Source organism: Microbulbifer maximicatervae (SeqCode) (assembly GCF_052467695.1).
On record NZ_CP174320.1, the window covers coordinates 3,244,546 to 3,302,216 of the forward strand.

54 protein-coding genes (2 of these 54 only partly in view) are annotated in these 57,671 nt (G+C 47.6%); 24 read left to right on the forward strand and 30 right to left on the reverse strand.

From position 1 onward, the window contains the following. On the forward strand, window positions 1-2,705 hold the 3' portion of the coding sequence (locus ACJJI8_RS14370; RefSeq protein WP_444932770.1) for a DEAD/DEAH box helicase. It extends 22 nt beyond the left edge of the window; 2,705 of the gene's 2,727 nt are visible here — the last part of the coding sequence; the start codon falls outside the window, past its left edge; its stop codon occupies window positions 2,703-2,705. An 85-nt stretch (window positions 2,706-2,790) separates the two neighbouring features. Further along, complete coding sequence (locus ACJJI8_RS14375; RefSeq protein ID WP_282933402.1) at window positions 2,791-3,093, forward strand: hypothetical protein; 303 nt, start codon at window positions 2,791-2,793, stop codon at window positions 3,091-3,093. A gap of 123 nt (window positions 3,094-3,216) precedes the next feature. Here the strand turns inward: ACJJI8_RS14375 and ACJJI8_RS14380 are convergent, their stop codons facing one another. Beyond that, a complete protein-coding gene (locus ACJJI8_RS14380) occupies window positions 3,217-3,531 on the reverse strand; it encodes a DUF6471 domain-containing protein (RefSeq protein WP_108732688.1) in 315 nt (104 codons plus the stop codon). A 148-nt stretch (window positions 3,532-3,679) separates the two neighbouring features. Between ACJJI8_RS14380 and ACJJI8_RS14385 the strand changes: the two genes are divergently transcribed. From ACJJI8_RS14385 to ACJJI8_RS14415, 7 genes are read left to right on the forward strand one after another with little or no spacing between them, the layout of a single operon-like run. Beyond that, window positions 3,680-4,084, forward strand: a complete 405-nt coding sequence (locus tag ACJJI8_RS14385; RefSeq protein WP_108732689.1) for a DUF2170 family protein — start codon at window positions 3,680-3,682, stop codon at window positions 4,082-4,084. Continuing rightward, window positions 4,081-4,776 carry a PspA/IM30 family protein gene (locus ACJJI8_RS14390; RefSeq protein ID WP_282933401.1) on the forward strand — a complete coding sequence of 232 codons (696 nt, stop codon included), beginning with the start codon at window positions 4,081-4,083 and terminating at the stop codon, window positions 4,774-4,776. Before ACJJI8_RS14385 ends, ACJJI8_RS14390 begins: the two co-directional genes overlap by 4 nt. Before the next feature lie 4 nt (window positions 4,777-4,780). After that, window positions 4,781-5,851, forward strand: coding sequence for a potassium channel family protein (locus tag ACJJI8_RS14395; RefSeq protein WP_413665197.1), 1,071 nt, complete (start codon window positions 4,781-4,783; stop codon window positions 5,849-5,851). Then, complete coding sequence (locus ACJJI8_RS14400) at window positions 5,836-6,489, forward strand: YjfK family protein (protein WP_413665198.1); 654 nt, start codon at window positions 5,836-5,838, stop codon at window positions 6,487-6,489. The genes ACJJI8_RS14395 and ACJJI8_RS14400 overlap by 16 nt, the downstream gene beginning before the upstream one ends. 14 nt (window positions 6,490-6,503) lie before the next feature. Further along, window positions 6,504-6,920: a DUF350 domain-containing protein gene (locus ACJJI8_RS14405; RefSeq protein WP_282933398.1), complete on the forward strand. Its 417-nt coding sequence runs from the start codon at window positions 6,504-6,506 to the stop codon at window positions 6,918-6,920. Window positions 6,921-6,932: 12 nt separating this feature from the next. Then, on the forward strand, window positions 6,933-7,547 hold the full coding sequence (locus tag ACJJI8_RS14410; protein ID WP_282933397.1) for a DUF1190 domain-containing protein: 615 nt from the start codon (window positions 6,933-6,935) through the stop codon (window positions 7,545-7,547). A gap of 3 nt (window positions 7,548-7,550) precedes the next feature. Next, window positions 7,551-8,717, forward strand: a complete 1,167-nt coding sequence (locus ACJJI8_RS14415) for a glutathionylspermidine synthase family protein (protein ID WP_444932771.1) — start codon at window positions 7,551-7,553, stop codon at window positions 8,715-8,717. A gap of 56 nt (window positions 8,718-8,773) precedes the next feature. Here ACJJI8_RS14415 and ACJJI8_RS14420 read toward each other — a convergent pair whose 3' ends face one another. Continuing rightward, window positions 8,774-9,406 (reverse strand): acyloxyacyl hydrolase, encoded by a 633-nt coding sequence (locus tag ACJJI8_RS14420; RefSeq protein WP_282933394.1) that lies wholly within the window; start codon window positions 9,404-9,406, stop codon window positions 8,774-8,776. Between the two features lie 777 nt (window positions 9,407-10,183). Here ACJJI8_RS14420 and ACJJI8_RS14425 point away from each other — a divergent pair. From ACJJI8_RS14425 to ACJJI8_RS14440, 4 genes are all read left to right on the forward strand, one after another. Then, window positions 10,184-11,659: a lytic polysaccharide monooxygenase gene (locus ACJJI8_RS14425; protein WP_444916117.1), complete on the forward strand. Its 1,476-nt coding sequence runs from the start codon at window positions 10,184-10,186 to the stop codon at window positions 11,657-11,659. Between the two features lie 1,243 nt (window positions 11,660-12,902). After that, window positions 12,903-13,187: a hypothetical protein gene (locus tag ACJJI8_RS14430; RefSeq protein WP_444905739.1), complete on the forward strand. Its 285-nt coding sequence runs from the start codon at window positions 12,903-12,905 to the stop codon at window positions 13,185-13,187. A 298-nt stretch (window positions 13,188-13,485) separates the two neighbouring features. Beyond that, window positions 13,486-15,108, forward strand: coding sequence for a vanadium-dependent haloperoxidase (locus ACJJI8_RS14435; protein WP_444916118.1), 1,623 nt, complete (start codon window positions 13,486-13,488; stop codon window positions 15,106-15,108). An 85-nt stretch (window positions 15,109-15,193) separates the two neighbouring features. Beyond that, on the forward strand, window positions 15,194-15,772 hold the full coding sequence (locus ACJJI8_RS14440) for a hypothetical protein (RefSeq protein ID WP_444905737.1): 579 nt from the start codon (window positions 15,194-15,196) through the stop codon (window positions 15,770-15,772). Window positions 15,773-16,056: 284 nt separating this feature from the next. Here ACJJI8_RS14440 and ACJJI8_RS14445 read toward each other — a convergent pair whose 3' ends face one another. Then, window positions 16,057-17,688, reverse strand: coding sequence for a hybrid sensor histidine kinase/response regulator (locus ACJJI8_RS14445; protein ID WP_444916119.1), 1,632 nt, complete (start codon window positions 17,686-17,688; stop codon window positions 16,057-16,059). A 312-nt stretch (window positions 17,689-18,000) separates the two neighbouring features. Between ACJJI8_RS14445 and ACJJI8_RS14450 the strand changes: the two genes are divergently transcribed. The 3 genes from ACJJI8_RS14450 to ACJJI8_RS14460 all read left to right on the forward strand — a co-directional run bounded on the left by ACJJI8_RS14450 (window position 18,001) and on the right by ACJJI8_RS14460 (window position 21,252). Further along, window positions 18,001-19,413 (forward strand): amidohydrolase, encoded by a 1,413-nt coding sequence (locus tag ACJJI8_RS14450; RefSeq protein ID WP_444932772.1) that lies wholly within the window; start codon window positions 18,001-18,003, stop codon window positions 19,411-19,413. Next, a complete protein-coding gene (locus ACJJI8_RS14455) occupies window positions 19,410-20,711 on the forward strand; it encodes an amidohydrolase family protein (RefSeq protein WP_444932773.1) in 1,302 nt (433 codons plus the stop codon). Before ACJJI8_RS14450 ends, ACJJI8_RS14455 begins: the two co-directional genes overlap by 4 nt. Window positions 20,712-20,856: 145 nt before the next feature. Next, window positions 20,857-21,252, forward strand: a complete 396-nt coding sequence (locus tag ACJJI8_RS14460) for an MAPEG family protein (protein WP_444905734.1) — start codon at window positions 20,857-20,859, stop codon at window positions 21,250-21,252. Between the two features lie 84 nt (window positions 21,253-21,336). On the opposite strand, the gene ACJJI8_RS14465 is transcribed toward ACJJI8_RS14460, so the two are convergent. From ACJJI8_RS14465 to ACJJI8_RS14475, 3 genes are all read right to left on the reverse strand, one after another. After that, the gene (locus tag ACJJI8_RS14465) at window positions 21,337-21,636 is read right to left on the reverse strand and encodes a YebG family protein (protein WP_444905732.1); all 300 of its coding nucleotides are present in this window, start codon (window positions 21,634-21,636) and stop codon (window positions 21,337-21,339) included. 301 nt (window positions 21,637-21,937) lie between these two features. Further along, a complete protein-coding gene (locus ACJJI8_RS14470) occupies window positions 21,938-22,555 on the reverse strand; it encodes a LysE family translocator (RefSeq protein WP_444905731.1) in 618 nt (205 codons plus the stop codon). Further along, window positions 22,555-23,163 carry a DUF924 family protein gene (locus tag ACJJI8_RS14475; protein WP_444905730.1) on the reverse strand — a complete coding sequence of 203 codons (609 nt, stop codon included), beginning with the start codon at window positions 23,161-23,163 and terminating at the stop codon, window positions 22,555-22,557. The genes ACJJI8_RS14470 and ACJJI8_RS14475 overlap by 1 nt, the downstream gene beginning before the upstream one ends. A 170-nt stretch (window positions 23,164-23,333) precedes the next feature. On the opposite strand from ACJJI8_RS14475, the gene ACJJI8_RS14480 reads away from it, so the two are divergent. From ACJJI8_RS14480 to ACJJI8_RS14495, 4 genes are all read left to right on the forward strand, one after another. Then, entirely contained in the window at window positions 23,334-23,624 is a 291-nt protein-coding gene (locus tag ACJJI8_RS14480; protein ID WP_413665209.1) for a hypothetical protein, read from the forward strand. Window positions 23,625-23,686: 62 nt separating this feature from the next. Continuing rightward, window positions 23,687-24,481: a DUF6249 domain-containing protein gene (locus ACJJI8_RS14485; RefSeq protein ID WP_444905729.1), complete on the forward strand. Its 795-nt coding sequence runs from the start codon at window positions 23,687-23,689 to the stop codon at window positions 24,479-24,481. A gap of 11 nt (window positions 24,482-24,492) precedes the next feature. After that, the gene (locus tag ACJJI8_RS14490) at window positions 24,493-25,047 is read left to right on the forward strand and encodes an RNA polymerase sigma factor (RefSeq protein ID WP_282933383.1); all 555 of its coding nucleotides are present in this window, start codon (window positions 24,493-24,495) and stop codon (window positions 25,045-25,047) included. Beyond that, entirely contained in the window at window positions 25,040-25,414 is a 375-nt protein-coding gene (locus ACJJI8_RS14495; RefSeq protein ID WP_444932774.1) for a hypothetical protein, read from the forward strand. The genes ACJJI8_RS14490 and ACJJI8_RS14495 overlap by 8 nt, the downstream gene beginning before the upstream one ends. Window positions 25,415-25,553: 139 nt before the next feature. Here the strand turns inward: ACJJI8_RS14495 and ACJJI8_RS14500 are convergent, their stop codons facing one another. The 21 genes from ACJJI8_RS14500 to ACJJI8_RS14600 all read right to left on the reverse strand — a co-directional run bounded on the left by ACJJI8_RS14500 (window position 25,554) and on the right by ACJJI8_RS14600 (window position 47,595). Continuing rightward, complete coding sequence (locus ACJJI8_RS14500) at window positions 25,554-26,609, reverse strand: alpha/beta hydrolase (protein WP_444932775.1); 1,056 nt, start codon at window positions 26,607-26,609, stop codon at window positions 25,554-25,556. A 338-nt stretch (window positions 26,610-26,947) separates the two neighbouring features. Beyond that, entirely contained in the window at window positions 26,948-27,832 is an 885-nt protein-coding gene (locus ACJJI8_RS14505; RefSeq protein WP_444932776.1) for an alpha/beta fold hydrolase, read from the reverse strand. A 205-nt stretch (window positions 27,833-28,037) separates the two neighbouring features. Next, window positions 28,038-29,192, reverse strand: coding sequence for a hypothetical protein (locus ACJJI8_RS14510; protein ID WP_444932777.1), 1,155 nt, complete (start codon window positions 29,190-29,192; stop codon window positions 28,038-28,040). A gap of 449 nt (window positions 29,193-29,641) precedes the next feature. Next, window positions 29,642-30,244 (reverse strand): glutathione S-transferase N-terminal domain-containing protein, encoded by a 603-nt coding sequence (locus tag ACJJI8_RS14515; RefSeq protein ID WP_444932778.1) that lies wholly within the window; start codon window positions 30,242-30,244, stop codon window positions 29,642-29,644. A 359-nt stretch (window positions 30,245-30,603) separates the two neighbouring features. Further along, window positions 30,604-30,879, reverse strand: coding sequence for a hypothetical protein (locus ACJJI8_RS14520; RefSeq protein ID WP_444916129.1), 276 nt, complete (start codon window positions 30,877-30,879; stop codon window positions 30,604-30,606). Window positions 30,880-31,420: 541 nt separating this feature from the next. Beyond that, complete coding sequence (locus ACJJI8_RS14525) at window positions 31,421-32,572, reverse strand: serine hydrolase domain-containing protein (protein WP_444916130.1); 1,152 nt, start codon at window positions 32,570-32,572, stop codon at window positions 31,421-31,423. A 563-nt stretch (window positions 32,573-33,135) separates the two neighbouring features. After that, window positions 33,136-33,861: a hypothetical protein gene (locus ACJJI8_RS14530; RefSeq protein ID WP_413665218.1), complete on the reverse strand. Its 726-nt coding sequence runs from the start codon at window positions 33,859-33,861 to the stop codon at window positions 33,136-33,138. An 813-nt stretch (window positions 33,862-34,674) separates the two neighbouring features. Then, window positions 34,675-35,748 carry a hypothetical protein gene (locus ACJJI8_RS14535; RefSeq protein ID WP_444905722.1) on the reverse strand — a complete coding sequence of 358 codons (1,074 nt, stop codon included), beginning with the start codon at window positions 35,746-35,748 and terminating at the stop codon, window positions 34,675-34,677. Beyond that, window positions 35,745-36,446 carry an OmpA/MotB family protein gene (locus ACJJI8_RS14540; protein WP_413665220.1) on the reverse strand — a complete coding sequence of 234 codons (702 nt, stop codon included), beginning with the start codon at window positions 36,444-36,446 and terminating at the stop codon, window positions 35,745-35,747. The genes ACJJI8_RS14535 and ACJJI8_RS14540 overlap by 4 nt, the downstream gene beginning before the upstream one ends. Further along, window positions 36,439-37,749, reverse strand: a complete 1,311-nt coding sequence (locus tag ACJJI8_RS14545; protein WP_444932779.1) for a MotA/TolQ/ExbB proton channel family protein — start codon at window positions 37,747-37,749, stop codon at window positions 36,439-36,441. The genes ACJJI8_RS14540 and ACJJI8_RS14545 overlap by 8 nt, the downstream gene beginning before the upstream one ends. Continuing rightward, the gene (locus tag ACJJI8_RS14550; protein ID WP_444932780.1) at window positions 37,749-38,981 is read right to left on the reverse strand and encodes a class I SAM-dependent methyltransferase; all 1,233 of its coding nucleotides are present in this window, start codon (window positions 38,979-38,981) and stop codon (window positions 37,749-37,751) included. The genes ACJJI8_RS14545 and ACJJI8_RS14550 overlap by 1 nt, the downstream gene beginning before the upstream one ends. Before the next feature lie 70 nt (window positions 38,982-39,051). After that, entirely contained in the window at window positions 39,052-39,666 is a 615-nt protein-coding gene (locus ACJJI8_RS14555; RefSeq protein WP_444932781.1) for a bactofilin family protein, read from the reverse strand. Window positions 39,667-40,727: 1,061 nt separating this feature from the next. Then, window positions 40,728-41,027, reverse strand: a complete 300-nt coding sequence (locus ACJJI8_RS14560; RefSeq protein ID WP_444932782.1) for a hypothetical protein — start codon at window positions 41,025-41,027, stop codon at window positions 40,728-40,730. Window positions 41,028-41,096: 69 nt separating this feature from the next. Beyond that, window positions 41,097-41,336: a helix-turn-helix transcriptional regulator gene (locus ACJJI8_RS14565; protein WP_444932783.1), complete on the reverse strand. Its 240-nt coding sequence runs from the start codon at window positions 41,334-41,336 to the stop codon at window positions 41,097-41,099. A gap of 483 nt (window positions 41,337-41,819) precedes the next feature. Further along, window positions 41,820-42,605: a PhzF family protein gene (locus ACJJI8_RS14570; RefSeq protein ID WP_444905716.1), complete on the reverse strand. Its 786-nt coding sequence runs from the start codon at window positions 42,603-42,605 to the stop codon at window positions 41,820-41,822. Between the two features lie 186 nt (window positions 42,606-42,791). Next, window positions 42,792-43,409 (reverse strand): hypothetical protein, encoded by a 618-nt coding sequence (locus ACJJI8_RS14575; protein ID WP_444932784.1) that lies wholly within the window; start codon window positions 43,407-43,409, stop codon window positions 42,792-42,794. 645 nt (window positions 43,410-44,054) lie between these two features. Further along, entirely contained in the window at window positions 44,055-44,471 is a 417-nt protein-coding gene (locus tag ACJJI8_RS14580; protein ID WP_108732723.1) for a YbaN family protein, read from the reverse strand. A 239-nt stretch (window positions 44,472-44,710) separates the two neighbouring features. After that, entirely contained in the window at window positions 44,711-45,547 is an 837-nt protein-coding gene (locus tag ACJJI8_RS14585; protein ID WP_444932785.1) for an energy transducer TonB, read from the reverse strand. Beyond that, entirely contained in the window at window positions 45,544-45,978 is a 435-nt protein-coding gene (locus ACJJI8_RS14590; protein ID WP_444905714.1) for a biopolymer transporter ExbD, read from the reverse strand. The genes ACJJI8_RS14585 and ACJJI8_RS14590 overlap by 4 nt, the downstream gene beginning before the upstream one ends. Then, window positions 45,978-46,931 carry a tonB-system energizer ExbB gene (gene exbB / locus ACJJI8_RS14595; RefSeq protein WP_444905713.1) on the reverse strand — a complete coding sequence of 318 codons (954 nt, stop codon included), beginning with the start codon at window positions 46,929-46,931 and terminating at the stop codon, window positions 45,978-45,980. The genes ACJJI8_RS14590 and exbB overlap by 1 nt, the downstream gene beginning before the upstream one ends. Window positions 46,932-46,962: 31 nt before the next feature. Beyond that, window positions 46,963-47,595 (reverse strand): biliverdin-producing heme oxygenase, encoded by a 633-nt coding sequence (locus ACJJI8_RS14600; protein WP_444905712.1) that lies wholly within the window; start codon window positions 47,593-47,595, stop codon window positions 46,963-46,965. A 227-nt stretch (window positions 47,596-47,822) separates the two neighbouring features. Here ACJJI8_RS14600 and ACJJI8_RS14605 point away from each other — a divergent pair, with 227 nt between their 5' ends. The 4 genes from ACJJI8_RS14605 to ACJJI8_RS14620 all read left to right on the forward strand — a co-directional run bounded on the left by ACJJI8_RS14605 (window position 47,823) and on the right by ACJJI8_RS14620 (window position 54,780). Continuing rightward, window positions 47,823-48,338 carry a sigma-70 family RNA polymerase sigma factor gene (locus ACJJI8_RS14605; RefSeq protein ID WP_282933363.1) on the forward strand — a complete coding sequence of 172 codons (516 nt, stop codon included), beginning with the start codon at window positions 47,823-47,825 and terminating at the stop codon, window positions 48,336-48,338. A 29-nt stretch (window positions 48,339-48,367) separates the two neighbouring features. Beyond that, window positions 48,368-49,354 (forward strand): FecR domain-containing protein, encoded by a 987-nt coding sequence (locus tag ACJJI8_RS14610; RefSeq protein WP_444932786.1) that lies wholly within the window; start codon window positions 48,368-48,370, stop codon window positions 49,352-49,354. Between the two features lie 263 nt (window positions 49,355-49,617). Further along, entirely contained in the window at window positions 49,618-52,335 is a 2,718-nt protein-coding gene (locus ACJJI8_RS14615; protein WP_444932787.1) for a TonB-dependent receptor, read from the forward strand. An 18-nt stretch (window positions 52,336-52,353) separates the two neighbouring features. After that, window positions 52,354-54,780 (forward strand): PKD domain-containing protein, encoded by a 2,427-nt coding sequence (locus tag ACJJI8_RS14620; protein ID WP_413665234.1) that lies wholly within the window; start codon window positions 52,354-52,356, stop codon window positions 54,778-54,780. 114 nt (window positions 54,781-54,894) lie between these two features. Here ACJJI8_RS14620 and ACJJI8_RS14625 read toward each other — a convergent pair whose 3' ends face one another. The 3 genes from ACJJI8_RS14625 to maiA all read right to left on the reverse strand — a co-directional run. Next, a complete protein-coding gene (locus tag ACJJI8_RS14625; protein WP_444932788.1) occupies window positions 54,895-56,376 on the reverse strand; it encodes a ricin-type beta-trefoil lectin domain protein in 1,482 nt (493 codons plus the stop codon). A gap of 300 nt (window positions 56,377-56,676) precedes the next feature. Then, window positions 56,677-56,958 (reverse strand): 2TM domain-containing protein, encoded by a 282-nt coding sequence (locus tag ACJJI8_RS14630; RefSeq protein ID WP_282933358.1) that lies wholly within the window; start codon window positions 56,956-56,958, stop codon window positions 56,677-56,679. Window positions 56,959-57,123: 165 nt separating this feature from the next. After that, on the reverse strand, window positions 57,124-57,671 hold the 3' portion of the coding sequence (gene maiA, locus ACJJI8_RS14635) for a maleylacetoacetate isomerase (RefSeq protein WP_444927426.1). The gene runs 82 nt beyond the window's last position; only the last 548 of its 630 coding nucleotides appear in the window; its start codon lies beyond the right edge, outside the window; its stop codon occupies window positions 57,124-57,126.

The window sequence follows — 57,671 nt, forward strand, 5'->3', positions numbered from 1 at the left end:
TAATCGAATACTTTCGGCGCTGCTATCAAGCTGACAGTTACGACCTCTCCCTGAACAATATTCTAAATCTCAAATCGAATCGGCGTCTGTTCTTAGATGAGCGGGACTATTTGGGGGCTGATGAGTTACCACGTATACCTGTCTCCGCTACTTCGGGAGCAAAACTGCTGGAACAAGTGGATGCTTACCGAAAGGAGCGGCGGCTGATTTATGGTTGCCTGTTTATTTGTGGTAACTATGCTCTCCAATCTGGACTAAGTGTAAAACGCAAGTTCTGTGCACCACTACTTTATTTTCCCGCCAAGCTACATTTTGATCAGGATTGTTTTGTAGAGATCAACTCTGCAAACATTCACGTTAATCTCCCTGTTTTACGTCAACTGCTTAAACCTGATGTTGAGTCCTCAATAACAGATAGTTTCCCAGTGCTTGCTTCGCCGCTGTCCTCGACACAGCTGGCTGACGTCGGCCGCTGGCTAACCCATTACACTATTTTGGAAAATGTAGAGGAATTGGGGCGCTGGCCTAACCTGAGTGGTAAGGCAGCTGTTGAAAGTGCATCGAAGGGTGCTCAGTTGTCCTTGGTCTCGGCGGGTGCGGTAATTCTTGCAGATAGATCAAGGGGCTCTCGTGGAGTACTGCACGAATTACAACTTTTAGGCAGGGAAAAAAAATTATCTCCTCCGTTACAGGCATTACTGGGAGAGTGCCACTGGGAAACTGCACAGAAAGCGTGTGAGCCGGATATGCTGCCGGGTCTGTTGAGTGGGGCTCAGGAGGGGGCACTGGAAAATGCGGCTCGCTTTCCTCTTAGCCTTGTTTCAGGTCCGCCCGGTACGGGAAAGAGTTTTACGATCGCGGCTATGGTTCTCGATCGAGTGCTGCATGGTGAAAGTGTTTTGGTGGTATCGAAGAACCAGCAAGCATTGGATGTGGTGCGGGATAAATTGCGAGATGAGTACGGGCTGACTCAAGGGTATGTACATCGAGAGGAGCGGGGTTTTATCCCCAGCTTAAAAGCTCATCTGGATAGGCTGCTGAAAGAGGGGGTGGAACTTCCAGAGAGAAAGCCTGCCCAGGTGAAGAGGGAATTGAAGAGGGCTTATCGAGCCTTGAGGGGCCTGGAGAAGCGCTTCTCTAAAGAGCTGGGATTGGCGCGCGCTGTTAGTGTAGGTCGGTTTGCTCAGTGGGTAGCGCGATATGCCTGGAGCTTCTTTGCAAGTCGATTGAGTGTTAAAAGCCTGTGGCAATCACAAGGTGCGATTGATGATTGTCGGCGCAACTTTGAAAGCCTGGCAAGTCAGTATTTGAATACTTATCGCCGCGATACATTGCACAGACTGCTGGAAAAGAATCGAGGTACCCTGAGCCAATTCAATCAAGCCTTGCGATCTCGAACTTCAAAAGTACAGGCGGAGCGCTTTGCCCAAACTGATATGCGGGTGGTAATGCAGGCGTTCCCCATATGGCTGGTGGAGGCAGATGAACTCAATGAAGTGCTGCCGTTATCGCCCGCCATGTTCGATTTGGTAGTCTTTGATGAGGCAACCCAGTGTGATATTGCGAGTTCACTGCCGGCTCTGTTTCGAGCTGAGCGGGCAGTGATTGTCGGTGACAGTAAGCAACTGCGGCATGTTTCATTTCTTTCCCGCAACCGGCAGCAAAGTATCTGGCAGGGAGTGGTAAAAGATGCCGGGGTGCCGCCAAAACTGAGCTATAGGGATCAATCACTTTTGGATTTGGCTTCAGACGTGATTCCCACTCAACAAGCTGTTGTGATGCTGGATGAGCACTTTCGCAGCCATCCAGAGCTGATCGCATTCAGTAACCATGCTTTTTACTCCGGCCGCTTGAAAGTTATGAGGGCCAGGCCCAAACCATTACCAGAGTCGGCGCTAGAATTTTATCAACTGCCAGGGCGCCGGAGGAAAAATGGGAGAAACACCGTAGAGCGCGACTGGGTTATTGCGCAATTGAAAGCGCATTTCGAGCGCTATGCCGATGCTGCAATTCGGCCGTCGGTCGGTGTTTTGTCTCCCTATCGGGATCAGGCCGATTATTTGGAAGGGGAGTTGATTAAGGTTTTCTCCTCTCAGAAGTTACAGAGTTTTTCTGTACGCGTTGCCACGCCCTATGGTTTTCAAGGAGAGGAGCGAGATTTAATGCTTATCTCCATGGCTATTGATAATCAATCGTTGCGGGCAGCCAGCTACTTAAACCGGGCGGATGTGTTTAATGTCGCAATTACCAGGGCAAAAGAAAAGCAGTTGGTTGCATTGTCGATTGAGCCCCAAGCTCTCCCTACGGATCATCTCTTGCGTCAATATGTTGAGTTTCCACACTCCGTTGGCAGTCATTTGCAGGGTGATGAAATCGTATGTCGTTTTGCGAGTGAAGTTAGCCATTTATTAACCCAGCACGAAATTCCCCATTGGGTAGGCTTTCCTGTGGCTGGGCAGATTGTAGATGTGGTTTGTGCTGTGAGCGGGCGTTTTATCGGTATTGACCTGATTGGGTATCCCGGCGACTACGAGTCTTACTTTAGTGTAAAGGTCTACAAGGCATTGTATCGGGCGGGCATTCGGGTCTTTCCCCTGCCGTATATTAACTGGCGAAAAGACCGGCAGGGCTGCATCGAGCAGTTATTGACGATCCTTCAGCAGGAAAAAGTGCCTGTATCTGAAGCTGCTATTCCTGACGGTTAGTGCCGCTGCTTAGGGCTCAGAGATGAAAGTTACGCCGCAGCTGCTAGTCTTCAAGGAGATTTGAGCAAAATTCCAGAGTAGATCTATGAAATCCTGGTTGCTGATTCTCTCCCTCTCTGTGGTTGCAATTGCCGGAGTCCAAGTTTCTTTGGCTGATCCGCAGCAGGTTCAAGGGGTGCGAAGTCCCACTTTAAGTTTCTGCCAGGCGCGGTTCTATGAGGAAGAGGACGGACGCCTCTACTGTAACTGGGCAGTCAATTTCAGGTATGCCTGCTTTGTTTGGTGGCCAACGAATAAGATTATTCCTGCAGGGGCCAAGCTTTCAGAGCCTGAGGTTGTCGGAAAGTGCGGTAATGGTGAGCCAGTCGTCAAATTGCATCACTACTAACTCACCTGTAAAGGAGCTGTGCAGGTGAGTCGTGGATACCCCGGTTTTTCAGCGGGTAAGCTTGATTACTGACGACGGAGTCAAAGTGTGATCGCGTGTACTGGTGTCCAAGGAGGTGGCGTGTTAGCTTTTCTCCTGCTCGGCATAGAGTCCTCGATCTTGCAGCTCACGGGCCTGTTTGAGGATTTCAAGCATGGCGCTGTCCTCCACCGACATGGCATCGATGATGGCTGCCAGCAGATCTGCTGAAAACATGCACTTGCTGACTTTGCTGCGCAGGTTTTCCGGTGTCATTGAAATTCCTCTCTCGGCCAGTGCTTGGGCGAGATCCCCGTAACGCATGCCCTTTAGTGCCATTGATGCGCGCACATAGCGAGCAATTGCCTGCTTGTAAGGGGTCAGTGCTTGCTGGTTGCTCAGGCTTTGCTTGTGGTCCATGGGCTCTACTCCGTCCTATTCACTATCACCAATGTGGTAAATATTATCTTTGTGTGTATTATTTGCAACATTAGTTTGTAATAAGTTATTGACCGCAGATTTTTTGGTGCTATATTTGTGACCAATATTCCACAGCGAGGGAGTTGAGATGACCTGGAACAATGAGAACCTGCGCCAATTGGCGGAAAACCACTCCGGATGGGTGGTCGAATCTGAGGGGGATTGCCTCAGTATTTCCAACGATGAAGGCGTCGATGCGTTTGTCTATGTTGGCGAGAAGCAGATAGTTGTAGAGAGCATTCTGTTTCCCGTGAGCCAGGTAGATGATGTGGCAGCGCTCAATGAAATGGTTCTGCAAACACATCAGCTGGTGCCCCTGACAGCCATTGCGATTAAGAATATTGGTGGTGAGAACTACTACGTCGCTTTCGGTGCTCTGTCGGTGTCCAGCAAGGACGAAGTTGTTATCGAGGAGGTTGAGACCCTGTTTTCCAATGTGGGTGACTTCCTGGATTTATTTGCCGATCATTTTGAAACGGAGGGTGTAGCATGAGCCTTAAGAGAATCTGGACTGCTTTGAAAGGCGCAGTTAACGAAGGAACAGAAGCAGTAGCGGATAGCCAATCGATTCGTATTCTTGACCAAGAATTACGCGAGGCGAAGGAAGAATTGAAAGCTTGCGATGAAAACCTGACCAAAATCATGGCGAAGCGCAAACTTACTGAGAGTAAGGTCCAAGCGCTGCAAGCCGACGTTGAAACCTATAGCACTCACGCAATCAACGCGAGTGAAAAGGGCGATAACGAACTCGCTCTTGAGTGTGCAGAGCGTGTTACTGAGCTGGAAAGCCAGCTGGAAACTGAGCGCAGCATCCTGGATGGATTCCTGAGTTCAGAGAGCACCCTGAAAGGTAATATTACCCAGGCAAAAACCAATGTGCGCCGTATGGAGCAGCAGATTGACCAGATCAAAGCGACTGAGTCTGTTCAAAAAGCACAGGTAGCGGTTTCTTCCCGCCACATGGGTGCGAACAGCAAGATCAAAACAGCGCTGGACAGCCTGGATCGCATCAAAAACAAGCAGGAGCAGCGTGCCGCTGAGCTTGAAGCTGCGGAAGAGCTGGCTTCAGAGGAAACCGGTTCCAGCCTGGATGCCAAGCTGAAAGCGGCGGGCATCAAGCCCGGCGGCCAGAAAAGTGGCAGCGATAAGTTGGCTCAACTGTTAGCGGGCCGCGAAAAGGCTTAACACAGTGCTGCTTTATCGAGTGCGACGCCTTCTGGCGTCGCTTTTCATTCGGGCCAATGTAACCACCATTCTCATAGCTGTAGGCAGCTATGTTTTCATCTCCTATTGGCTGCTCAAAATTGCCGGTGAAGCTGATATTGTCGCGGGCGAGAATTTCTTTTACTGGTTGGTCGTTACCGCATCGACAGTAGGTTACGGCGATTTCTCCCCGGTAACCCCTGAGGGTAAAGTCGTAGTTGCCGCTTGGGTGATCCCAGTGGGCCTCAGCCTGTTTGCCATGGTGGTCACAAGAATTGGCTTTGCGGTTTCAGAATTTGTGCATCGCGGCAAGAAGGGCTTGCGTATGACAAACCATATTGATCACACAGTAATTATCGGCTGGAACGGTACCAGAACGCTCCGCTTGATTGAGTTGCTACTCTCCAAAACAAACGGTAGCGCAGCAGAGATTGTCCTCTGTGTTGAAGCCGATATCGAAAATCCGATGCCGGGTAAGATTGATTTTGTCCGGGTGGAATCGTTTTCCCACGGGGAAGGTATGCAGAGGGCAGGGTTGGCCGATGCCGCTCGAATTATTATCGACAACCCCCTGGATGATGTAACCCTTACAACCGCCTTATTCTGCGACAAGCTCAGCCCGAACAGCCATAAAACGGCTTATTTCCAAGATGAAAATGTGGGTGAATTGCTCCGTGCCCACTGTCCCAATATCGAATGTATTCCCTCTGTCGCTGTAGAGATGTTGGCAAAATCCTCGCTTGACCCCGGTTCCGCAAGGTTGCACCGACAGTTGCTCGATAGCACATACGGCATGACCCAATACAGCGTTGAATATCGGGGTGAGAAGCCTCTTCCTGTCGGTGAATTATTTGACCATTTTAAGCGGGATCTCTCCGCGACCTTAATTGCGGTACGTAGAAAGGGCGTGGTTAAAATTGATGTGAACCCGGGGCTTACCGATCAGGTCACCGAGGGCGACATGCTGTATTATATCTCTGCAAAGCGGCTCGATGAAAAAAGCTGTTTCGATATAAAAAGTAATGAAGAAGGTGTTGGTACATGTTTACCAAACTGATAAATAAAATAAAGGGAAAGGATGCTCCAAAGGTCAAGACTCCAGAAATTATGGGCTTGCGAATGGGGGCGAGTTTTGAGCTGGACCCTTTGGCCATTCGTCTGATACTCGATGAACTGACCATTGAATCCTGTTCACCGACCCAGATCATTAAAGCGGCCGGTGTTGTCGAACTAGATGGTACCTGGATTTATCGCTTTTACACTGATGATGATGCCTGGCTACAAGTGATTGCTGAGGGCGGTCAGCGGGATGAGCATGTGGTCGATGTAAAGCTGTTCCATTTTTACGACACTCTGGATGTTGGTTCGGAGCAGGCTTGGAATAAATTGTTAAAGAGTGATATTGGCGCACCCAGTTATCACCTGCAGGACCGCTCTTATAGCCGTGTATGGACCGCAGCAGGGGACTACCACAACCCAGTGCATATGGCCGAGAAGACTTACGATGAAGATGGTGATTATTCAGTAACGGATCAATTCACCATGCTTTTTGAGCGCGAATTGTCTGATCAGCAAACCGAATCCCTTTTTCTCTCAGCTGAAGAGAAAGAAGAGGATGCAGGCTACTTGAGCCGCAGCTTGGTGATTAGCACCGGCATTACTCTGACCCCCTCACAAATAACAATACACGGATAATAAGGAGATATTTAATGGACCAGCCTTATGATTTACTGACTGGTATCTTGCATTTTGCGGCCTACTTTGGCCTGTCGCTGGTACTTTTGATCGCGTTTAAATTTTTATACGCACTGGTGACCCCTCACGATGAGTGGAAGTTGATCCGCGAAGATAAGAATACGGCTGCCGCCATAGGTTTTGGTGGCGCTGTTTTGGGTTTTGCAATTGCCGTAGGTGGTGCTGCCAGTAACTCTATTTCTATTGTCGATTTCGCCATCTGGGCCCTGGTTGCATTGATCGCCCAGTTAATTGCTTTTGCCATTATCCGCTTTGGATTTATGCCGCGTATTGTTGAGCGCATCGAAGATGGAGAGGTGAGTGCCGGTGTTATGTTGGCTGCAACTACAATCGCTGTTGGCGTATTGAATGCGGCTTGCATGAGCTACTAATTGGGGGTGGTAATGAAGCGTACCAAGAATATTAACCTGGCAAGGATGCGCAAGGGCGGTGGCTCCAATTTTTTACTGCGCCCACTTGCCTTAGGTGTAGCGGCTGCCCTGGTCGGTTGCTCCTCAGATGAGGAAGTTAAAGTCGTCTCTTCAGTAGATGACTGTGTGGCCAATACCCAGCTGGACGAAGCTCAATGTGAAGCAGCTTATCAGCGCGCGGTTGAGGAAGCGGAGCGCACCGGGCCCAAGTATTCCCGTCTCTCTCAGTGTGAGGCTGAGTTCGGTAGTTGCCAAGAGACCAGTAGCGGCGTCTGGATGCCTCTGATGGCGGGCTTTATGGTTGGCTCCATGCTCAATGACAGGGATCGCCACTACAACTATGGCTACTACAACCCGGTCTACCGCTATTCAGGCTCCCGTTACCGCGACAAGCTGATGACAGCTGACGGCGGTATTATTGGCGACTATGGCCGTTCATCTTATAAGGTGGATAAAAGCGCTACGGCGCCTAAGCCTAAAGTTACCAAAACGGTTTCCCGTGGAGGCTTTGGTGCAGTGGCATCGGCCAAATCCAACTGGGGAGGGGGTCGCTCCAGCAGTGGTGGTTCGCGCGGCTGGGGAGGTTGATTTGTGCTGAGGTTGCCGATTGGTGAGCGCCCGCGTTGGCAAGAGCGAGCGCAGGAGTTTGGGTTTCACTTCCATACCATGTATGGCGAACCCTACTGGGATGAAAGCGCCTACTATCAATTCTCTTTGGAGCAGATAGAAAAGCACATTGAAGATCCCACTGAAGAAATTCACCAGATGTGCCTGGATGTCGTTGCCCGTGTGCTTGAGGATGAGGAGTTGCTGAGGCGGTTCTGTATACCCGAGCAGCACTGGGACTTTGTGCGAACATCCTGGCGTAATGGCGACCCCAGTCTCTATTCTCGCCTGGACTTTGCCTATTCCGGACAGGGGCCGGCAAAGCTCTATGAGAACAATGCTGATACTCCCACTTCTCTGTATGAAACCGGCTTCTGGCAGTGGTTGTGGCTGCAGGACAATGTCGATCGCAGGTCTCTGCCGCTACAGTCTGATCAGTTCAATAGCCTGCAGGAAAAACTGGTTAACCGCTTCCATGATTTACAATTCCTGACCCCGGGGCGGGAGTTGCATTTCGCCTGCTGTAAAGATACGGAAGAGGACCGGGGCACGGTTCAATATTTACAGGATTGTGCCTCCGAAGCGGGGATCAATAATCATTTTGTCTTTATCGAAGATATTGGCCGGGATGAAGCGGGTCAGTTTACCGATTTGAATGATCAGGTAATTACCTGGATGTTTAAGCTGTACCCATGGGAATTTATGCTCCGAGAGGAGTTTGGGACCCTGTTGGCAGGAAGCAATGTCCGTTGGTTGGAGCCGCCCTGGAAGGCGATTATTTCCAATAAGGCGCTTCTGCCAATGTTGTGGAAGCTTTTTCCAGAGCACCCGAATCTGCTTCCCTCTTTTTTTGAGGATGAGCTGGACAAGGCTGCGGATTTCCCGGAATTAGTTAAGAAGCCAATCTTTTCACGAGAAGGGGCGAATATTTCGGTAGTAAAAGGGGCGGATACCACTTTGCTGTCCGATGGCCCCTATGGGCAAGAAGGATTTATCTATCAGGCTCTGCATCCTCTGCCCAAGTTTGGAAAGAACCATACCCTGGTGGGAAGCTGGCTTGTTGATGACCTGGCAGCGGGAATGTCCATCCGGGAAGATTCAAACCTGATTACCCAGGATATGAGCCGTTATCTGCCACATATCATCCTCTAGGCCCGCCAACGACTGCAGGCGCTGACATCAAGCCGGCGCCTGCTTAATTCTCTTGTTTAAAAGTTATAGTGCAACCGCAGCTCAAAAAAATTCACTCCAGAATTTTCAGAACAGGTTCCTGCATTTGAGTAGTGCAGTGCGTAAGTTGTGACTCCCCAGCGGCGCTCACTCCCAAAGTCAGAGCCCAATCCAATTCGATCCTCAAATTGGAAATGACATCCCAGAGTTGTGTGATTTGTGTTTTTACTCACAATATTGGACTCAGTAATGTAACTGGCCCCCACGGAAAATTCGAAGTAGGGAAAGATAGGCTTGTCCCACTGGGGTAGGTACTCAAGCCTCCATACCGGGCTCACTGACATACCGTGAACTAAATCCTCTCCCCGTTTGGAGACGTCTGGATCGCCATCGTCCAGGCCGGATCGCCATTCAAAGTAACTGGTCTCCAGTCGCGTTTTGAGCGTCCATTTCTCAGCAAGGGACCACTGCCAGGGCAGGTCCTTGGATATGGCAAGGCGATATTGGGTGAGTTCATTGCGACGATTGGAAAATCCCGGGCCGGCTCCAACAATTGCAGCCCACCGTTTATCCGGGTTTGTTGCCGTTTCAGCCAAAGACCAGGCTGGAAGCAAAAGAGAAGAAAATAACAGACACAGGCCGAGCCTGCGGATAATCAAGTACAACATCATCCCTGATCCTACCTTTCCTACTACGAATGGTGACTACAAGAAAATGATTGGTTAGGGAAACTCAAAATCATCCGGGTTCTTTTCCAGTGTAGACAGAGGTGAGCGAATATAGGTCTTTTATCCCAGTGGTAATTTACTAATGGGAATAATTTACTAGGCTGCAGTTGTATTTGTTGCCAGGAAAACACTTGCAGTGACAGTTTAAAAAAAGCGGTGACAGTGATAGTTCTCTGATTTGAAAAGAGGTTTTTTTCTCAGGATGAAATACGTGTTCGTAGGTTGGGGTAGCTGCCAATTTCCGCCCTGCTGGCAACTTTTGAGGGTAGGTAATATCGAGAGATTTATGGTTTTAAGGCAGTCAGGCTTATCTATTTTGAATTGTAATAGGGGGTTGTTCGTGAGAGAGGGGTGTCATCTATTGATAATTAATGAGTGTGGGAACTTGTATTAAGTTAAAAATCGTCTGGAAATTTCTCATCCTGTTAAAGGTTTGCCTGTTCTCTATTTTAGGGGTCGTTGTAGTTTTTTCGTCCTATTTTTTAATTGATTATTTTTCCTTGAAAAAAAATACCCTTTAATATTATTTTTAAGGGAAAATGGTGCGCTGGTGATCTTCTGAGGTTTGTAAATTTATATCAATAATTGTCAGGAACCGTGCTGTTAAGTAGCGGTCCATAATTCTGTCGCCAACATTACACATCGAATATGTGTATTCAGGATAAGGACCTGGTTCAGCTGGGGAAGGAGGTTGGACGAAATTGAATAACAGGCATAGATATGATTTTACGAAAAACCAAACTAGCATCTGCAATTAAACTACCCGTATTAAATAGCGCCCTGATGGCAATAGCACTGGCCGGTATGAGTTCAAATGCACTTAGCCACGGCTATGTAGAGGCCGCTGATGGTGGTGTTGCATCCGCTCGTGGAACCTTGTGTAAATATGCTCTCGATACGGGAGAGATGAATGTTGACTGCGGTGCTGTTCAATGGGAACCGCAAAGTATAGAAGGGAATGAAGGTTTCCCTGAAAGTGGTCCTGCTGATGGGCAGATAGCCAGTGCAGGAGATAGCTCCTGGTCAGAATTAAATGAGCAATCCTCAGATCGCTGGGTTAAGAATTATATTAGCTCCGGTTGGCAAACTTTTAAATGGCGCTTCACAGCCAATCATGTAACCCGGGACTGGAAATATTACATTACCAAAGAAGGTTGGAATCCAAATGCGGTTTTGACCCGCGATCAATTTGATTTAGATCCATTCTGTGAGGTTGATGGCAACTATGAGCAGCCTGCGGTAAATACGACACATGAGTGTCAGGTGCCAGAACGTGAAGGCTACCACGTAATTCTTGCAGTTTGGGATGTGGGTGATACGGTTAATGCCTTCTATAATGTTATCGATGTCGAGTTTGATGGTGATAATGTTGTCAATACTGACTGGAGTGTTGCAGGCACTATTAATCCAACTCAAGATTTGAATGTGGGCGATAAAGTTTATACTCGTGTATTTGATAGCTCCGGTGAAAACTCCTCATATTCTACTGTCCTGGAAATTGCTTCAGATGAGCAGGGTATCGCTGAAAACTGGTCTCACGATCTGGCTGAGCTGATTAACCAGGAACAGAGCAGCATCCGCGCTGGTGATTACGATGGAAGCAGTAGTTTTGAGCCTCTATATGGCATCAACAGTATCTACTTGTTAGAAGGTAGCAGTTTAGAGAGTGTTGAAATTGGATACGAGCTTATCCAAGATCAGGATGATGACTCTACCGATGACGACAATAATTCCGGTGACGATAATTCGGATAATAGTGGAGACAATGGCGACTCTGGAAATTCCGGAAACTCTAGCTGTGAAGCGTTTGTGCAGCAGTATGGTGGTGATCCAGGCTACTCGATTGGCGACGTAGTTGTTTATGACAATGTTGCTTATGAATCTACACATGAGCCAAACTGGTGGTCGCCGAGTGCTGCACCGCAATTCTGGAATGAAACTACCTGCGATGGCTCCGATAGTGGTTCAGACGATAGCTCTGATAACGGCTCCGATGACAGCTCTGATAGCAATGGTGGAGATGATAGCTCTGCGGTTTCCTGTCCTGAGTTCCAGCAGCCCTACGCCGGTGATAGTGCTTACCAAGTTGGAGATCGGGTAACTTTCAGTGGTCAGGTCTACATTTCAACCTACGGGCCAAACTGGTGGTCCCCATCGGCCGCACCTCAGTATTGGGAAGAGAGTTCCTGCCAATGATGAGTACACTCTGCCTCCTATCTTTTGGTAGTTGATTGAGCTCAGTCCGACCAAAGGGCGCAGCTCCCTTAGGTCGGACGCATTTGTTAAGCTATCAGGTGTGTTGCTCTTTGTGATACACCAATCTTACTTCCCGCCAGTATTTATTCCTTTAACTTTCCTGTTGATACATTCAAATGTGAAGGGCTTCTGAATACAGCGCAAAGCGTCACCTGACAATGACTTCCTGAATCTTACTGTCAACTCTGTAACTCTAGAAGGGAATTGCTTTCCCCTCTGGGTCAATACTGTCCAGAACAGTGATCAATTCCTAGCTGCCTCTTTGCGGTATCATTCGATCCAGATACGCAAAGTCCACCCTATTGAACAACTTCCTATAGTCAGATATCGCGCTGTTCGGCGCCTGTAATATTAACGGGGCTGTTATTTTTTATTTCAAATCGGGTCTCAGCGTGTGTGCAGATTTTATTAGTGAATTAATTTTTTGGCCTGATAAATTTATTTAATTATGAGGGGCGGAAATTGGCAGGTACAGTTTGAAGTAACTGTATCTTGTTTGCTGCTGAGGTAGGGCATAGTGCCTTTGTGTAAAGATATGATGCCATATAGCTCAGCGGGCTCTCGTGTAGTGTTGTGTTCGTTTTTTTGGTGGTAAAAATGAACCGTTGATTTTGAGGTTTGATTTATTTGAGGTTCCTTCGACATTATGGTTGATGTAATCAAAAAGGTGCTTATCCGGCAGGTCGCGAAGTTAACGAGGTAAATCGACGTTTCAGTTTGATTGCGGAGGCGCTGTTATTCTAATGGTGGCTCTGGGCGAGCCTCAGTAGGGTGGGGGAGTGTTTTTCCGATCAAAATTGCCTGGGCTGGTGTCAAATTATTTTCCCAAGTCTGAGCATCATTAAAAGGGTCTGTTTATATGTTGAGTCAATAAGGCAGAATCCCTTTTCCTGTGAAGCTCCGGAATTCCTTATTTCTTTAGTGCCTGTTGGTGATTTGATTGTTTTAAGTGTTTAGAAATTTACCTTGTTAGCTGTTTTTTGTTCTATACATTTTTGGTTGCAGATTTCAGCGATTTTATTTTTTGGGGTTTAAGCTTTGAAGGTAATTGTCAGGAACTGTGAAGCCAGGTGGTGGTCTACAACTTTACAATAAATATTATTTTTGAGGTTGATCTCGACAGGATAATAACCTGATTAGTCTGGGGGAGGGAGTTGGACAAACTCGAATAATAGGCATAGGTATGATTTCACAAAAAACCAACCTAGCATTTGTATTTAATCAAGTCGCATTAAATCACACGATTATTGCTATTGTCTCAACTAGAGCCAGATCTAGTGCAACTGACCATGTTTACCTAGAGGCTGGTGATGGAGTTATCACATCTGCAAATGAAGCTCTATGTAAATCTGCTCTCGATCCTGGAGGAATCGATGTTGACTGCGATACAGATCATAGAGAGCCAAAAAGTACTGAGGGCTTCCTCGGAATTGAACTTGGGGATGGGAAAATAGCCAGCGCCCGATAAAAGTCTGACTGCTGGAAAAGAAAACCGTTTTAGCATCTACTCATTTTTTGCTATCGACACGAAATGCATTTGGAATTAAGTCGTTGAGGGATTGAAGTGCTAGGGATCACAAGTGTAATAGATGAAGAGACATTCTACTGAAGTCCAGTTTAAGGTCTAGCTGAATCGGTGTATCGACAGGTTGGTACGGCCTCCACAACCCAGTGCGGTCAACAACAGCCAATTTGAAAACAAACTTACGGCCCACTGATAGATTTACTGATTCAGCGCGCCCTTCAATATCAAAGGACGTAATACAATGAACCACATTTTGTTAAAAACATCGGCCTGCTTCCTGGCAGCAGGCTTAATATTGACATCGGGTGCTGTGCAGGCCCAGAAGGCAAAAGGTAAGCAGCCCAAGGGTCAAACCAGTGCTTATCTAGGAGAAACCAGCAGATCAACGCTCTCCAAAGGTGTACTTGATCGGCTTGAGCGGACATCGGGGAAGTCTGGCGAGCTTAATAGACCTAGAGATCGTGTTGTATTTTGGTTTAACACAATGCTCGACTCATCGGCTATCGATCATACCCCTGACCCTGATACCGGTGAAGTGGATTTCTACCAGGGGGGGCCTACCCGGTCCAGTCGCGCATTCGCCATTGTACAAACTGCTGTGTTTGACGCTCTGAACGCCTTTGACGGTAAATACCAACCTTATAATGATCTCGGTGTGCTCGACACCAGAGATGCATCCAAAGATGCAGCTATCGCTTACGCCGCTTACGAAACCTTGCGCGCACTCTACCCCGATCAGGCAGAGCGATTGCAGGAATTACTGCAATCCGACCTCGACCAGTCAAGAGATAGTGCCGAAAGAATTGCCAAGGGCCAAGTGATCGGCGAAGCCGCCGCTGCGGCCATGCTCGCTGTGCGAAGCAACGATAAGGCCGACCACTTGGAGCCCGCTTATGGTGAGGGCGGCGCTGTCGCGGATGGGGATGACACCTATCACTCTACATCGGTCAACACGGGTGCTACGGTACCGGGAGAATGGCAGCCTGATCCCGTGGATCCTGTTGGCCACGATTCCGTGGCTCTCGGAGCCTATTGGGGCAGTGTGACACCTTTTTCACTAAGTTCAGGTGATCAATTCCGCAGTCCGATTCCGCCTACAATTACGTCTGAGGAATATGCCGAAGCCTATGAGGAAGTGGCGGCCCTCGGCGGGTCCCCAGCCAATACTATTACCCCATCGACATCCACAGCAGAGACACGATTTATCGGGAATTACTGGGGATATGACGGTGTACCGTTATTGGGCATTCCCCCGAGACTATATAACCTTATCGCCCTGCAGGCAGCACTGGATAACAAAGTCGAGAATGAGCTGGATCTGGCCCGGTATTTTGCTTTGATCAATGTGGGGCTGGCGGATTCTGGTATCGCTGCGTGGGACAGTAAATACTATTACAATTACTGGAGACCGGTTACCGGTATTCGCATCGATGACGACAACCCATCGACCTTGCAGGATGAGCAATGGTTGCCGGTAGGGGTGTCAGTCATCAATACCACCATTGCGATTAGGCCAACACCGCCGTTCCCCTCCTACCCATCGGGTCATGCTACCTTCGGTGCTTCCACCTTCGAGATTATGCGCAGTATGTTTGGAGATCAGCCCTTTACTTTTGTATCGGAAGAATACAATGGGGAAGGCTTCGACCCTTTCACGCCGGACACACCGAGGCCTTTGGTACCTGTCCGTTTTGAATCCTATACCGCCGCTCAACAGGAAAATGGCCTCAGCCGCATTTATAACGGAGTGCACTGGGACTTTGACAATATTGCAGGCCAAGTCATGGGCGAGCAGATCGCGCAGAATTTAATGAACAACGTCGAAGCATTTAGCCTGATTAGTAGATCAAGGACTCGCAGGTAAACTATTTTTACGCTATGAGCTAAATTCTCGCTCTCTATCAGGTGCCGCTCCGCAAGGGGCGGCCAAACCAAAGGTAACTCACCGTATGAATAGCAAACGATATATTGCAGTGGCAGTGTTCGGAATAATCGCTTTTGGGTTTATAGCTACGCACACACTCAAAGAGCCAGTCGAAAACGAGAAGGTCTGGGTAAGTAAACAGGAGTCGGTACCGGATGTTGAAAGCGTTATCCACCCTGCAAAAACACCCGCTTCAGTGGCACTGGCTAGCAACGACATTAAGGCTGCATTCGAGCGGGATACAGTTATCAAGTTGAACAGTATTGTTCGCCGTTCCCTGGCTACTATTCGTAAGTACGATGCTGAGATAAAGGCCGTTCGAGCAGAGAGTCTTGCGGCGACTCAAGACGGAGTGAATGAACAGCAAGTGGCATCTGCCAGGGCAAGTCTCGCCAAGCTGAAGGAGTGGGACCTAGAAGCATCCCGGGCTCTCAAGGATATGAACGCAGCCGTTGAGGAGCTAGAGGCAAGTGAAGAGCACTATAACGCAGCGATTTTAGCGGGCATGGTGCGTTTCGTGGAGACCGTGTCCACAGAAATAGGAGACGAGAACATCAAGCTGACAACATTGGTGGGGAAGGGGGCCGTAGCAGCAAAATTGTGATGTACGACTAAGATAGTATCGGCTTGAAAATTATCGAGATTATACTGAACAGGAAAATGATGACATATCGATTGACTTTGGTTTGGGGGAGTCTGCAAGCACTAAAATAATGGGGAATTCCGCTTGAGCTGCTTTTGTATAGCCTTATCCTGGTTACTTTATCACTTCACTTTTTACAGCCGGTTATCATAGAGGTCATTCCATAAGCCAACCTGTTTGTAGCTGAACTCTGTGACGTAGCTGTCAGCTAGGCCGGCTGCGGCGATTTAGGTAGAATTATTTTGTTACCTGGGTAAAGTTATTTTTCCGCTGGCAATCATCTCTTCGATCTTTTTACTGAGATGCTCAAATGTAAATGGTTTCTGGATGCAATCCAGTACCCCGTCAGAAATTACTTCCTGAACTTTACTATCCACGCTGTAACCGGTGGAGAGAATAGCCTTCACTTCGGGGTTAATCCGTTTTAGAAAAGCGAATAATTCTTGCCCATCCATGCCGGGCATAATCATGTCCAGCAGGACCAAATCTACTTCATCACTATATTTTCGGTAGTAAGTTATTGCCTGCTCTGCCGTCGCAAAGGTAACGACGCTATGGCCGTTCATTTCGAACAGGGCTTTAGAGTAGGTGCGGACAATTGCCTCATCGTCGACAACCATAATGCGCAATTTGCGCTCGCGAGCCAGTTTCTTGGCCTGGTAAGTTCTCTTTTTGATTGGGGGCTTGGAAATTGGCAGGTATAGCTTAAAGCTGCTGCCAATTCCCTCACGGCTCTGACATTGTATAGCGCCCTTATGTAAATGAATGGTGCCGTGCACTGCGGCAAGGCCCAGTCCAGCACCACGTCCACTTTCTTTGGTAGTGAAAAATGGTTCAAAAATACGGCGTCGCACTTCGTCAGACATGCCAGTGCCATTATCGGTAATCGTTATTAAAAGGTATTGGCCAGGCTGAATCTCAAAATCGGCGATAGAAGCCGATTTTTCTATGGTGATATTGGCTGTGACAAAGCTCAGGGAGCCACCAGAGGGCATAGCATCCTTGGCATTGATTCCGATATTTAGCAAAGCGCTCTTGAGTTGAGCAGGGTCGCCCACAATATGTGGACGATTTGCATCTAATTGCTGATCAATCTCGATTCTGCGATCAATAGTGCGGGTTAGCATTGCACAAACGTCGCGAATGATTTCGTGGGTATTGCAGCTCTTAAGTTGATAATTTCCCTTGCGGGCAAAAGTGAGTAGCTGTTTGGTCAGCTCTGCGGCATGGCGGGCAGTAGTCAGTATATGGTTGGTATACTCGTTGATTCTGGCATCGGTGGAAATTTGTCGAATAACTTCAGCATAGCCATTGATTCCATGAATCATATTGTTGAAGTCGTGGGCGATACCGCCGGCAAGCTCACCGATAGCTTGCATTTTTTGAGCTTGCCGAAGCTCTTCCTCCAGCAACCGCTGTTTAGTAATATCCGAGCCAATACTGAGAATTCCCGCAGGATTTCCGTTTTCATCTGAAATGATTTTATTGGTCCAGGCGATCCATACTCGTTTCCCGCACTTTGTAATGTTTTCATTAATATTGTAACGGTGTTCCTCTGGGGACTGGCAAATATGGTCTATCAATTGCCGCAGGTCTCGGCCGCTCGTTTCGCTGGCGGGAACAATCGTACCAATTAAATGCCTGCCAATTATCTCGGCTTCGGTATATCCAAATAATTGTTGAGCGTACTCATTAAAAGATGTGATACGGCCGTATTGATCGCATCGCATTATGATTGAGTTCGCATGCTCCACCAGTTCCCGATAGCGCTCTTCACTTTTGCGTAAGGCCTCATAGACCTGGGTCGAGTCTTGATTAGAGGTGGTAGCAGTAGACGGTGAGAGGGGAAAAATGGGCATATTGCTTTCCTTGATCACCTATTTCTCCTCCTGAGTGCGGCTGCCTGTTTTTCCGCCAGAAATTCCACCATGAAGACGTACAAAAGTATATAGCCGGGGCGGCGTATTTTGACCGTGTAGACATTCTTTGCTGACTGGCTGTTATTTTTAGTTCGTATTGTTATCAAGTGTGCTTTGAGGATACTGCGGTAACTCTCAGGCTCAATTATGACCTCTTGGATTGGGAGATGTATATCTCTAAACAGTCGTTTGTGACAATTTGGATAGTGGCGCTGTTAGCACAAACTGGTAGCATTCACCGCCATATTCAAAACGATTGGATGAATGACTATGCAGCTGCAACCCCGATTTCTCGGGCGCAGTATCGCGGCTCTGTTAAGTGCCTCGCTACTGTTGTCCGCATGCGGTGAGAAGCGTGTTGACAGCGAGCCGAGATCTCTCGACTTCGCTCGTGTGGACGCCTTCCCCTCCACTTACTCTGTAACCCAGTCCCGCCCTGTGTTGATTCAGGGAGCTACCCTGCTCACCGGTACTGGGGAGCAGCAAGAAAATGCGGACCTGTTGTTTGAAAATGGCAAGATCAAGGAGATTGGTAAAGGGTTGCAGGCCCCCGAAGGTGCCTTGATTGTCGGTGGCAAAGGTAAGTGGGTTACTCCTGGCATTATCGATGTGCATTCTCATCTGGGTGATTATCCGGCTCCGGGGATTGAATCTGCCCAGGATGGCAATGAGATGACCTCGCCAAACACTGCCCAGGTTTGGTCGGAGCACTCTGTCTGGACCCAAGACCCCCAGTTTCCCTTGGCTCTTGCCGGAGGTGTAACAACCCTGCAAATCCTGCCGGGCTCGGCCAACTTGTTTGGTGGCCGCAGTGTCACCCTGAAAAATGTACCCGGCCGCAGTGTTCAGGATATGAAATTCCCCGGCGCTCCCTACGGCTTGAAAATGGCCTGCGGTGAAAACCCCAAACGGGTTTACGGTGGTAAAGGTAGCTCTCCCTCAACTCGAATGGGTAACGTCGCCGGCTATCGCGATGCTTGGATTAAGGCGAGTGCCTACAAGCAAGAGTGGGAGGATTACGTTGAGAATGGAGGAGATGAACCCAAGCGCGACCTGCAGATGGAAACTCTGGCGGGCGTACTCAATGGCGATATTCTCGTTCACAACCATTGCTACCGCGGTGAGGAAATGGCGGTGATGATGGACGTTGCCAAGGAGTTTGATTTCAAAATTTCCACCTTCCACCACGCAGTGGAAGCTTACAAGGTTGCTGACCTGCTGGCTGAAAACAATGTCTGTGCGGCAATGTGGGCTGATTGGTGGGGCTTTAAGCATGAGGCCTACGATATGACCGAGGCCAATATCGCCATTGTGGATCAAGCCAAAGCCTGCGCAATGATTCACTCGGACTCCGGTGTTGGCGTACAGCATTTGCACGAGGAGACCGCGAAGGCAATGACTGCAGGTCAGCGTGCGGGCTTCGATATTCAGCCCAAGGATGCAGTGGTTTGGATGACCTTGAACCCCGCCAAGGCTCTGGGTATTGCCGATCAAACTGGCAGCCTTGAGAGCGGCAAGATGGCGGATATCGTTGTTTGGTCCGGCAGCCCCTTCAGTGTTTACACCCATGTAGATCAAGTTTTCATCGATGGGGAATTGATGTTCGATCGCGCGGACAAGAAACGTCAGCCACGCACCGATTTCGAGTTGGGTATTCTCGATGCAGAGGGAGAGCGACTGTGAGAAAAGTAGCTGTTTATTGTGCGCTGGCCCTGGGGTTGATATCAGCCACTGGCCAGGCAGAGACCATCCTGATCAAGGGTGGCAAGGTACACACCCTGGCGGGGCAGGGCAGCCTGGAGTCCGCAGATATTCTGGTTGTGGATGGCAAGGTCCAACGGGTGGGCCCCTCTCTGGAGGTGACTGCAGATCAAGTAATTGATGCGCGCAACAAGGTGGTGACGCCCGGTGTGATAGCGCCCGTTTCTGAACTGGGGTTGGTCGAGATCAGTGCGGCCAGCGCCACCAATGATCACCAGGTGACCGGTGACAGTATCGGTAGTGCATTTAATCCGGTACCTGCTTACAACCCTAAGTCCACCCTGATCCCATTCAACCGGGCGGGTGGAGTCACCAGTGCGGTTGTTTCACCGGGAATCAGCACTTGGGACAGCGGTGCTATCGATGCTCAGCAGATATTTGCAGGGCGCAGTTTTGCCATCAAGTTGAATGGTGAATTTGATAGCGTCGAAGCAAAGAATGTTGCGCAAAAAGCTTATCTGGGAGAGTCCGGTGGTGAACTGGCCGGTGGCAGCCGAGCCAATGCTTATGCCAAGGTGGAGAGCGCTCTGCGTGAAGCTCAGGAGTATCGTGATAATCGTGCGGCGATTCACCGTGGAGAGTGGCGAGAGCTGGATTACGATCTGGCAGATCTGCAAGCTCTGCAGCCGGTGATCGATGGTAGGGAGCCTTTGATGGTAACTGCCGACCGGGCCAGTGATATCCTCGCGGTATTAGAACTGGGTGAAGCCTTTAAGGTGAAGCTCATTATAATCGGCGCAGCTGAGGGCTGGATGGTTGCCGATAAACTGGCGCAAGCACAAGTGCCTGTAGTGATCGATGCAATCAACAACATTCCAGCATCATTCTCAAGTTTGGGCGCACGCCTGGATAATGCTGCACTTCTGGCCAAGGCTGGGGTGACGGTAGCTATCAGTGGCCCAGATATGGTGGCTAGCCACAACGTTTACCTCTCGCGCCAATCTGCGGGCAACGCTGTAGCCCATGGTATGCCTTACGAGGAAGCGCTAAAGGCAATCAGTAGCAATGTTGCTGAGATTTTTAATCTGGAGGGCGGTACGTTGGAGCAGGGCGCTGTTGCGGATATTGTGATCTGGAGCGGTGATCCCCTGGAAGTTACCAGCTACGCTGAGCAGGTCCTGATTGAGGGTGAGAATCAATCCTTGGTGAATCGCTCAACGCGCCTCAGAGATCGACACCTCAAGCCCGCAAGGGGCCATGAGTTTGGCTATAAGCACTAAGATGCAAAGAGCGGGCTTCTAGCCCGCTTTTCTTTTTCCACCTATTGGTCTGAAAGGTCCATTGGCTTGTGTAGGATTTGTGTGGCGGAATACTTGCTTTCGGGGATATATTCCCTGGCCAGATTGATAAGAACAAGGAAAAAACATGGCGAATATCACAGCACTCTACACCGGCCTTTGTGCGCTTCTGATTATTTACTTGGCATTCAGGGTAGTCGAGTTTCGTCGCACAAAGAAAGTGGGAATTGGAACCGGAGACGATCGTTTCAATGAGATTAGGGTGCGAGTTCACGCTAATGCGATTGAGTACACTCCGATAGCGTTGCTTCTGTTGCTGGCTGCAGAGTTGGGTGGTTTGCCTGCACTGTGGTTACACCTCTTTGGGGCGTTCTTTTTTATCTCACGGGTATTTCATGCCTATGGACTGACCAAGGGCAAAGGCGGGCTGCACTTTGGGCGCTTCTGGGGAACTTTAATCAGCTGGGTCGTTATCGTTGTGTTAGCGGTCATTAACATTGTTAATGCCGTAATTAATCTTTGAAGTTTATTGGTGAGGCTCAGTATGAGCCCCACGCAAAAAAGCCCGGTAGAACCGGGCAGAGTACAGGGATGAATCTATAAGCGTTTACTGATTGGCGGCGAGCGGAGTTACGCGATCATCTTCGCTCTCCTGCACCATGCTTTCGTCTTCTTCGAGTAGTACTTCAGGCTTCCCTTTACAGGCTTTAGCCAGGGCATCGCGGCGTTTGGCCAACAGCAGGCCGATCTCTTCGCCCACTTGCTCATCAATGCTGTCGATGTGGCGCTCAATCAGCGACGTGATATTAGCTGCGAGCTCCAGCATCTTATCGTGTTCTTCAGCGTCTTTTTTGTTGTCGAACATTGCTCCGTCTCTATCGCATTTCCAAACAGCTACTACGGCCATCGTGTGCCTCCCAATCGTCTATTAGACTGTCCACTTAGTTTGTATGTCGCTACCCTAACTGTATAAATATTCAGTGTCAACGATGCGGTGAAGAAAGGGCCCTATGCGGTCAAAAGACCAGCAGGTGCGATGATTGGTCCGCCATTAAGCGTGAACACTGTCATAATGTGCCTACAGCCAGACGCATTCCCCCCGGGGCGACTGGCTGTCTTCACATCATTTAACAGGCCCGCTTGCGGGCCTGTTTTTTATTTGGGTGAGGTGAAACTGAGGTAGTGAAGGTTTCTGCAGGCCTGTGGCTTTAGATGCTAAGGATCAGCCGGGCAGCCAGTCCTATCAGTAAGATCCCGAAAACCTGTTGGATGCGATGGCCAATATGCTTGCTGACCAGCTGGCGTTTACGGCTGGCATGAACCGCCAGGGCAACGATGCAGTACCAAACTGCATCCACTCCTGAAACCAGCGCCGCCATGCCCAGCTTGGTGCTCAGGGCCTGTTGTTCTGACACAAACTGGCTGAATAGGGCGGTGAAAAATACGGCGATCTTGGGGTTGAAGAAGGCAACACCAAAACCTTGAGCGATAGAGCGCTTCAGGCTCTGGTGTGGAGGTTGTGCGGTTGCAGTACTGGTACCCGGTGCGGGCGCACTGAGGGCTTTCCAGCCCAGGTAGACCAGCATTGCTGCACCGGCCCACTGCAGAATATTAAATAGAAGAGGAGAGCTAGTGATCAATACCGCCAAGCCAAATGCGGTAAGAATTGCGTATATAGCGACCCCGGCTCCGTGAGCAATAGCACTGGCCAGGCCTTGCTGTAAGCCTGAGGAGGCGCTGCGTAAGACGATAAGAAGACTTGGTCCCGGAGACATAGCGCCGAGGGCACAGATCCCCGCGAGAGATAACCAACTGAGTAAGTCCATTATTTAAAGCCGCCCCCTTGAGCCAGCCATTCTTTTTCTGCTTGAGTGGAAGTGCGACCCAAAGCCGCATTGCGGTGAGGGAAGCGCCCAAATCGCTCGATGACCTCTTGATGGGCAAGGGCGTATCGATAATGAGTGTCGAGATAGGGCGAGGCAATTTTGTCTTCTGCGAAGGTTTGCTGCAACTGTCGAAAGTAGTCTACCGAGTGTTGCTGGGTCACGAGGTCTTCGCTGTGCTCTAGCGGCATGCCCAAGAATACCTGCTGGTAGAGCCCAAGATTCGGGGCCTCTCCGCGCTGAATCAGTGACATCGTAATTGCCAGAGCCTGGGAGTCTGCAGCGAATGCCTGGCGGGTGCCCCGGTAAATGTTTCTGGATAATTGGTCACAAACCAGTAGCAAGGCGAGTTCGCCTTTCAAAGTTTGCTGCCAACGGTCCAGCTCTCCACGCTGCGCTGACTCGGCAATAGCTCCAAATCTTGCCTTGATGTCGGCGTCCACTTCCGGAGTAGCGGCAAACCATAAACCCTGCTTCTCCGCTGCAATAGAGTTGCCACGAATATCAGTGCTGCCAAACCAAAAAACCAGGACATCATTAGGGGTTGTCATATCGAAGTTCTCATTCCGTTTTGTGTTCCGAGTTTATCCGATCGTTCCAGCCCAGTGATGACCATTAGAAGGTGGTTCCAAGTGTTGGCGTAAAAAAAATTATACAGCTGCATCCAACTGGGCTACCCGAATCGTCATAGTGGCGTACAAGGGAAAATCGGGAGATCACAATGTTTACTGCGAGATCAACTAAAAAGGTACAATTTTGCGTCGCGCTATCTCTGGTAGTTGCGGCTCTGCAAGTGGGTCAGGTTAATGCCTCCGAGCTGACGCTTTCCCAGGATGGGATTCACCGAGAGCTCACCCAGAAAATTGATCAGCAAATACTTAAAAAGCTTGGTGAGTGCACTGATAAGAGTGAGGAAGTTAACCGGCTACCTCCAGTGCGTATTGCTGAGGAAAAAGAGCCCCGAGGAGGAATGGCTTACCCCTACTCCAAGGCTCGAATGATGGTGATGTAGGTCACCCCCCCCCCCAATGACGGTTCACACCACTGATAACGAAAATGATTAGAGAGTAAGTAATGAGAGCGAGAAACAAACAATCATTCCAGGCAGTCATCTGCTGTTGGGTGGCCATTGCGGCATCCAGCATAAGCATGGGCAGCTGGGCCCAGGAGGAGGACTCATTTGTCCCTGAGCCCCCGCCGCCGCCAGGTGTGGAGGCCTCCGAATCTGAAACCCGCGTCCGTATATTGCGTGAAGATGGTGTTCTCACGATCAAATCCGAAGGCGAGAATGGTGAGAAAAGTGAAGTTCGGGTTGACTTGGGGCAGGACTTTGGCGGCCCCCTAAGCCAGGAAATTATCGAACGGCTGAAAAGCAAGGGCATTCTGGATGTAGACGGAAAGGTTACCGAAGATACCCTGAATAGCGTACCGGACAATGTCAGAATCAGGTTATCGGAAAGTCGTGACTACCGGGGTAGGCACTGGGATCACCATGACTCACACCACTCTGGAAGTGACGACTCATCTGTAATCCCAATAGTAGCGCTGCTCTGTGTATTTGGCATGCCAGTGTTTATTGTCTGGTTGGTAACGCGCAGCAGCTATCGCAAGAAACAACTGGTTATGAGTAATATCAACCAGATGGTTGCTGATGGTCGGGATGTGCCCCCGGAGCTAATTGATCTTTTGGATGAGAGAGAGCCAAATAGCTCCAGTGATCGCGGTATCACTCTGATCGCAATAGGCGCTGCAGTATTCATCTCACTCTCAGCCCTTGCGGGTATTGGAGTAGGCAGTCTCGGCTTGATCCCTCTGTTTATCGGTGTGGCTCGCTATGTGAACTGGAAGCTTGATAACAAGCAGGTGTAGGAAAGGCGAGTATGGACCTCAATGACGAGGAATTAATCAGGCGGGCCGTCAAAGACGGGGACCAGCGGGCATACGCCCAGCTGGTTCGTCGCTATCAATCTCAGCTGCGATACTCGCTCCGACAGCTGTGTGATGGTGACCAGGGTCTGGCAGACGATATGGCGCAGGAGGCCTTTATTAAGGCCTATAAGGCGTTGCCGGCGTTCAGGGGGGATGCCCGCTTCAGCACCTGGCTGTACCGTATCGCCTATAATCTCGTCATGAGCCACAAGCGTAAGAATATGCCCGATGTGGATCAAGAGGCAGTGGATAGGGCTCAGGCCGATGAGGCTATTGAAGAATCCCGGCAGTTAGGGATGGCTAGGGACCTCACTGCCGCGATGGATACACTGAGTGGCCCGCAACGGCAAGCAATCCATCTGTGTATGCACAGGGGCTTTTCTCATGAGGAGGCGGCAAGTATTATGAAATTGCCGCTTGGTACGGTAAAATCCCATGTCAACCGTGCTCGGGCCAAGCTGCGTAGCTTGCTACAGCCCTGGCGTGAGGAGGTGGTAAATGGTTAACTTTGAACAGCGCAACACGAAAGGTAACGCCTTGAGTGAAATGGCTTTAGAGGGCAACGACCGGGAGTTTGACGCCTGGCTAAGTGAACAGCTCCAGTTCAATGAGCCCCATTTGGATAACGATGGTTTTTGTGACCGCGTGATGGCCGCGCTCCCTGCGCAGCCTAATCGCTCAAAGCGTCGTTCCAGTTATTCTCAGTACATCGCGGTAGCAGCTGCCTTAGGGATCATTGCCTGGCAGTTCCCTTTCAGTGAGGTAGTTGCCGAGATGGCCAAGCAATCCATTAGCTTGTATAGCTTGGTAGGTGTTGGACTTTTATCTTCTTTAGCGGTAATGACCGCTGGCATTTTCGCCGCACGCCGCTAACGAGAGCCTGCCTTTATAGAAGCCCGCGCCTAAATCATGATAGGGCGGGCAGCTTCCTTTTTTACTTTGCAAGCTTTCCTTAAAGTTTTAGTGGGCTCGCTTCACATTAAGATTGTGTCTGGCCTTCGAGTAGATTTTGTCAGCCTTTGCAGCGAGCGTGCTCTTCAGCCTGGTTGCACATCTCTTTCAATATGGTTTTCCCCGCCTCTTCATAGCCATTGTTCAGCAGGTAGTCTGCTGTTTCGACTGTGGCATCGGCCCCGCCCGAAATTTCTTTAATGGTGTATGCGATATGGAGTTTTAATTCGCTAGCTGCGTTTTCAGAGTCGGAAATGGCATGGTGGGCCATCAAGCGCTGCAGGGTATTGGTGGGAATAACTACTTTGAAGCCAAATTTATCGGATAAATTACGGTAGTGATTAGTCAGTCCATCAAACCCACTTACTTTAAGTTCGTAAGTAGGTTCCCACCCTGTAAAGGTGTGTTGAAGGGAAAATTGCATAGAGTGATGTTTAGTCGTTCTGTGGGATTGCTCTGGGAATTTCTGGAAGGTAAAGGTTGCGCCCGGTACATTTGCGAGAGCTTGGCTCAATTCGTCAAATGGGACTTGCATATGATCCCCCTCGTTAGCGATGGTCACGGTCAGCGGGGAAAGCTCTTTGAGTTGTTTAGGTGCTAAATTGGAAACTCGCCCGGTTATATATTTATCCTCTAATGACGGGCTAAAAGCAAAGTACTGTGAAAATGGTGCTTTGTCGTTTAGCCAGTAGTCCAGTACGAAGCGGCCAGAGTTGGAGTGCCCAGACAAAATACTAAAATCTGCGGCTCGATAGTTTTTATTGACATAGGACACAACTTCGTTCGCTAGGAACTGAGAAAATGCTGTCGATTTACCTTGATCCGGGCGCAACTCCTTGCCCATTCCCTCTACACCAATCACGATAAAATTGGGCACTTGGCCTTCAAGTAAATCGACAGTAGACAAAGTAGAAAGCATGTCCCACTGAGCATGTAATACGTAGAGCACAGGATATTCTTTGTCATTATCCTTATATTGTTCGGGAAGTTTCACCAAGATGGTTCGGTTTTCACCAAGAAAATCTGATTTGATTTCCGTCTTTTGTGCGAGAATAAAATCTGAAGCATTTGCTATCAGCGAACAAACACTTATCAAGGCTAAAAATAGAACTCTCATTTTCCACTCTCCATGTAGGTATTATTTTAGGGTGTAGCACTAAAGTTCGGGTTAAATTAACCAGCTAAAACTGGCTGAAGAAAGCTGATTTTGCCTAATTGTCAGGTATTTTCAGTAGAGGGTACTCGTGTCGACGTGCGCCGATGTTTGTGTCGGAAGAAGTTAACAATTTATTGTTATATGACTTAAATCTATTTATTGACCCTTTAGATGTCAAGTGCCTTGACTAGGAGATATGCCTTGTTGAGCGGGGGTAAGTCGAAGAAGTAGGGCCTGCAGACTTAAAGCTTAGGACAGGCTGAAGTCGGTCTGCCCTAAGTTTAACAAAATAGTAAATGCTACTTAGTTTCTATATTCTCCAGAAATTGATCGACCACTGCATTGAATTCATCGGGTCTCTCCCAAAACATCATATGCTTTCCCATATAAGCGGTAGTGGCGGAAGGGGTATTAGCTTTGATCCATTTTTCAGCCACTTCCTTAACTTCATTTCGCACCACATATAGCATAGGGATCTTCCCTTCAAGGCCGATAAGGTCTTTGCTGTAGTCGAGGTAAAAACCAGTAGCGTTGGTAATTGCGGCGACGCTGCTAGAGGTTTGATTGGCGATATTAGATATCCAGGCAATATTTTCTGTAGTGGGATTCTCAAGCATCCATTTGGCGAACTCTACAATCACATTTTCGCGGTCCTCAATAACCCCCTCAGTGAATGAGCGCGAGTATCCGTCTGAATCATCATTCAGATACCAGACCCACTCGTCCCGGCTGGCCCCAGAAATATCCGGGCCAGTGTCGATCATAATCATGGCTTTTATCTTGTCAGTGCCGAACTGGTTGAGATAGGCCAGTTGCTCGGTCACTCCGTAGGACCAACCCGCGAGAATCACGCTATTAAGCCCCAGCTTGTCAATCAGTGCAGCTAAGTCTCGAGCGTGTTGCTGATAAGTATGGCCCTCAACAGGCTTGGATGACATGCCCTGGCCGCGGGGATCATAAGCTAGTGCGCGATACTTGGTGGAGTCCTTGAAATGGGCAAGTTGATGCTCGAAAACCTTTGTAGACATCATCCAGCCGGGAATAAAGATGATTGTCGTATCGCCGTTACCCGCTTGTTCGTAGTGGATAGTGAGAGAGTTGTCGATCTTGATTCTCTCTGCTGCCACATAAGTAGAAAAAATAGACAGGATGCTAAATAAAATTACCAGATGAAGAGTCTTCATGACGCAAATTAACCCAATAAAATTTCTATAACGTTATCAGAGGAAGTTCGTAGGCGAAGTGGCTTCGGCTACCAATATTCGCTTAGGTCCACATTGTACCGTGGAATTACTGCTATTAGTTGCTGCTGCAATATTGCCGACCATATAAATTGCACAAACGTCCGTTTTATAGGATTGATTGCTTAAAGCCAAAGTAGGTGGGAGCTTAGGGTAGTTGGTTATGATTTTTCCCATTTGGATTGGTATAAAAATCTATATTGGGTGTGACTGCTCGGTATTTATCCAGAATTATCATAATGAAGAATAAAGGAATAAGTGACAGTACAGAGAAGTGTAGTGCAATGAATTTGGTCTCCTCTTGTATGGGCGCGCTGGAAAATATAAATATTTCGATAATAAGTAAGAAAATAAATAAAAAACACTTATTGAAATCTGACACTGAGTCAAATATTTTGGGACCCAATATCCAATGCTTCCAGGATTTGTGCGCAATAGCATCTAGTAAGTAATAGAGACCGCAGGTAAAGCTAACCAATGTCGTAAGCAGTAGTTCAAATACCCAGGCGGGAGGTTTGCCTGGAGCCGGAGGCCAAGCATTCGTAACTCCAAATTCTGTAAAAGAGAGAATGGCAAAGAGACCGGTCGTCAGCAGTACAACTGGAAATCGAAATACTAAAATCACCATACAAATTGCAGCAAAGGTCTCGAATATTCTCTGGATTGGCATAAAGATCTCGGCGTGGTCCGCTACCCAGGACAAGGCTCCCCGATACCAATACGGTGTATTCCCGTATTCGACATAGGAGTTAATGAGACCTCGGTACCCTTCTACAGTAAACCAATTTAATAGCCCATCCTCAAAAACCTGAAAGACTAACATTACCCCGATGGTGAGGGTAAATAGATCAATCCAGCGCCCTACTATCGGAGTTGAATCCTGCTTGGGGGGAGTATTTCGATACTTGTCTAAATACTTTGAAGCTATTGATAAAACGGCAATGGTAATACTGGATAGGGCGCTTACAGTGAATACGTAATCGCCACCATTGCGTGACATAGCAAAGACCCCAAATAAGAGAGCTGATGCTACAACAATCGAACAACTCCAGGTTAATAGGCTTACTCTCGGTGCTATCACCGCGCCTAAAAGCCGAGAACGAAAATTGTATTGAGATTCTTTATGGAGCTTGTAAATGCTAACTGCCAAGATTAAGGCAAATAGCGCAGGTGACAAAAACTCGAAGTACCAGCTGTTTTCTCCCATGTAAGTCAATCCCCACAGCAAGATAAAACCAAAAAACATGAGTGTCGCGCCCAAAACAATAAAAACACGCAATATCAAGAGGGTTCCAGCAAGCAATAGTGCCAGGTGGAGTGTATAGGTTACAAAAACTGAGTAGGGGATAAGGTAGCTGACCAGTGATTTGACAAGTGAAGGTGTGCCCTTAGTCTGTACAAGCTGATGTAACAAGCTTGCGAAGACATCCGGTGCCATTTGCCCATTAAAAAAGCGCGTGATAACTAACTGGATACAGGCTGCGCCCAAGAAGAGGCTGATAATGGCTAGCCAAGTAGTTTGATGTGTGGCGCTTCTTGCTTGCTCAGTACTTAAGTGTAGGCTGGATATAAGCATGTATCTTATCCGAGGCCCTTTAAGATTGATTGCCTTATTAGTGATTATGGCAAATTAGGTAAATAACTTACAAATTTTCGCCGTGTTGATGCTGTAGTAACTACAAGGCTGGCTACAGCCAACCTTGTAATCGATGAGTTGATAAGAAAGTTCTAAAGCGACATTTGGTGACAGCTTTAATTAGGGTTTCTCCACTCTGCAGCCAGGTCAATTGCTTGCTGCAAGATTGGCCATTCCAACAGACTTTGCTGGTATTTGGTAGCTCTCTCGCTTAATGAGATATTATAAACATATAGTCTATAAGCAAGTATTGCGTAAAATGCGTCTACAGCCCCAGCAGAGCCGAACATGAAGGGCAGTTTTGCTTTCGAGAAAATATCTTCAATCCTTTTTAACTCAGCCTGAATTCCAGGGTTCATATCCGGGGAGGAGTTGCTTTTATCTAAAGTGAAAGGGCAGTTGCTTCTTAAGGCGATGAAACCGGAGTGAAGTTCAGCACATAGGCTTCTTGATTGTGCTCGCTCAATATTTGATGAAGGGTACAAGATGCCTTTGGAGAGCTCATTAAAATACTCAGCGATTGCCAGTGAATCATGAATGTAAGTATCTTCAAGCAACAATACAGGTACAAGTCCAGCTTGGGAATATTTAAGTACCTCGTTTTTGTAGTTAGGGCTGGAGAGGTCTATGGCTTTGATCTCAATGTCAAGGCCTGCGATTTGGGCGCATATCCAGACTCTTAAGGACCAGGTGGAATCAGTGCCTGTGATTAATTTCAAAACATGTACTCCTTTTTGGTGTTGCTGAAGAAAGTGGCAGGGTATTCAAGAGTATCCGAGAAGCTATATGTTACCTCCCTTCGCGATATTTAGAATAGAGTATACAGAATCTAGTGTTTAAATATTATACCGAGACTTTCATGCTGACTGAAAATTTAAGGGTGAATTTAGAGGTAGCATTAATTAGTCAGATAGCTTTTTCAGTAGTTCAATAATATTAGGTTTTTCATCTGTTTTTCTCATAAAATACTGAAGGTATACCTTGTTTAAGTTTGGACCTCTCAGCAGAAAGATAAATTCTTCGCCTAATGATGACTCTTGAATATTGCCGAGTTGATAGTGCCACATTTCCCAAAGTTCTACGTAAAAATCCGGGGGGCATGATCAAGGTTGCTTTTAATTACACCATTTGGCATCAATTTAACATGGAGTCTAATCTTATTTCCTGCGAAAGGACTGGTTCTCTCATCTGGGTTGAAGGTGATTTCTCCGCTTGAGGTGGCCATGTCTACCTTTTGAACCAGAACCTGCAGAACGTGATCGGTGCTTTCTAGAAGCTGTTCTAGTGTTGCAGGCTCTATAGATGTTCCATTTGCATAGCTAGAAAATAGTAGAAAGAAAATCAGCTTTTTCATGAGTATTATCTATTTTTGTAGGTTATACTAGGCGCAATATTGATTGCCTAGGGTAGAGCTTTTTAATAGCTGTTTTCGTCAGTAATGTTAGTATTTTTGTCTGGTTTCGATGGTTTTTCTATTCTAGTCAGAATATAGAGAGTCAATTCACAGGCCGCTACTTACTTGTGCCTTATTACTCAGCGGTAGTTCAATAATGGCCAATCACACCATTGTTTACAAGGAGGTATCTCTATATTTTGGTGTTAAATCCTTTTTGAATCGAATTTCGGTGTTTGCTAAATTTAAGCTGGTCCACTAGTTGTTAATAGGATCTTACTATGTGTCCGTATGGGTTGATAATTATGCTGGCTTATTCTGTTTAAGGATCTGAGGTGTGGTTTTTAAAATTAATTTTCAGAATTGTTTATTTTAATATATTTAAAGGTGGGCGACTTTCTTTAATGCGGCTGCTATTTTTCACAAAATATGGACGTCTATAGGAGGAGAGAGTGAGAAACTGCTGCGGACCTGAATAATCAAGCCCGCTTGCTCCAATGGATCACTTAAATGGTTTCAAACGTTTTGTAAGGTGCTTGCGGATATCTTTCATCGACTTTTCCGCAGTCTTGTGCCCTGCATTTATAGCAATTAGAAAAATTATGTCATGCTTGGGCATGATGCGCACATCAGTAAACCAATATCCATTACTGCCAGTATGCGCAAGAAGTGATAACTCAGAGTCGTACACTGCGCCCCACCCGAGAGCGTAATTGCCTGTCACCGGTGAATGTAACTTACGATAGGTTTCAGTCTTTAGCAATTTACCGCGACCATGTACGCCATTGAGTTGATCTTCTAAAAAAAGAGTCCAATCCTGGAGTGATATATTGATAGTTCCTGCGGGACCCATTACTTGTGGGTTATCACTATTTTTGTCGGCAGGATCTAGCGGGGTGAGCTTGCCCAGCCAGGATTTTTTATGGCCACGTGGTTGATCTAATGTGGTCGAAGAGCCGGGAGCTGCAAAACCCGCATTCTTGATACCAAGTGGAGCAAAGATCTGCTCCTTGATGAGATCTTCCCAGGTCTTGTCTGTTCGAGCTTCGGCGATAGCCCCAGCAATGATAAAGCCGAGATTGGAATATTCAGCTGAGCCAGCCTCGGAGCTGGGAGGTACAGTGAGGTAATGGCGTGCGACTGCCATGCGTTGCGCTCGAATACTGTGTTCCGGCTCGATTACTTTCATTAATGTAGGAAGCTCATACCAGCTGGATAAAGGGGGTAGGCCGGCAGTGTGACTGAGCAATTGTGTGATCGTAATATTACGGTAAGCGGGGTCTATATCTTTTGCAAAAGAGGGAAATGAGTCAGCTAGTGTATCCTCAAATTGTAATATGCCCTGCTCGACTAAGCGCGCTACCATTGTTGCTGTAATCGCTTTGGTGTTAGAACCTATGTGCCAGCGGTCATTGATAGTTACTATTTCATTATGGCCCTGTGCGCGAACTCCGTCTACCGCCATGGCAGCGATGTCGCCATCGATTTGAACTAGTACACCGACTGCTGGAAGGTTGTTGCTATCTCGGGCATTAGTAAGTATTTGTTCGAGAAACTCTTGTAACGAATCGTCGGCATGTGCGATAAAGGGTGACGTTAGAAGCGTGACTGCCAGGAGAATCCTTGGTAAAGTTTTATTATATCCTATATGCATTTTAATAAGCCCGAATGAATTTTAAAGGCAAGTGCTGGATCTGTGTTTATACAGAGATTTTATGTCGATTGGTATACTCTGAGGCTTCGATGCAATGAAGGGTTTTGGTACATTGTTGCCAAATGATTGTTTTAAATATTGTTCGTAATTATTTTCAGGTAAGTGCTAGAGAAGGGTGTTTTTTGAGGTCTTTCTGCTCGAAGAATTATAGGTTATAACAGCTACCTGATAATCGTATTGATCTGAACATCCTTTGTTTAATTTCAAGTCGACTTTGATATCCCTTAGTAATGATCTTTCCTTACTTTAGGGTGTTGACTGGAATATATGCTAACAGTATTTTTTCGATAATCTTTCTTTTGGAAGTTGATTCTTTAATGTATGCGACCTAGGAAGGTTATACTTATAATCTATTAGAAATGGTGTCATTGTGAGAGAGGCCCGTCAGCAATTCGTGTAGGTGGTGATTGCTGACGGAAAATGAAAATTTGGATCATGGCTGAGTTTATCATCTGGGATCAGATGCTTGTTAAGCATTACAAAAGCAAGAGCTTTTGGGGGTTCTAGATGGCAAGATTTCGAGCTCGAAAGATTCTGTCGCGAGGAACAAACTGAATGTGGAGGTCTCGAGAAACATTCGGTGCACTGATATGGGAATAATCTCCGGTAGCTGTGAATTTATACATTTGTAAGTTCCGTCCGGCAATATACCTTCCCAATCCCCAGTAACCCTGATAGTTAATGGCTTGATCATCGGGGATTTGGTTTGAAAGAGTGCTTATAGTACGAGCAACACGTCGGCCTCCAATCATGTTTCTTCCCATTCTTAACCCTGTGACATGCGCAGAACCTATAGGGATTATTCCGCCTGGACGTCCGCCTATATTAAAGTGGTGAATAATTCTTCTTGCTATTCCCTTTTGACGTTTTTCTGAAGATTTCCACTCTCCATTTCCTCTCCATGAATCCACACAGGCTATATCCCAACTTTTCCGAGAAGCTATATTGATTAATAGCGCTGATGTTTCAGTATCAGTTACGCCACCCGCGAAATAGTCTTTTATCCTATTGGGGTAAGCGGAGAGAGTTCCTGCAGCTTTTATTTCATGCGGTGCTTCGACGAACAATGAGTGAGGCTGATCGCTATTATCAGCTATCGCTTCAGCTGCAAAGGAGAAACCGTGAGGTACATCATTGTGCGGCTCTTGGACAATCACTAGCCCTCCGGCTTGCAATGTGGCGCGAACACGAGCCTTTGCGTCTTGCAGGGTTATATTGTTTACTGGCATTTTATATCTCCATCTTGCTATAGAACGACTGGTTTAGCGTCGAATGTGCTCGGTGTATTTCTCGTCGAGTAGAACCTTTTTATTTGGCTTGGACACAACTGCAAAAGCAGGAGTTATCATATTTCAGTTTTTGTAATGCATGTATTGCTAATCAAGTTACTCTTCATGAAAGTTAGGTTCAAGAAATAAATGCAACACCTTTCCAAATTTTGTCTTAGTTTGTGAGTTATTTCTTTCGGGGGTGTTTATTGCCCAGGGGTTTGTGTCCTTTGTGAGGTAGGTTCCCTTTTAATGTCCTGTAGTGTAGTTTTTATTAATATTGGCAATCTTGGAGATGGTCGTATCGAGTATGATTTCTAGGATAGATTTTTTGGTCTTTTAAGTCGGTTCTCCTGTGATAGATATTTTGGGCTAATTGTATTTTTTCTGGTTTTCTATTGGTTATTTTCTATAGGGATAGCTTTTGTAAAAAAAAGTAATCTACAGTAGAAAATCTTCTACATGTGTAAAGAATGAAGGGGTAGTGTGATCACATTATCTAATACTGCATCCCCTTACGGCATTCCGAGCTTAAAAGTTTAATTTTTTTGTGACTTATTTGTAACCACATTTTTGGTCAAAAGTCTTGAAGTTCTTGAAATGGCTTTGTTGGATCTATAAATTGAGGAGGTGCTAACTCTCGGTGGGGTAGAAGAGAATAGATTTTAATCTGGGTTGATCTAGTGATGTAGAGAGCTACAAGATGAAATAGAGTTGCCAGTTTGGCCGATAAGTAACAAAAATAAGCTGCCCGGAGGCAGCACATTAATATATCTAGTTGCAAAGTCCTAATTCCCGCTCAATCTGAGCCTTTCTCCAAACTGAGTAACTGGCTGGTATCTTTGCCTCTTTGGTGCCATCGGCAAGGATGGCGCGGCCGAGGTTTGGCCAGCATAGTACGGCCAATACCCTGGGCGCGATTACTTGGAAGACTTTGGGTGGCCCCATTAGGGATTTGAGTCTCTGTATTAATGGTAGCCAGGATGCGGGGACTACCTGTTCTGCGATCATCCATGAGGCCTGAGGATCACTACCCAGTTGCTTTGCCAGGGATTCGTAGCGCAATGTAGCGGCTCTTAGTGAGGCTTGGGGTGGTGCGAGTATAACGGCACGGGCCCTTCTCTCTGCACAGAGTAGGCAAATCTCTTTGGGGAGACCGCTACTTTCTGCAAGCTCTTGGTTGAGTGCCCATCCACCGGCTTTGATATCGCATTGGCAGATAGAGCAGTTATATTTCGGGTTTTCAGGGGTGAATACAGAACTAACTTTTTGGGGGCGTTCGCCATTTTTCCAGATGAGAGAGTGTCTTTTAAAAATATTGCTGGCAAAGTATCGGGTATAGGTCAGCCAGTCGATATTGGTTACATTGCCGAAACGGTCTTTGTGTACAACATCGGGAATATTGTGGCTGTAAAGGTGTCGTAAGCAGTGAGGGCATGGCTTTAGTTGATCCTGGGGAAATGCCTTTCGCGCTTCGCTATAGTCACTGCTTATCCAAACCGGACCCTTATAGTTATTCACTATTGGGCACTTGGGGTAAATATGAACTTGACCAAAAGAGTCCGGGTTTTGTTCCAGGCCAAATAAAAAAACCGGTATACCCCGGTAGCGCCAAGCCACAGGTACGCTGTCCAGATCACTTGAATCGAGTTGCATTCCAGTACGGATGGCTTTGGCTAAGCTGTTTCGATCAGGCATTTCAGACAAGCGCTGTGCTAACGGACGTTTGCCGGCTGAGAATGAATCACCATCGTTAATGACATAAGGTACTGATAGTGCTCGTGTGGCGCTTGGGAATGCTGTGATAGCCTGACGGTTTTGAATGGGTTGAAATTTTGTGAGGTTCACAGAGCTTCCTCAAGGATTTGCAGGATATGGCTCTCAGAGTCTCTAACTACCCTGAATGCTACCCGGCGAGAACGATCTGGATCTTCTACCCCATTTTTATCCAAGACTGGGCGAGCTGAGGAGTAACCGACAGCTGCTACCTTGGCCCGTACCAGGACGGCTTGCTGCGAAGGCAGTAATGAATGGGCATATTGCATTACGGCTCGGGAGCGCTGTTGGGAAAGTCGCAGGTTGTGGAAATAACCAGCTTCCGGTGCGGATTGATCTCCCCATTCAGAACTTGTGTGCCCTTCGATTTGGATTGCGGCAATGGAATCCATATAGGGCGTGAGCGCTTCGATGTAGCGAGGTACAAAGGAGGACATAATCTCGCGGGCATTGTCGCTCAGGGTAAAATCACCGGTTTTAAATAAGGCATCACTGTTATTAAAGGAGATGGCCAGGGTTTGCTTATCCAGAGACGCTCCCCAACGAGTTAAGTCGTGGGCAAATTCCTGTTGCAGAGTTTGATAGATGGCCAACTGGGTGTCCCGGTAAGACTCTGCGAGTTCGCGGATCTTGGCGCGTTCGTCGATAAGGGAACGCATTACAAAGACGGCAATACAGAGAAATACCATCATCAGGCCAGCCATCATGTCCGATAGGCTAATCCATTGACTATCGCTGGACTCACTACTGGCTTGCGTGCTTTCAAACATGCGCCTCTCCAGTGACTCTCTGAGCTTGCGCATCGATTCTCTTCATTTGCTGGATGAGCTGACGGAAGTCTCTGGAGAATTCACCGCTTAAAGTGCCAAGGGCATCGCCCATCGCTGCCATAACACTCTCTACTTCATCGCGCAGACGTTCATCCAGAAGTTCATATTGACGCTTGATACTGACATCGGCATTACTAAGATCGCGAGTAATCACTTGTGACAATTCGGTAATCATCTGGTTGTGAGTTTTGGCGATCAGCTGAGCTAGCTCGGCCATGGATTCCCGGTGACTGGTAGCCTGCTCGTGAATTGCTTTAGAGAAGTGGTTGGGGTCCATACTGGTAACCACATCGGCCAGGGCTACGACCTTACTGGTTCTTTGGTCGAATACTTCCGCCTGGGTCCTACTCAGGGAGATCAGGTTGGAAACCTGGGCCCCAAGTTGCTGTTGAGCTTGGTCAATTCCTCGGGTGAGCGCTTCAAACTTGGGCGCAATATCGGGGATCGATTGCTGTAGAACTTCAATAGAAGCTTGTTGCTCATTCAGCATGATTGATATCTGCTCTGCGTGATTGCGCTGCTGCTCTACCAGGGTGGGAATCACGTTGAAAATTTCTGGCAGCTCAGTAATACGCTGGTGTAACATTAGAAGGTTTTCCTGAGCACCATTAATTTCATTGAGAAGAGTTGCAGTTTGGTCGCGGTAAATAGTTGCGAGTTCTGCGTGCTGCTGATGCTGATCTATTAGGGCTTGCAGAGCAGGGGATACGGCCTCCAATTGCTGGGTAAACTGCTGTAGGTTCTCACCCATCTGGGCATTCAGGCCGCTATTAAACTTTTCTACAACCGCAGTGAGTGACTGTAGGACTTCATCACTAATCTGTCGCTGGAATTTTGCCAGATCTTCGCGCTGACCATTAATAGCCTGCAATATGTCATCTGCTGTCGCTTTAGGGGCTTGTTCTTTAGTGAATATTTGAAAAATAGTTCGCAATATCAGGGACAGGAAGAGCCCCAAGATACTGGTCATAAAGGCGGTTTCCAGACCTTGCATCAGTTCTGAAATTGAGGTGTCAATATCGTTTAGATCAAATCCATAGATACCGATAATGATACCGATAAAAGTACCTAAAATACCGAGGGCAGTCAGTAGTGACGGCGTTTCCTTTACAAAGCGGGGAAACTTGCCTAAAGGGTAGAGGATTATGGCTATAGCACCAATGGCAAGCATGACCATAAGAAAGGTGTCGGTAACCTGTTCCGCAGATAACTTGGTTAACCAGTGATAGAAAAACTGGGTCATTATTTATCCTTTACAACTTTTTGCATTGTTATTTCGTGATAAAAAGGTCCGTTGGGTATTCGCCCGGTTCCCTGGCTGAGTACTTTCATCTCTGGTAGAGATTTCACAACATCGGTGATAGTGCGGAGCTGGGGCTGCTTGTTACCCGAAGCGTGAACATAGGTTCCAACCTGGCCCGACTTTTGAATTTCAAATACACCACAGTTAACGGGAAGCTTGTTTTGCTTGAATAGCAAAAAGTGCATCACGCCTCCATCACTGAGATATTGATACAGGGCCTTAGTAATCGATTGTATTTGCTCGGTGGAAAAGAAGTTGAGAAGATCCCAGAGGAGGATGCAATTGAGATCCTTTGGCAGGGTTGCCTGTCGCAACGCGGCCTGAACGGCTTCTTCAAATGGCACTTTTCTGCTGATTTGCCAAGCGAGCGATGAGTAAAAATCAGAAATAAACAGTTCGCCCACCTCCCTTTGGAGGTGTTCCATATTTCTCCCAGCCTTTTGCCCAATATCCAGAACTTTGCTGACCGGTGAGCGCTTGACGTGAGTCAGGGCGGTGTCGAGAGCGGTTAGCGAAATATTAGTAAGGCGGTTTTTTTGGAAAGCGGATACCGCTGCTGATGATCCACTGGCCATCACTGAAGTTGGCGATTTTACATTGCCATACTCAAACATTAATTCGATAAGGTCTTTACGCATCCCCTCTCTTTGTAGCAGGGAAGAGCGCAGGGAGAAGTTACCCATAGTCTTCATTAAATTCAGGGATGAGTACCTATAGGTGGGCAGTGGTTCTTCCAGGTGGAGCGGTTCTGTATTGAAGGTAAAGCCAGAAAGGCGCTTAAAATCCGCGGGCCCCTTGGGCATAGTGCCGGTGTACAGCATTGTATGGAAAATGGTACGCGGCTTTAAGTGGGGTCGGATTTCCTCAATGAGCTTGGTAATAAGCTCAGGCTCCATAAAGTTGAATAGATCCCAGCAGAGCACCACATCAAGCTTGATTCGTTGGGGCTTTTTGGTGAGATATTCAGAAAGCTTAACGGCCCTGACTTCTTTATCGAGGGCAGAAGTATCCAATAGCAGACTGCGTAAATCTTCGATAAATGTCTGGCAGGAGCGCTCCAATAAAGGCTGTGTGGTGCCAAACGAAAGGCATCCCAAATCTAAAACTTTACTACCTGGTTGAATGACTTCATCCACCAAAGCAGCAATACCAAATGAATGATGCTGCAACATATTTCCCACACCAAAACTAAAGCCCCGGCATTAGCCGGGGCCCATATTGAGGATTAACTAAGAAGGTTTCCTAGCTTTCCTCAGCTTCTTCTTCGGTCTCTTTAGTGCCGAAGAGGTAGTCGCTGGTGTCGGACAGGCGAGAGGAATCGCTCGTGCTTGTGGTGCTGGAGGAGTAGGTAGAGCTGCCGCGAGTACGGGCTGCGGGCTTCTCTTCTACTGCGGGCAGGTCTGGGTGTACCAGGCGATCAGAGAACTCCTTGTGGCGCTCTTTCATTTCGGAATCGGTATCAACCATATCCATGGAGCCACGGAATTTACCGCCGTCGTCCAGCTTGATTCTCGGTGCAATCAGATTGCCATTAACTTGTGCGGTGTTGCGGATTTCGATCAACTCATCGGCAAGAGCATCGCCATCCAAGGTGCCTTCTACAACAATATTTTTTGCGTGGATATTGGCAGTAACTGCACCGCCAGTGCCAACAGAAAGATTGTGGCCAACCATAATCACAGTACCATCAACAGTACCTTCCACGTGCAGATCTTCGGTGCCGATCAGCTCGCCACGAAAGTTAATACCTTCACCCAGCACTGACTTGGAGCCTGAGCCCGAAAGAGATGATTGCTGCTCAACAGCGCTCATGCCCGCTAAAAATGGTGTGGAGTCATTGCTTTTGTCAGTGCTCATAGAAATAAGTCTCTCTGTTTAGAAAAGTCAGCTGTTGCGTCGATTGCACCGATAACCGTGGTTACAAGGTTGTCGATAAGTTGGGTTTTGTTAAATCGGAAAATCAAAATTTTCAAAAGTGATAAGGCACTTTTAATGGCGGGTACGGATTATTTTGATACTGAGTAAAACCTATCAAAACAAACGGCCCTACATTTATGTCAAATTTTTTTCTTTGCTGTGAGTGTTTTGCTAAAAAAGAAAATTAGACTATCAGTGCTTTTGGTCACCTAAAATATCCCTGTCTCTGCCTTTTCCCTATTGTGCACATACCTTAAGAACGACTTCCTTTGTCCTTTTACAGTTTTCGTCTCTCTCGTAGAGTTGCAATGCCCGTTTTCTCGTGCTTGCATCAAGGTGAAGAAGAGGCTCTTCTGACCTTAAGCTACGATCGATTTTTGCGATTGCTGTTGATATCGCTATATTCTCGCTATTTACTTCAGGCTCGACCTGTAAGTAAATATTTACTTCCTTTTGTGGAGGGCATACTTCTAATTGTCTGCTGATGGGTATCGAGCCTATTGGCACAAAACAATATATGATTGGAATACTACCTACAGCGAGCTTACCAGCGTTTTCGGTCTGGCAATCAATCAAGCTGACCTCGACTTGAATGCGCTGAATTTAGCACGGATTGCATGCTAAAAGTGTGACTTGTAGCACCTTTTGGTCGTGATGATCGTCGTTTCCTGTTTTTTAATCCGATAATGATTTACGGCTTAAAATATTGTTGCAATATGCGATGTATTCCTATGTAAAGAATTGTTTATGTTGGCATTTGGGTTAATGTCTGAGCCTCGCATTCTTGCGCTTTCAAAATTCTATCCTAAATGTAAGTGTGCACTTATTTGCAATGACTATTGGGTGTCTTCAGGAAGGCTGTTTTCACAGGGTGGAGCTGCAGGCAGTTTTTGCTAGGATTTATATCACTCACCGCATACCTCTCAGTCCCACCCACAAAAAGGTAGGCCCAAGAGATATTTTTGGTGGCGTTGGCAGGGGTGCCAGCCTTGCTGGGCTGGCTAAATTTCAGGGGTAATTTGGATTTTAAACGGAGTTCCGTTTGAAGTTTTAAACTCTACCTCTGCAGCTTGGTTGAACCCTGTCACCAGAATGGGACTTGCTATCTGCTTATAACCACTAGAAGCCCCAAATTCATATATTTTTGTCTGCAATCGAATTTGGTTTTCAGAAACTTGTTCGGCAGACACCTCGAACCTAAGTGTGTTTTCGATTTGGATTTCGCTTTCATCTCCTTCGTTATTGAGGAGGCGGACGGAGGTCAGGTTCTCGTTTCTGGTGCTGGCATCTACCTTAAGCATTATTGGAGAAGCTGACGATAAGGAGGTATACAAGAGTAAAGTCGTACCCAGGGCCAATATTGCGGTGAGTTATTTTCTACCCTGCTTGGCTATTGATATTTTTGGGTTTTCCTGAAGGATTATATCTATGGGCTTCAGTGAAAATGCTGAAGATATTGCTTTTATTGAATCTTGAGAGGCATTTCCACTTTTTTCTATCCGTTGAATGGTTCTAAGGCTTAATGATGCAACATCGGCTAGTTGTTGTTGACTCCAAGCCCTAGTTGTTCTCAGTTTAATAATTTTCTTTGAGTTAACTTTCACTTCCATACTTCTGTCCTCTGAAAATTGAGCTCCATTTTCAGGGGGGCAGTCCTTATTGGTTACGATATTCTTGCGACACCTGTCTGACAGCTATATGACTTTGTCCAAACAATAGGCTATCTGTGCAAATTGCGGTCAATGGTGGGCGTGTTTGAAGGTTAGGTGATTCACTGATGTACTACAAGGGGCGCACAATCTTTAACTATTGCCCTGAATTCATATTCTGGGTCGGGAAGACATCTATAGGCTCTAAGTTCTCACTTTGAGATAAGTAAAAAGCTAGGGAGTTGAGTCAGGTTGTAACTGGAGGTTCGGATAGTAGCTTTTTGGGGGGGAAGGTTACCACTAAGCAAAGCCAAAGAGCTTTCAATGAGAATATGTAGCAAGATGACTTATGGAGCTTCTGAACAATTCCGTAATATCTCTGTGAGCCAGAAGCATCACGGATTTATTTAGAGGCTCCTTATATAAATTTAACTCTCCAAGCCATTAAATCTTAATACTACCGTGAAGATAATCTATAGCGCCTCCCTTGAGAGAGACTCTGTTACTATGCAGTTCGCAGTGAATTAGTCCAGTCCGCTTGGAGAGTTGCTTAGCTAAAAGTACATCCTTTTTAAATTGTTGGCTCCAATATGGTGCCAGTTGACAGTGCGCTGACCCTGTCACAGGGTCTTCGTTTACCCTTAATTTTGGATAGAAGCATCGGCTAACGAAATCAATATCGTTACTTGCCCCAGGAGCGGTAATGACAACTCCTCGTTTATCCAGCTGGGAGAGTTTTATAAAATTTGGATTTACAGATTTTAGATCGGTTTCGCTACCCAACACAGCTATATAATCATATGCACACAGAACTTCTTGCGGAGTGATGCCGAGGCCATCAATAAGAGCACCAGGTGCTTCTGTGGATACCGGAATGCTAGCCGGAAAGTCCATGCTATAGACAACTCCCGATCTCTGGACTAACAGTGGGCCGCTTTTTGTATCAAACTGGATGGTTTGGCCTGAGTATCTTAAATGAGTAAATAGAACGTGGGCAGCTGCGAGTGTGGCGTGGCCACATAAATCTACTTCTGCCTCAGGAGTAAACCATCTCAGAGAAAAGGAATCTTCATTTTTAACAAAGAATGCGGTTTCAGAGAGATTGTTTTCCTCAGCTATCTTTTGCAGCGTATCATCCGCAAGCCAGTTATCAAGAGGGCATACAGCAGCGGGATTACCTTCAAATACCTCGGAGGCAAAGGCATCTACTTGATAAATTGCTAGTTCCATTAGTTTTTTCCTTGAGTAATAGATGCTATTTTGGGGCAGTATAAAATTATTGTGATAGTTGGTTTGTTTGTGCCAGTTTGTTTTTTGGTATACAAACTATCTAACGGCTGAGGGAAGCCAGGATGCTCATACCATCAGTGCTCCATGGGGCGGGTCTTCAAAGTCTACAGAAATATAGCGAACTATTTACAGGCTCTCTAGCTGCGCAAAGCGACGTTCGTAATAAATCAAGCAGTTGGATATGCGCATAATCTCAAGAAGGTCTCCAGAAGAAAATCCAACAACAATCTTAATAGGTGCTTCGTCACTGTATTGGAGAAGTTGTTCGTTTTTGCAGAGTTCTCGCGCTAAGAGGGATGTATAGCATAAGCTGAAACCAATGTATCCGTCTCTATTTAGGTGTTTCGGCTTGTTAGCTCCTTTACACAAGGCTGCAATATTTCTCAAATATCTCGAGCCCAAATCAGATTTTGAATATACCCAATCCTCTCTGCTTTTAAATAGTCGAGGAAGTAGAGTTAAGCTGATATCCGGGAATTCCCGGCCGATACTATCTCTGAATTCACGCAGCTCGAAATATAGGACTGAAGGAGGAAGCGAGTCCCCAGCAGCTACCAGTTCTGTATCGAACCATGTTTGGGCTAGGTCAAGTTCATCCGTTCCTAGCATAGTGGGCAGCTTTAGCCATGCCAAATTGGGGGTTCGGCCATCGGCCCAAAAAGAAAGGTTTTCAAGGCCGTCTTGGATGGGTTCGTTTTTTTCCAGCGTATCGAAAATCACTTCATAGTATTCAGCTATAGACAAACCCCGAACTCCTGTCATATCTCATTTTTGCTTAGTATATCGATCAAGCAAGTCAGTGGGGACGTTTTTGGCTTTTCCTTCTGATTCAGCAGTATGTGCGCTGGGGCGCAATCTAAAACAACCATCCCGTTCGAAATGAAATTCCAACAAAAGCAAAGAGAACGGACAGTACTGTAACTGGGATAATATGGTATGCCAGTGCAGTGAGATTTTTTTCAGAAAGATTTGGAATGATTCGCAGCCTTGCGTCAATTGCCAGTAAGAAAGTGCATGCCAAAAGAATCAGTTTGAAGGATACCAGGCGAGAAATTGGATTGGAGAAGTTGAACCACTGGGATAAGTCAGGCAGTAGGGTATATGAGAGATATAGCCCGGAGAGTATTTGAATGAGCAGGGCGGGGATGCCAATCTTTTCGTAGCTGTTTTCAAACCGGGAAAGAAAAGCTACATCCTTATCCCGTAAAACTTTGGGTAGTATTGTGCAGGCAAGTATCAGATGCCCACCGGTCCAAATTGTTGCACCTAGAAGGTGAAAAAAAAGTACTACGTTGTACATCCTGTCCCCCAGACAAATCCTTGTTGGGGGACTATAGCGCTAAAATCTACGGGTGTCTGCTGCCAAATAGGGGTAGAAAGTAGCGTTGTCTACTCCCTGGGTTCCGGCCGGGACCAAATCCAGTAGGCGCCGCAGCTGATGCCGCCAATGGTAAAGCAAAGAAGGTAAATATTACTTATATGAAGGATGGCAAAAGCTAGGGATATAGCCATTGTCAGGCTGGCCAGTAACTTGGTTCTGCGGCTTACATAACCACTGCGCCAAGTCCGCAATAGATGCCCAAATAGATGGTGTTCCTCGATCCATTGGTGCAGGCGCTGGGAGCTGCGTGATGCGGCCCAGGCACCGAGGACAATAAATACAGCCGACGGCAGGCCGGGAAGAATGGCTCCGATAATGCCAAGGGCGATAAAAAAGCAAGCAGCGGCGCCCCACAGCCAGCGCATCCAGCCCTTTGCCAGCGGCGGGGTGTAGGACATTACGCTGTCTTCAGTGGATTCTTTCATTCGGTACCTCTACCTTCTAGCTTATTGCAGTAGTTGTGCATCAAAAGTAACAATATTTGTCCGCTTGGTCTGCTTGCTCATAAGCAGTTTGCCCAGCACCTAGTCAATAGAGTCAGCAGGCCGATAGGTCGCTAGTGCAGGGTAACGGATTATGTGGATGATTTCCTCTGTCCAGGGAGGTGACTTTCTGGTTTATGTGAAGCCAGGCCTCCCAGTTCTGAGAAAGCAATTTATTTTGGTTAACGAATAAAAAATTCGATCGGAACGGCCATTGTCAGAGGATCACCGGGTACCTCTTCTGGTGGTCTAGGCAGTGGTTCTGCCCTGCGCACCAAGGCCACGACTTCTCGGTCGAGAGACGATATGCCACTGGCTCGGTGCAGCTCAACCTTTAGTACTTTGCCTTTTCTGTCCATCGTGAATTGTACCCAGGGAATACCTTGTTGACGCCGTATTTGGGCGCTACGGGGGTAGCGTTTTCTTCGCTCAAGGTGAGCCTGTAATTGGTTCTGCCAGGTTAATCTGGCTTGTGATTCCCTCTGGTTCAAGGCGCCCACTTCCGGTGCCGCAGCTTGCTCTGCTTCTGCTACATCTGCCGCGAGAGGGGCTGATGTTTCTTCAACAACAGTTTCTCCAGTAGCCTCTCCACTGGAGTCTTGTTGCTGTGCGATTTCCTTCTCTTCCACTGGCTCAGGGGTCTCTTCCTTTTCCTCCGTGGGGGGCTCCTCTTCGGGCTTCTCAATGGCAATTTCCGAGGGGGCTTCTGGCAAAATAACAGGCTCTGACTGCGCAGAGGTTTTTTGTGGCTCGTTGCTCTGCTGGTTTGCGGGAGAGGATTCCTGTTGTTGAGGACCTACCGGTAGCGACGTGGGTGGTGCCACTGGAGCGGCTACCATACTGACTTCAAATACCTGTGGTGCTGCAGCAGGCGGAAGTGCCAGTTCGGATTTGGGTTGCCATAAAAAATAGACGGCAATAAGTCCGTGAAGGGCTAGGGCACAGCAAAAGGCGCAGAGCGATAGAAAAAATCGCGGACGCTTCGCAGATTTTACCTTCGGGCCGGCCAAGAGGCTCATTGGTTTACGGTCGCCGGTTTATCCAGACCTACCAGAGCGATTTTCTGGTATCCGGCACTGGCAAGGCGGTTCATCAGGTCCATCAAATCCCCATATTCCACTTTGCTGTCGGCACGCAGCAGGATTTGCTGTTCTGTGCCAATTTCATTTGCCCGGAGTTCAGCAGCTAAGTTCTCCCGCACAATAACTTTGTCCTCACCGAGAGTCAGGGTGAGGTCCTTTTGCAGGGTGAGATATTTCGGATCTTCTGCCTGGGGTTGTTGTGGAGCTGTCGCCGAGGGTAGATTGACGGGCACGCTTACAGTGGCCAACGGAGCCGCAACCATAAAAATAATTAGCAATACCAGCATTACATCGATAAAAGGTGTGACATTGATATCGTGCTGTTCTGGCAGTTCTTCGCTATTGCTGCTGTTGAGATTGAATGCCATTAGTTGACGCCCTGAACCTGCGGTACTGCGCGCTTTTTGTTCGCGCTAACCAGTTCGGCGAGCGGGCGCGCATTTGGATGATGGCGATCCAGGTCCCGACTAATCAGTACCATTAAGGCGGTGACATTATCGGCCAATACCGCACGATAATTGCCGATAGCCCGGGAAAAGTAGTTGTAGATCACTACCGCCGGAATTGCAGCAACCAGGCCGATCGCAGTTGCCAGCAGGGCTTCGGCAATACCTGGAGCCACTACGGCCAGGTTTGTGGTTTGGGTTTTTGCGATACCGATGAAACTGTTCATGATGCCCCAAACAGTTCCAAATAAACCGACAAAGGGGGCGACGGAACCGATGGTTGCCAGAATTCCGGTGCCACGGTTCATGTCGGTAGCGAGAGAAGCTTGGACTCTTTCCAGGCGAGCCAGAACACGTTCTTTTAAGCCGTCATCTGACACTGGGCCACCTGAAGATAAGTCGAGTTCGTGGCGACTCGCTTCTACCAATAACAGGGCACCGCCGGTTTGGCCTGAAAGCTTTGATTCGGCATTGGCGAACGTCTTGCTTTGGATCAGGGTTGCCAATAATTGTTTGGCCTTGCGACGTGTTATTACCAGCTGCAAGGTTTTAAAAAGCCAAATCGCCCAGGTTAAAACCGAGGCCAACAGTAGGCCGATCATTACGCTTTTAACGACGATATCCGCGGCGTGATACATTCCCATGGGAGATAAATCGTGTGCGCTGAAAGCGGTATCTCCAATGTTGGAGGTTGCAGTCGAGGTAGAGTTGTCTTGATTTTCTTGCAACCCCACGGAGGTTTCCACATCTCCCTCGAGAACTATTTCTGTATTGCTTTGTTCGCTTGAGTTGGAATTATTTTCCTGCGCTAAAGCCGGCAATGGGCCCAATGTGCTGCCTAGCAGGCACAATAAAATTACAGTCCAGATTTTCATTACCGACTCCTGGCTTCAGGTGAAAAATAAATTAGGGTGTAGCGGGCGCTAATAATTGTTCGACATTTTGTCGTGCAAAAGCAAAGGCTTGTTTGGCCCCATTGAGGGCTACTTCTTTTTGCTCTTGGTTGAGTTCAAGAGCATCTAACGCAGTTTTGAATTGGCGCCAGTGTAACCCGCGACCGTCTTCATGTCCTGCCAAGTGGCGTGCGCCGAACTCTTCTGATAAATCCAGATGTTTGCGCGCGTACTTGAGAAGGAATGCCGCTCCTAAGTTGGAGCCTTCAACTACGTAGAGCCAGCCCAGTGCAGAGTGGAAATCAGTAATTGTGACTTCTGCTGCGGCTTGTTGATCAGCTTTTAAATCGCTCTCGGGCATTTCGAAATCAGCACAGTCCTGGAGGACTGCTTCAGAGCGGTCTCTCTCTTTCAGGCCGGGCAAAAAATTATTTAATTCGTCACTTTGAAACCAATCAGATACCGCTTGATGCAATCGCGACTGCGTGCGAACAAACAGTGCATATCGCTCGCGATTGGAAAATGGTGACAGGGACATAATGCGTTGATCTAGACTCTCGTGGGTCGTATTAGTGCCTTCTTTCAGCCAAGCGGAAAAGGTGGGCTCTGTTGGTTCAACGGATTGGCATTCTGCTGGGTTGCTCACGGGATTTTTCCAAAACAAATTAAACAATAACCGCCCGGTTATTCCGGTGGCTTTGTAATGGGTGACGGACCAAATTCAAATTAACCCATCCCGTTGATCAATATTTTTTGAAAAATTCACCGGGTTATTCCAAATTGATATAACATTCTCAGCTCAGCTACTTTAAATGAGAATAGATATCATTTACAGTCCCCGCCCTCAAAAGATTACAGCGCAAGGTCTGAGTTTTGGCCCCGGAAACCCCTTCAACCCCAGGATTTGATGAGCTTTACCAAGAGCACCACGAGTGGCTTGTCCGTTGGATTGCGCGCCGAACTTCCGGTGTTGATAATGCCCAGGATTTAGCTCAGGACACTTTTATTCGTCTGCTGGATAGGCCGAGCCTGCCTGCGGGGATTCGAAGCCCGAGGGCCTGGTTAACCAAAGTGGCCGGGAACCTGCTGATCGACCAAGCCCGTCGCCAAGTGCTGGAGAAAAATTATTTAGCGCTGCTGGAAAATTTGCCGGAACCGGAATGTCCCTCCCCGGAAGATAAGTGGGAGCTATTGGGGCTTTTGGAGCAAATTGATCAATTGCTCAGTGGTCTGCGCCCGATAGAGAAAACGGTATTTCTAATGGCGAGACTAGACGGCTTAACATACCGCCAGGTGGCTGAGCAGCAGGGGCTAAGCCTTTCCTCAGTAGAGAAATATATCGCAAAAGCCATGCTCAAGTGCTATGCCGCTGCGTACGATAACGAATAATTTTCTATGGACTTGGAACTTGCTTGCTGATGTCAAACGCCCCAGAAAAAAATAGAGAAAAAATTCCTGAAGCAGTACTGTTGCAAGCCGTTAGCTGGCGCGTTCGCCTGGGTTCCGGCGAGGCGCTTGACTCAGAGCGCGATGCTTGCAGTCAATGGCGTTCGGCGGACCCTCTGCATGAACTGGCATGGCAGCGTTTTGAGCGGATGGAGTCACCTCTAGATACGGTGGCTCGCCGAGCGCCGCGTTTGGCCCATTCCACCCTCAATCAAACCGATGCAGAAATTCGCCGTTTAAATCGCAGGGCTGCTCTTAAAACCATGGGCGGTGGTGTCCTTGGGGCTTTTGCCGTTGGCCTGGTGGGATATGACACCGGTTTGCTGAAGTATATGTCTGCCGATTATTCCTCTGGTTCTAAGCCGGCCCAATATACTCTGGATGATAAGAGCCAAGTCTGGCTAAACACCGGTAGTGCCATTGAATGGGAGTCGGGCACAGCAATCCGTTCCCTTGTTCTGTCTAAAGGTGAAATGCACTTGACCAGTGCCGCTGACCCGAGGCCAATGCAGGTATCGGTGCCTCAGGGGCAGCTGATTTCCCGTGACTCGCGCTTTTTTGTCCGCAATGGCGATGACCACACGATTTTGCAGGTTGTGGAAGGTGGGGTGCAGTTTCAGCCGAGTGCGGATATAGAGCCCTTTGCAGTTAAGGCGGGTGAGGCTTATCGCCTTACTAGCGCCGGTTCACTCGCTCTGAACAGCAAGATGTTTGATTACAGCGGATGGATTGACGGGGTGCTTTCCGCTCGGAGTATGCCGTTAGGAGCGCTGCTTGAAGAGTTATCTCGCTATCGTGTTGGTTTTTTACGCTGTGATCCGGCATTAAGAGATCACCAGGTTTCCGGGGTTTTCCAGCTTCACGATATCGATACCATCCTAAAAATATTGGCGCGTTCGGCGGGAGCTGAACTGAGCTATACCACGCGGTGGTGGGCAATGATTCAATTGCCGGGCTGATAGTAAGTCGCATCGCTCCCTGCCTTCCCCTGTTCGTCCGGGCCGACGGTTTTTTCGGAACGGGCAACCTTTAATTCCTGCTCTTATTGCCAGATGACCACAAAAAAGTTATCCGAAGGTGTCATTTTTTATTTTTGATGACGCTTTTGATTGCTAGTTTTCCCTCCGAAGCAAAAAAAACAAAATAATTCTCATTTAGATTACGGGTTTTTGATTTTCGTTCGGCTTCCTAGTTATACACCTGAGAATAGGAAGCCGCTTAAATGCAGTCCCGCGCCCCAAAACATATTTTGCCCACCTTGTTGGCACTGTTGTTGGCCGTAGTTCCCGTATCGAGTTTTGCGCAAGCCCAGCAGGGCAATACAGCGCTGATCGAATTCAGTTTGCCCGCGGGCAATCTGGGAGATGTGCTCAACCTCTACTCGCGTCAGGCCGGGGTAACGCTCTCTTTCGACGAGAACCTGGTGGAAACTATTTCTGTTCCAGCACTATTTGGTAGCTATCGTGCAGAAGAAGCTCTGTTGAGCTTGTTGCGCGGTACCAACCTGCAAGCGGTTCCCGTTGGTAGTGGTGCCTGGCTGATCCAGTCCGCTGGCGAGCAGGATCTGATGGTGCTGGACAGCATCCAGGTTGAGACTCGTGATGGCGGTGAAAAAGACCAGGCATTTCGCGAGTCCGGTTCAGTAAATATTCTCACCCAGGAAAATATTGAGCGCTTTCGCGGTACCAGTGTTGGCGATATTTTTCAGGGCACCCCCGGTGTACTTATCAGTGAAAACCGCAATTCCGGTGGTCTGGATGTCAATATTCGCGGTATGCAAGGGCAGGGTAGGGTTCCTGTCTTAATTGATGGCAGTCGCCAGGAAACAACGATTTATCGCGGTTATGCCGGGGTTTCCAGTCGCAGTTATATTGACCCAGATCTGATTGGGTCCTTGCGCATTGATAAAGGCCCCGTAATGGGTGCCGAGGGCACAGGCGCTACCGGAGGCGTTGTCAGTGTAAATACCCTACGAGCGGAAGATGTCGTAAAACCCGGCGAATTGTCGGGTTTCCGTGTTCGTGTCAGTGGTATCGGAAACAATAGCGAGGCTCCAGAGGCTGGTACTTACGCTGGTTACCACTTGCCGCGCCCTGTTTATCGCTCCGATTGCCGTTTTGCAAGTGATTGCACCGCTGACTATACAATGCCGGACAGCTTTGCGCCGGACCATGGAATGGATAGGCCCAGCCTGTTGGATTTTGAGGGTTACGCGGCGAGCTTTGCGGGCGCCCAGCGTTTTGAGTGGGGTGATCTGGTATTGGCTCACGCCCAGCGCGAACAGGGAAATTACTATGCGGGTACTGATGGCCCCGCGCCGGAAGTGGTTATTGGTGAGCCTCAAGAAATGGCTTGGTATACCGAGACTAAGGTTGAGCTGGAGAGTGAACTGGGAAAGAGTATCCCTTACCGCGCCGGGGAGCGGATTCCGAATACTAGTTTTTCTAGCGATTCCTGGTTGTTAAAAAGCAGTCTCCATTTGCCAAAAGACCAAAGTCTTGAGCTGGGCTATATCCGCTATAACAGTATCTTTGGTGAGATGATGCCCTCGCAAGTTCTTTCAAATTTCGGTCAGGCGCGCGAGTGGCTCGATAGTGAAGTGCTTAACCAAACCTACACTGCACGCTATCGTTGGCAGCCGGTGGAATATGATTGGGCCGACTTGCGTGTCAATTTTTGGCACACCGATGCGGTCACTGATCTGAACACACCGAATATATTCTCTATCGAGCTGGAGGATAATATTGCGCGAAATGACGATTATCAGCGCTTTGGCCTTGATATCACCAATAGTATGCGCTTCTACCCCATGGGTGAATTGCGCTGGGATTATGGTGTTTCTGCACAGTGGGAAGACTTGGATAGCGATACCCAGACCGCTGAAGGTATTTATGCCGGTTCCCGCAGTGGTGGGCGCGATGAGTACAGCTTGTTCACCGGTATTGAATGGCAACCGTGGCCGGAGTGGACGCTGGAGTCTGGAGTTCGTTATACCCATTTCTCTTCAAAAGACAATAATCCCCTCCCGTTGAGCATTGATTCCGATTTTTGTGTAGATAATGGGGAAGGGGGCTGTGAGGACGTTTACTACAGCAATAGTCGCTCCGGTACTGCACCTATTGTGGTTTTGACATGGGAGCCGATCAAGGGTTTGCAATTCTATGCCCGCCATGCGCAGGCTTTGCGTATGCCGAGCCTGTTTGAAGGTACCACTGGTTTCTCATCGAGCCCCGCACTGGATATCACCCTTAAGCCTGAGCATGCAAAAAATAATGAGGTTGGGATTAATTATCTTAACGGCCAGTTATTTGAAACTCATCATCAACTCCGAGCGAAAGTTGCTTACTTCGAAAACCATGTTGACGATTATTTGACTCGCACCGGGGTCAACGCCGATGAAGAAAAGCAAGGTAGCGGTATCTCCGATTTATTCCGTATGCGAAATATCGATAGCCTCGACCTTGAAGGTTTTGAGTTCAACCTTGGATACGATGCCCTCTGGTGGTTAGTTGAGCTGAGTGCTACCAAATACAGCCACATTGAAGTCTGTGATGTTGCCAGCTATGTGCGTACTTACTGCACGGATTGGGGTATAGAAAACAGTTATTTCAATAATATGGTCCCACCTAACTGGCATGCCAGTGCGCATATTGGCTTGCGTTTATTCCAGGAAAAATTGGAATTCGGGCTGCGCGGTACTTTTATGGGGGAGCGAAACCCTGTTCCTTATTACGGCGATCAAGCTGGATTTACTGAGCCGGTGCTGTGGCAGAGCTACGAACTGTTAGATTTTTATACCAGCTTCCAATTTAACGATAGTTTTTCGGTGGATTTCACCGTCGACAACGTAACCGATCAATATTACATCGATGCTTTGAGTCTTGGCTTGGTGCCTGCACCGGGACGTACGGCAAGACTCAGTCTCACTTATCAATATTAAACATTTGGAGTTCCACAGATGAAAAGAGCAGCAGCCCTTATCGGCATGCTATGTTTGTCTCTCGTGCTGGCCGCCTGTGGTGGCGGTGGTTCGGGCGACGGCTCAAATAATAAACCTACCGCCAGTATCAGTTTGTTGTCCCCTGTAGACACAACTTTCTCCTTGGCTGGCGGTGATGTCACTGTTCAATTGAGCGGTACTGACAGTAGCAGCTCGCGAGATGCAAGCCTGACTTATCGTTGGGAGCTGATTGAGTGGCCTGAGCTTAGCCTGGTAGAGTTGGCCAGTGCTGAGGATGCCTACACAGAGTTTACAGCTGATCTTCCAGGCGACTATGTTGTGAGCCTGATCGTGGATGACGGTACTGAAACCAGTGAAGCATCCCGTATAACGTTGACTGCAACCAGCCCGAATCCAGTGGCAATTACTGAGCCGGTGCACAGTGTTATCCTGGGTACTCAGACCCTGGGCCTTGATGGCAGCTTGAGTACTCCGCCAACGGGTGAGACTGGAGATCTGGAATATTTATGGGCCCTGGTTGAAAAGCCTCTCGACAGTGCTGCGTACCTGACTAACAGTGACTCTAGCCAAGCTACATTGCACTTGGATATCGAAGGTGACTACAAGCTTGAATTAGTTGTTACTTATAATGGAGTTGCCAGTGAACCTGCGGAAGTTCTGGTAACAGTTTCCGCCGGTGATGCTCCACCTGTTGCCGTAACAGAAGACCAGACGATTACTCTTGGAGAAGAAGTTGTACTGGATGCGAGCGAGAGTTATGACCCTGAAGGTAACTCTCTGCAATACCGCTGGAAGTGGGCTTATAGTCCAGTGGAAACTGATGGTGTTCCGGTTCCCGAGTTAGAGGGAGAGACAACCTCTACCGTTAAATTTACTCCCATTGCGGCAGATACTTACAATTTAATTTTGTTTGTTTTTGATGGCGCAAGAAAGAGTGAGGAGCGTGAAGTTACTATCGTAGTTGAAGCCGATTCCGAAGCGGAAGTCAATGATGCTCCAATTGGTGAAATCGAAGCGACTGGTTACTACCCGTCCTACAGTATTGGTGAGCAAGAGCTGGGGCTTCGCGCTGAATTTAATTTTGTTGGCTATGACCCTGAGGGTGATGCTCTGCAAATTATTGAAGCGGAGCTAATTGAAAAACCTGAAGGTAGTGTTGCCGAACTGGTTGATATTGGTTCTTGGAAACCGCTGGGTAAGAAAATCCAAGAGCTGGATGTGGTAGGTACCTATCGCGTAAGTATGACCGTATCTGACGGAACCAACCAGATAGACCTAGAAGCCACTATGGAAGCCAAGATTGGCAAGGTAAATGGTTATCCTTCTACCCGTAGTGTCGAAGCTCAGTCCAAGTCTGTGCTCGTTGGCGATGCTTTGGTGTTTGATGCCTCCAGTAGCGACCCTAATAATGATGAAATGACCTTCCACTGGGAGCTGGTTGACCGGCCCGATGGGAGTGATGCAGTGATTGAACCGGTTACCGAACCGGAGAGTGGGGAGCTTCGCCGTGCTCAGGTAGTTACCGATGTACCGGGTTCCTATACCGCTCGCCTGATCGTCAGTGATGATCGTGGTCTATATGCCAAAACCTACTCTGAAGACGATGGTCTTGCCAAAGTTTCCAACACGGCACCAGAAATCCGTTCTGTAGTTTGGGCGCGCAACTGGGGTAGCTTATCCACTGGTGAAGATTATTACCAAATCCTGCCCTGTATGTCCCTGCTGCATCGCCCTGTGGTGGTAGATGCCGACGGTGATGAAGTATTCACTTATGAAGAGCTGATCAGCGCGCCGGAAGGTGGTGAATTTACCAGCTATCCAGATAGTGAAGATTGTGAAAATACAACTGGTACCGTATTTTCGAAAGCGGGCACCTACGTATTCCGCTACTACGCTACAGATTTGATTGATGATGCGCCGGAATACGATTTTGTTGTAGAAGTTGAGCCCATGAGCGAAGCCAAGGGTGTGCGTCTGCGTAATATCAACTCCTGGGAAGAGAGCCTTTGGCTGCCCATGCCGTACGAAAATATTCCAAGCTACGGTACCCCGTCAGATTTACGGTGGGATACATCCCCTACCGAAGATGAATACCTACAATGGTCTCTGACTGCAGTTGATGCCGATTACACCATTGAGAATGTACAGGTGAAGCATATCAATGGCGATTTGGCTAGCCTTACACCATGGTTCGAGGGTGTTGCAGAGGGACAGGTTATTAGCGAGGGAGAGTCTCTGGACTTCAAGACATGGGTACCCTCTGTTCCCTGTATGCGCACAGATGAAAAAATAGAAGGCTTCCATTTCTCATTTAATATTAAAGAAATCCCGGAGTTGACCTTCACCTACGAAACCTGGGTAGCCATAGATGATGGTATCTTTAGCGAGGGCTGGAGACAGTGTGAAGCAGGGGAGTTAAATTAATCTTTCAGAGCTTACTTCTGCAATAACACATATTATTGCTGAGGTTCTATAACATTGTGATCTCTTTGAGAAAGGGCGCCTAATAGGGCGCCCTTTTTTAATCGTAATCAAACCTTAAAAGCTATTTTGTGCCCAATCATTGACTGCTTCTAAAACGAACTGTTGGCTTTTGTCATTCTTATCACACTTGTAAACCTGAAGACGCTCACCCTCTTCGGTTGAGCTACCCGGTGCGTCTATACAGTAGGTCCAGTTCTTATCGCGATTTTGGATGACCCCACTTTCCTGGATTTGCCATTTCTCCGAATTGCCGCCGTCACAATCCCACAGGTGCATTTTATCGCCGTTATCAGCAGAGCCAGTGTTGAAGTCAACACAGTATTTATTATTACCCTTAGGGCGGAGTTGGCCTTCAGCAGTATAAACAAACTGCTGTTCATTGCTGGAGCCACAGTTATTCATATTTAGGTTTGAGCCATTGCTATAGCCCTGGGAGACGGTCATGCACAAGTCAGCATTTGAGGCAGAACGGATTCTCAAATAGCCAGGAAGACTTCTCCTTACTCCGACAAAAGGAATTGCCGTGCCAGTATAATTGGGGGTGGTTGCGACTGTATCAGGATCCATCCCGATTGCAGTGGCACCATGTGCGATTGCTGTAAATATGTAGCCATAGTCGGTATTGCTAAAATCGCCAGAACTATCCCATAGGTGCATCAGCTGTTTGGTTTCAGCGGCTGCGTTGGCTGTTATCTGGTAATGATCGCCAGCCTGGACATTGCCGCAAAATATTCTTTGCGAACTACTGCTGTCTATTGAATCAATGGAGCCGGTAAATTCTTCTGGATCTGCGGTATCTATATCAGGACATAAAAATGCGCTCATCTCGTAGGAGTCTAATGCGGATTCCATTCGATTATTGACGTTGCCTGACTGTCCTCCGGTAAAAATAACGATTACTTTTTTGCCGTTATTTAATAAGTTGCCAACGCTAGGCCATCCCGTACTTGTAAGCGTGGTACGGTAATTTTCTGAGGAAGAAATTTGTTGTAAATATGCAAGCATATCCTGGTAGCTGTACTGGAGGTCGCCCAGCTCTTGTTGGATATACTGGTCAAGCAAATAAATTTCATCTGCATACCAGGCGTTAAACCAATCTAAATTGGTTTTCATATCGATATACAGCATTATTGGCGCTTCAATAGTGTTAACGGAGAGCCAGGATTTGATATCGTCCAGACAGTGCTCCAGACGATCATCGTCTCCGTTGCTATTGCACATGTGATTACCGATGTCGTTTTGTCCATGAGCAACATAGGGTCCATGGCTGCTACCTTGCCAGGCACCGTGATCTACGACATCGATTTCCAGTGATCGAAAGCCTTTGTCGAGCCAGTCAGTCAGTGTTTCACCGTTTTCTAGCCGCTCATAGCTGTTATGGGGCTGTAAGTAATAAAGCTCATCAATACGATGCTCACTGGTGGCCGCTTCTGCTTGGTAATCGGGCCAGTGAAAAGTGTCAGCTTTACTGATGCTGGGTATAGATACCCAAAGTGATAGACATAGAGCGCCTGTAGAGACTTTGAGGAAGGACATTGGGGTTCCTGTTATCATTTTAATGATATATTTATTATTTGTTATATAAAAAGTGTGTTAATACTTTGTTACCAGAGCTCGATAATTTAAGCCTGTTAATTAACTGTTTTTTGTCAAACGGCTTGGAGTATATAGATTTTTGTTTAGATTACAGGTAATTGTTCGTGTTCGTAAGTAGGGAAGTGTTTGGAGTTTTTGCGTTGACAGTGAGGGGCTAGGAGAAGAGTACTTTGGGAAAGTACTCTAACATCTAAAGCATATGCTTGTATTTGGCGATGCTCCATCGCACACGATTTATTGCTATTTACGCCCCATTCTCTTATCTATCTGCTTTCTCTCCCAATCTTCACCAAAGAAATTAAATAAATTGAAGGTGCTAATTGCATGGGAGGCGAGCCCTATACCCCAGCCAAATGCCGCCCAGAGTGACCATAAGTATCCGGGGGCGAGTATTAAGTTGGCAATTACTAGTCCCGAGATAACTAATAAATAGGTGATTAGGTGTTGGTAAAAGCTCTTCAGCTTCTTGACATGCTTAATGACTTCTTTTTCTTTGGGGGAGATCTGGTCTTGGGAGTTCATATTGATGACCTCGGCTGATTAGCTACAGCAGTGGGGAATATTATTATTCGAGTTATTTTCAAGTTTGGATAGAGATATTAACCACAGGCAATGAAATGTGGCAAGTAGTGAAATTTTCGAGTGTATGTAGGATGCCCGATGCGACCGGGCATCCATAAAAGGGTACTACACAATACAGTCTGGTTGTTCTGAAGGGTGGGCTTTAATAAAGGCCGGCAGTTCATTGCAAGCGTCTGTGATTTTCTGGATTTTGGGGTACTGGGTCATATCCAGGCCAAAGCGTTCCGCACTGTATACTTGCGGGAGTAAGCAACACTCGAACAACCCTGGATTGTCTCCAGCGGCGAAAGGAGAGGGTCTTAATTGCTTCTCCAGTGCGGAGAAGCCCAGGTGTATCCAGTGCTGAATCCATTGAATTTTTTGCTCATCACTGACTTTGAGTTCAGCCTGAAGGTACTGCAGAACCCTGAGGTTCTGTATAGGTTGAATATCGCTGGCAATACTTTGCGCGAGCGCGCGGATATGTGCGCGGGCCTCAGGGGCTTTTGGAAGTAGCGCTGGTTCTGGATGGGTTTCATCCAGCCATTCCAAAATGGCGAGGGATTGGGTGAGACTGGTTTCGCCATCATTCAGGGTTGGCAGTAGCCCGTGTGGATTCAACGTGCGGTAGTCGTCTCCGTGCTGATCTCCCTTGAGCAGGTTTACCGGGTGAT

What these genes read in the sequence shown, in the direction of transcription:
- ACJJI8_RS14565 (WP_444932783.1), bottom strand. Translation starts at nt 41,336, where the DNA reads ATGGAAGTGAAAGTTAACTCAAAGAAAATTATTAAACTGAGAACAACT.
- ACJJI8_RS14530 (WP_413665218.1), bottom strand. Translation starts at nt 33,861, where the DNA reads ATGCCAGTAAACAATATAACCCTGCAAGACGCAAAGGCTCGTGTTCGC.
- ACJJI8_RS14525 (WP_444916130.1), bottom strand. Translation starts at nt 32,572, where the DNA reads ATGCATATAGGATATAATAAAACTTTACCAAGGATTCTCCTGGCAGTC.
- ACJJI8_RS14430 (WP_444905739.1), top strand. Translation starts at nt 12,903, where the DNA reads ATGATTTCACAAAAAACCAACCTAGCATTTGTATTTAATCAAGTCGCA.
- ACJJI8_RS14470 (WP_444905731.1), bottom strand. Translation starts at nt 22,555, where the DNA reads ATGGACTTACTCAGTTGGTTATCTCTCGCGGGGATCTGTGCCCTCGGC.
- ACJJI8_RS14630 (WP_282933358.1), bottom strand. Translation starts at nt 56,958, where the DNA reads ATGAACTCCCAAGACCAGATCTCCCCCAAAGAAAAAGAAGTCATTAAG.
- ACJJI8_RS14610 (WP_444932786.1), top strand. Translation starts at nt 48,368, where the DNA reads ATGTCAAACGCCCCAGAAAAAAATAGAGAAAAAATTCCTGAAGCAGTA.
- ACJJI8_RS14500 (WP_444932775.1), bottom strand. Translation starts at nt 26,609, where the DNA reads ATGAGAGTTCTATTTTTAGCCTTGATAAGTGTTTGTTCGCTGATAGCA.
- ACJJI8_RS14540 (WP_413665220.1), bottom strand. Translation starts at nt 36,446, where the DNA reads ATGTTTGAAAGCACGCAAGCCAGTAGTGAGTCCAGCGATAGTCAATGG.
- ACJJI8_RS14420 (WP_282933394.1), bottom strand. Translation starts at nt 9,406, where the DNA reads ATGATGTTGTACTTGATTATCCGCAGGCTCGGCCTGTGTCTGTTATTT.
- ACJJI8_RS14410 (WP_282933397.1), top strand. Translation starts at nt 6,933, where the DNA reads ATGAAGCGTACCAAGAATATTAACCTGGCAAGGATGCGCAAGGGCGGT.
- ACJJI8_RS14625 (WP_444932788.1), bottom strand. Translation starts at nt 56,376, where the DNA reads ATGTCCTTCCTCAAAGTCTCTACAGGCGCTCTATGTCTATCACTTTGG.
- ACJJI8_RS14520 (WP_444916129.1), bottom strand. Translation starts at nt 30,879, where the DNA reads ATGAAAAAGCTGATTTTCTTTCTACTATTTTCTAGCTATGCAAATGGA.
- ACJJI8_RS14435 (WP_444916118.1), top strand. Translation starts at nt 13,486, where the DNA reads ATGAACCACATTTTGTTAAAAACATCGGCCTGCTTCCTGGCAGCAGGC.
- ACJJI8_RS14460 (WP_444905734.1), top strand. Translation starts at nt 20,857, where the DNA reads ATGGCGAATATCACAGCACTCTACACCGGCCTTTGTGCGCTTCTGATT.
- ACJJI8_RS14585 (WP_444932785.1), bottom strand. Translation starts at nt 45,547, where the DNA reads ATGAGCCTCTTGGCCGGCCCGAAGGTAAAATCTGCGAAGCGTCCGCGA.
- ACJJI8_RS14380 (WP_108732688.1), bottom strand. Translation starts at nt 3,531, where the DNA reads ATGGACCACAAGCAAAGCCTGAGCAACCAGCAAGCACTGACCCCTTAC.
- ACJJI8_RS14480 (WP_413665209.1), top strand. Translation starts at nt 23,334, where the DNA reads ATGTTTACTGCGAGATCAACTAAAAAGGTACAATTTTGCGTCGCGCTA.
- ACJJI8_RS14465 (WP_444905732.1), bottom strand. Translation starts at nt 21,636, where the DNA reads ATGGCCGTAGTAGCTGTTTGGAAATGCGATAGAGACGGAGCAATGTTC.
- ACJJI8_RS14590 (WP_444905714.1), bottom strand. Translation starts at nt 45,978, where the DNA reads ATGGCATTCAATCTCAACAGCAGCAATAGCGAAGAACTGCCAGAACAG.
- ACJJI8_RS14375 (WP_282933402.1), top strand. Translation starts at nt 2,791, where the DNA reads ATGAAATCCTGGTTGCTGATTCTCTCCCTCTCTGTGGTTGCAATTGCC.
- ACJJI8_RS14385 (WP_108732689.1), top strand. Translation starts at nt 3,680, where the DNA reads ATGACCTGGAACAATGAGAACCTGCGCCAATTGGCGGAAAACCACTCC.
- ACJJI8_RS14570 (WP_444905716.1), bottom strand. Translation starts at nt 42,605, where the DNA reads ATGGAACTAGCAATTTATCAAGTAGATGCCTTTGCCTCCGAGGTATTT.
- ACJJI8_RS14405 (WP_282933398.1), top strand. Translation starts at nt 6,504, where the DNA reads ATGGACCAGCCTTATGATTTACTGACTGGTATCTTGCATTTTGCGGCC.
- ACJJI8_RS14490 (WP_282933383.1), top strand. Translation starts at nt 24,493, where the DNA reads ATGGACCTCAATGACGAGGAATTAATCAGGCGGGCCGTCAAAGACGGG.
- ACJJI8_RS14425 (WP_444916117.1), top strand. Translation starts at nt 10,184, where the DNA reads ATGATTTTACGAAAAACCAAACTAGCATCTGCAATTAAACTACCCGTA.
- ACJJI8_RS14400 (WP_413665198.1), top strand. Translation starts at nt 5,836, where the DNA reads ATGTTTACCAAACTGATAAATAAAATAAAGGGAAAGGATGCTCCAAAG.
- ACJJI8_RS14450 (WP_444932772.1), top strand. Translation starts at nt 18,001, where the DNA reads ATGCAGCTGCAACCCCGATTTCTCGGGCGCAGTATCGCGGCTCTGTTA.
- ACJJI8_RS14475 (WP_444905730.1), bottom strand. Translation starts at nt 23,163, where the DNA reads ATGACAACCCCTAATGATGTCCTGGTTTTTTGGTTTGGCAGCACTGAT.
- ACJJI8_RS14615 (WP_444932787.1), top strand. Translation starts at nt 49,618, where the DNA reads ATGCAGTCCCGCGCCCCAAAACATATTTTGCCCACCTTGTTGGCACTG.
- ACJJI8_RS14560 (WP_444932782.1), bottom strand. Translation starts at nt 41,027, where the DNA reads ATGCTTAAGGTAGATGCCAGCACCAGAAACGAGAACCTGACCTCCGTC.
- ACJJI8_RS14495 (WP_444932774.1), top strand. Translation starts at nt 25,040, where the DNA reads ATGGTTAACTTTGAACAGCGCAACACGAAAGGTAACGCCTTGAGTGAA.
- exbB (WP_444905713.1), bottom strand. Translation starts at nt 46,931, where the DNA reads ATGAAAATCTGGACTGTAATTTTATTGTGCCTGCTAGGCAGCACATTG.
- ACJJI8_RS14555 (WP_444932781.1), bottom strand. Translation starts at nt 39,666, where the DNA reads ATGAGCACTGACAAAAGCAATGACTCCACACCATTTTTAGCGGGCATG.
- ACJJI8_RS14545 (WP_444932779.1), bottom strand. Translation starts at nt 37,749, where the DNA reads ATGACCCAGTTTTTCTATCACTGGTTAACCAAGTTATCTGCGGAACAG.
- ACJJI8_RS14580 (WP_108732723.1), bottom strand. Translation starts at nt 44,471, where the DNA reads ATGAAAGAATCCACTGAAGACAGCGTAATGTCCTACACCCCGCCGCTG.
- ACJJI8_RS14550 (WP_444932780.1), bottom strand. Translation starts at nt 38,981, where the DNA reads ATGTTGCAGCATCATTCATTTGGTATTGCTGCTTTGGTGGATGAAGTC.
- ACJJI8_RS14620 (WP_413665234.1), top strand. Translation starts at nt 52,354, where the DNA reads ATGAAAAGAGCAGCAGCCCTTATCGGCATGCTATGTTTGTCTCTCGTG.
- ACJJI8_RS14390 (WP_282933401.1), top strand. Translation starts at nt 4,081, where the DNA reads ATGAGCCTTAAGAGAATCTGGACTGCTTTGAAAGGCGCAGTTAACGAA.
- ACJJI8_RS14505 (WP_444932776.1), bottom strand. Translation starts at nt 27,832, where the DNA reads ATGAAGACTCTTCATCTGGTAATTTTATTTAGCATCCTGTCTATTTTT.
- ACJJI8_RS14485 (WP_444905729.1), top strand. Translation starts at nt 23,687, where the DNA reads ATGAGAGCGAGAAACAAACAATCATTCCAGGCAGTCATCTGCTGTTGG.
- ACJJI8_RS14440 (WP_444905737.1), top strand. Translation starts at nt 15,194, where the DNA reads ATGAATAGCAAACGATATATTGCAGTGGCAGTGTTCGGAATAATCGCT.